At 65.5% G+C, this 57,671-nt stretch carries 48 protein-coding genes and 1 pseudogene (1 of these 49 running past the window's edge); 33 read left to right on the plus strand and 16 right to left on the minus strand.

All coding sequences use genetic code 11. From position 1 onward, the window contains the following. The 4 genes and pseudogenes from lnt to trmB all read left to right on the plus strand — a co-directional run. Nucleotides 1-595, plus strand: the 3' portion of a protein-coding gene (gene lnt / locus ABIG06_RS11655; protein ID WP_370136529.1) for an apolipoprotein N-acyltransferase. The gene continues 1,019 nt to the left of window position 1, outside the view; 595 of the gene's 1,614 nt are visible here — the last part of the coding sequence; the start codon falls outside the window, past its left edge; its stop codon occupies nt 593-595. 219 nt (nt 596-814) lie between these two features. Beyond that, the gene (locus tag ABIG06_RS11660; RefSeq protein WP_007603895.1) at nt 815-1,228 is read left to right on the plus strand and encodes a helix-turn-helix domain-containing protein; all 414 of its coding nucleotides are present in this window, start codon (nt 815-817) and stop codon (nt 1,226-1,228) included. Nucleotides 1,229-1,314: 86 nt separating this feature from the next. Continuing rightward, nucleotides 1,315-2,472, plus strand: a complete 1,158-nt coding sequence (locus tag ABIG06_RS11665; RefSeq protein WP_370136530.1) for a M20 family metallopeptidase — start codon at nt 1,315-1,317, stop codon at nt 2,470-2,472. Further along, nucleotides 2,469-3,180 (plus strand): annotated as a pseudogene (gene trmB / locus ABIG06_RS11670) (tRNA (guanosine(46)-N7)-methyltransferase TrmB). The gene ABIG06_RS11665 and the pseudogene trmB overlap by 4 nt, the downstream one beginning before the upstream one ends. Before the next feature lie 70 nt (nt 3,181-3,250). Here trmB and ABIG06_RS11675 read toward each other — a convergent pair. Then, nucleotides 3,251-4,333 carry a DUF2336 domain-containing protein gene (locus ABIG06_RS11675; protein ID WP_124162445.1) on the minus strand — a complete coding sequence of 361 codons (1,083 nt, stop codon included), beginning with the start codon at nt 4,331-4,333 and terminating at the stop codon, nt 3,251-3,253. 359 nt (nt 4,334-4,692) lie between these two features. Here ABIG06_RS11675 and rimP point away from each other — a divergent pair, with 359 nt between their 5' ends. The 8 genes from rimP (at nt 4,693) to pnp (ending at nt 15,099) form a co-directional block, all read left to right on the plus strand. After that, nucleotides 4,693-5,448, plus strand: a complete 756-nt coding sequence (gene rimP / locus ABIG06_RS11680; protein ID WP_370136534.1) for a ribosome maturation factor RimP — start codon at nt 4,693-4,695, stop codon at nt 5,446-5,448. A 2-nt stretch (nt 5,449-5,450) separates the two neighbouring features. After that, nucleotides 5,451-7,061 carry a transcription termination factor NusA gene (nusA, locus tag ABIG06_RS11685; protein ID WP_370136536.1) on the plus strand — a complete coding sequence of 537 codons (1,611 nt, stop codon included), beginning with the start codon at nt 5,451-5,453 and terminating at the stop codon, nt 7,059-7,061. Nucleotides 7,062-7,084: 23 nt separating this feature from the next. Then, the gene (locus ABIG06_RS11690; protein ID WP_124162442.1) at nt 7,085-7,768 is read left to right on the plus strand and encodes an RNA-binding protein; all 684 of its coding nucleotides are present in this window, start codon (nt 7,085-7,087) and stop codon (nt 7,766-7,768) included. Nucleotides 7,769-7,839: 71 nt separating this feature from the next. Next, entirely contained in the window at nt 7,840-10,548 is a 2,709-nt protein-coding gene (gene infB, locus ABIG06_RS11695) for a translation initiation factor IF-2 (RefSeq protein ID WP_370136539.1), read from the plus strand. Between the two features lie 154 nt (nt 10,549-10,702). Next, nucleotides 10,703-11,173 carry a 30S ribosome-binding factor RbfA gene (gene rbfA / locus ABIG06_RS11700; RefSeq protein ID WP_370136541.1) on the plus strand — a complete coding sequence of 157 codons (471 nt, stop codon included), beginning with the start codon at nt 10,703-10,705 and terminating at the stop codon, nt 11,171-11,173. Beyond that, nucleotides 11,170-12,288: a tRNA pseudouridine(55) synthase TruB gene (truB, locus tag ABIG06_RS11705; RefSeq protein WP_424578282.1), complete on the plus strand. Its 1,119-nt coding sequence runs from the start codon at nt 11,170-11,172 to the stop codon at nt 12,286-12,288. Before rbfA ends, truB begins: the two co-directional genes overlap by 4 nt. A 2-nt stretch (nt 12,289-12,290) precedes the next feature. Next, the gene (gene rpsO, locus ABIG06_RS11710) at nt 12,291-12,560 is read left to right on the plus strand and encodes a 30S ribosomal protein S15 (protein WP_124162439.1); all 270 of its coding nucleotides are present in this window, start codon (nt 12,291-12,293) and stop codon (nt 12,558-12,560) included. 376 nt (nt 12,561-12,936) lie between these two features. Beyond that, on the plus strand, nt 12,937-15,099 hold the full coding sequence (gene pnp / locus ABIG06_RS11715; protein ID WP_370136543.1) for a polyribonucleotide nucleotidyltransferase: 2,163 nt from the start codon (nt 12,937-12,939) through the stop codon (nt 15,097-15,099). A gap of 140 nt (nt 15,100-15,239) precedes the next feature. On the opposite strand, the gene katG is transcribed toward pnp, so the two are convergent. Further along, entirely contained in the window at nt 15,240-17,405 is a 2,166-nt protein-coding gene (gene katG / locus ABIG06_RS11720) for a catalase/peroxidase HPI (protein WP_370136545.1), read from the minus strand. A gap of 114 nt (nt 17,406-17,519) precedes the next feature. On the opposite strand from katG, the gene ABIG06_RS11725 reads away from it, so the two are divergent. From ABIG06_RS11725 to ABIG06_RS11740, 4 genes are all read left to right on the plus strand, one after another. Next, nucleotides 17,520-18,446 carry a hydrogen peroxide-inducible genes activator gene (locus ABIG06_RS11725; protein WP_124162436.1) on the plus strand — a complete coding sequence of 309 codons (927 nt, stop codon included), beginning with the start codon at nt 17,520-17,522 and terminating at the stop codon, nt 18,444-18,446. 6 nt (nt 18,447-18,452) lie between these two features. Then, the gene (locus ABIG06_RS11730; RefSeq protein WP_370136546.1) at nt 18,453-18,908 is read left to right on the plus strand and encodes a GNAT family N-acetyltransferase; all 456 of its coding nucleotides are present in this window, start codon (nt 18,453-18,455) and stop codon (nt 18,906-18,908) included. A gap of 243 nt (nt 18,909-19,151) precedes the next feature. After that, complete coding sequence (locus tag ABIG06_RS11735; RefSeq protein ID WP_370136548.1) at nt 19,152-19,823, plus strand: hypothetical protein; 672 nt, start codon at nt 19,152-19,154, stop codon at nt 19,821-19,823. Between the two features lie 136 nt (nt 19,824-19,959). Continuing rightward, the gene (locus tag ABIG06_RS11740) at nt 19,960-20,556 is read left to right on the plus strand and encodes a glutathione S-transferase family protein (protein ID WP_370136550.1); all 597 of its coding nucleotides are present in this window, start codon (nt 19,960-19,962) and stop codon (nt 20,554-20,556) included. Here the strand turns inward: ABIG06_RS11740 and fabI are convergent. From fabI to fabA, 3 genes are all read right to left on the minus strand, one after another. Continuing rightward, nucleotides 20,553-21,353 carry an enoyl-ACP reductase FabI gene (fabI, locus tag ABIG06_RS11745; protein WP_370136552.1) on the minus strand — a complete coding sequence of 267 codons (801 nt, stop codon included), beginning with the start codon at nt 21,351-21,353 and terminating at the stop codon, nt 20,553-20,555. The two genes, ABIG06_RS11740 and fabI, sit on opposite strands and share 4 nt — an antisense overlap. Before the next feature lie 122 nt (nt 21,354-21,475). Next, nucleotides 21,476-22,699 carry a beta-ketoacyl-ACP synthase I gene (gene fabB / locus ABIG06_RS11750; RefSeq protein WP_124162433.1) on the minus strand — a complete coding sequence of 408 codons (1,224 nt, stop codon included), beginning with the start codon at nt 22,697-22,699 and terminating at the stop codon, nt 21,476-21,478. Between the two features lie 39 nt (nt 22,700-22,738). After that, nucleotides 22,739-23,260, minus strand: a complete 522-nt coding sequence (fabA, locus tag ABIG06_RS11755; RefSeq protein ID WP_124162432.1) for a 3-hydroxyacyl-[acyl-carrier-protein] dehydratase FabA — start codon at nt 23,258-23,260, stop codon at nt 22,739-22,741. Nucleotides 23,261-23,614: 354 nt separating this feature from the next. Here fabA and irrA point away from each other — a divergent pair, with 354 nt between their 5' ends. Beyond that, nucleotides 23,615-24,106 carry an iron response transcriptional regulator IrrA gene (irrA, locus tag ABIG06_RS11760; protein ID WP_124162431.1) on the plus strand — a complete coding sequence of 164 codons (492 nt, stop codon included), beginning with the start codon at nt 23,615-23,617 and terminating at the stop codon, nt 24,104-24,106. Between the two features lie 237 nt (nt 24,107-24,343). Here the strand turns inward: irrA and ABIG06_RS11765 are convergent, their stop codons facing one another. Continuing rightward, nucleotides 24,344-24,874: an SH3 domain-containing protein gene (locus tag ABIG06_RS11765; RefSeq protein WP_124162430.1), complete on the minus strand. Its 531-nt coding sequence runs from the start codon at nt 24,872-24,874 to the stop codon at nt 24,344-24,346. 322 nt (nt 24,875-25,196) lie between these two features. Between ABIG06_RS11765 and ABIG06_RS11770 the strand changes: the two genes are divergently transcribed. Continuing rightward, nucleotides 25,197-26,198: a 2-hydroxyacid dehydrogenase gene (locus tag ABIG06_RS11770; RefSeq protein ID WP_124162429.1), complete on the plus strand. Its 1,002-nt coding sequence runs from the start codon at nt 25,197-25,199 to the stop codon at nt 26,196-26,198. A 3-nt stretch (nt 26,199-26,201) separates the two neighbouring features. On the opposite strand, the gene ABIG06_RS11775 is transcribed toward ABIG06_RS11770, so the two are convergent. Next, nucleotides 26,202-27,113 (minus strand): LysR family transcriptional regulator, encoded by a 912-nt coding sequence (locus tag ABIG06_RS11775; protein ID WP_370136555.1) that lies wholly within the window; start codon nt 27,111-27,113, stop codon nt 26,202-26,204. 115 nt (nt 27,114-27,228) lie between these two features. Between ABIG06_RS11775 and ABIG06_RS11780 the strand changes: the two genes are divergently transcribed. Then, a complete protein-coding gene (locus ABIG06_RS11780; protein WP_370136557.1) occupies nt 27,229-28,236 on the plus strand; it encodes an aldo/keto reductase in 1,008 nt (335 codons plus the stop codon). Nucleotides 28,237-28,245: 9 nt separating this feature from the next. On the opposite strand, the gene ABIG06_RS11785 is transcribed toward ABIG06_RS11780, so the two are convergent. Further along, nucleotides 28,246-29,049 (minus strand): HesA/MoeB/ThiF family protein, encoded by an 804-nt coding sequence (locus ABIG06_RS11785; RefSeq protein ID WP_370136559.1) that lies wholly within the window; start codon nt 29,047-29,049, stop codon nt 28,246-28,248. Between the two features lie 231 nt (nt 29,050-29,280). On the opposite strand from ABIG06_RS11785, the gene ABIG06_RS11790 reads away from it, so the two are divergent. Further along, a complete protein-coding gene (locus tag ABIG06_RS11790; protein WP_370136560.1) occupies nt 29,281-30,639 on the plus strand; it encodes a serine protease in 1,359 nt (452 codons plus the stop codon). A gap of 239 nt (nt 30,640-30,878) precedes the next feature. Further along, nucleotides 30,879-31,622 (plus strand): ParA family protein, encoded by a 744-nt coding sequence (locus tag ABIG06_RS11795; protein ID WP_124162425.1) that lies wholly within the window; start codon nt 30,879-30,881, stop codon nt 31,620-31,622. 191 nt (nt 31,623-31,813) lie between these two features. On the opposite strand, the gene mutM is transcribed toward ABIG06_RS11795, so the two are convergent. Further along, a complete protein-coding gene (gene mutM, locus ABIG06_RS11800) occupies nt 31,814-32,695 on the minus strand; it encodes a bifunctional DNA-formamidopyrimidine glycosylase/DNA-(apurinic or apyrimidinic site) lyase (protein ID WP_370136562.1) in 882 nt (293 codons plus the stop codon). Nucleotides 32,696-32,780: 85 nt separating this feature from the next. On the opposite strand from mutM, the gene ubiE reads away from it, so the two are divergent. From ubiE to ABIG06_RS11860, 12 genes are all read left to right on the plus strand, one after another. Next, entirely contained in the window at nt 32,781-33,539 is a 759-nt protein-coding gene (gene ubiE / locus ABIG06_RS11805; RefSeq protein ID WP_424578578.1) for a bifunctional demethylmenaquinone methyltransferase/2-methoxy-6-polyprenyl-1,4-benzoquinol methylase UbiE, read from the plus strand. Further along, the gene (gene ubiB, locus ABIG06_RS11810; protein WP_124162422.1) at nt 33,536-35,110 is read left to right on the plus strand and encodes a 2-polyprenylphenol 6-hydroxylase; all 1,575 of its coding nucleotides are present in this window, start codon (nt 33,536-33,538) and stop codon (nt 35,108-35,110) included. The genes ubiE and ubiB overlap by 4 nt, the downstream gene beginning before the upstream one ends. Before the next feature lie 57 nt (nt 35,111-35,167). Then, a complete protein-coding gene (gene coaBC, locus ABIG06_RS11815; protein ID WP_370136565.1) occupies nt 35,168-36,619 on the plus strand; it encodes a bifunctional phosphopantothenoylcysteine decarboxylase/phosphopantothenate--cysteine ligase CoaBC in 1,452 nt (483 codons plus the stop codon). After that, the gene (dut, locus tag ABIG06_RS11820) at nt 36,616-37,074 is read left to right on the plus strand and encodes a dUTP diphosphatase (protein ID WP_370136567.1); all 459 of its coding nucleotides are present in this window, start codon (nt 36,616-36,618) and stop codon (nt 37,072-37,074) included. Before coaBC ends, dut begins: the two co-directional genes overlap by 4 nt. Nucleotides 37,075-37,340: 266 nt before the next feature. Next, entirely contained in the window at nt 37,341-39,845 is a 2,505-nt protein-coding gene (locus tag ABIG06_RS11825; protein WP_370136569.1) for a sensor histidine kinase, read from the plus strand. Beyond that, complete coding sequence (gene tsaE, locus ABIG06_RS11830) at nt 39,842-41,422, plus strand: tRNA (adenosine(37)-N6)-threonylcarbamoyltransferase complex ATPase subunit type 1 TsaE (protein WP_370136570.1); 1,581 nt, start codon at nt 39,842-39,844, stop codon at nt 41,420-41,422. The genes ABIG06_RS11825 and tsaE overlap by 4 nt, the downstream gene beginning before the upstream one ends. Before the next feature lie 87 nt (nt 41,423-41,509). After that, nucleotides 41,510-41,827 carry a PilZ domain-containing protein gene (locus ABIG06_RS11835; RefSeq protein ID WP_124162417.1) on the plus strand — a complete coding sequence of 106 codons (318 nt, stop codon included), beginning with the start codon at nt 41,510-41,512 and terminating at the stop codon, nt 41,825-41,827. 118 nt (nt 41,828-41,945) lie between these two features. Further along, entirely contained in the window at nt 41,946-42,668 is a 723-nt protein-coding gene (locus ABIG06_RS11840) for a nucleotidyltransferase family protein (protein ID WP_124162416.1), read from the plus strand. A 172-nt stretch (nt 42,669-42,840) separates the two neighbouring features. Next, the gene (gene addB / locus ABIG06_RS11845; RefSeq protein WP_370136573.1) at nt 42,841-45,987 is read left to right on the plus strand and encodes a double-strand break repair protein AddB; all 3,147 of its coding nucleotides are present in this window, start codon (nt 42,841-42,843) and stop codon (nt 45,985-45,987) included. Then, nucleotides 45,981-49,490 carry a double-strand break repair helicase AddA gene (gene addA, locus ABIG06_RS11850; protein WP_370136575.1) on the plus strand — a complete coding sequence of 1,170 codons (3,510 nt, stop codon included), beginning with the start codon at nt 45,981-45,983 and terminating at the stop codon, nt 49,488-49,490. Before addB ends, addA begins: the two co-directional genes overlap by 7 nt. 70 nt (nt 49,491-49,560) lie before the next feature. Further along, on the plus strand, nt 49,561-49,881 hold the full coding sequence (gene trxA / locus ABIG06_RS11855) for a thioredoxin (protein ID WP_008540017.1): 321 nt from the start codon (nt 49,561-49,563) through the stop codon (nt 49,879-49,881). Nucleotides 49,882-49,986: 105 nt separating this feature from the next. Next, on the plus strand, nt 49,987-51,045 hold the full coding sequence (locus ABIG06_RS11860; protein ID WP_370136577.1) for an ATP-dependent DNA ligase: 1,059 nt from the start codon (nt 49,987-49,989) through the stop codon (nt 51,043-51,045). A gap of 49 nt (nt 51,046-51,094) precedes the next feature. Here the strand turns inward: ABIG06_RS11860 and ABIG06_RS11865 are convergent, their stop codons facing one another. The 7 genes from ABIG06_RS11865 to ABIG06_RS11895 all read right to left on the minus strand — a co-directional run bounded on the left by ABIG06_RS11865 (nt 51,095) and on the right by ABIG06_RS11895 (nt 57,620). After that, nucleotides 51,095-51,835: a metallophosphoesterase family protein gene (locus ABIG06_RS11865; RefSeq protein ID WP_370136578.1), complete on the minus strand. Its 741-nt coding sequence runs from the start codon at nt 51,833-51,835 to the stop codon at nt 51,095-51,097. A 154-nt stretch (nt 51,836-51,989) separates the two neighbouring features. Then, nucleotides 51,990-53,333 (minus strand): bifunctional folylpolyglutamate synthase/dihydrofolate synthase, encoded by a 1,344-nt coding sequence (locus ABIG06_RS11870; RefSeq protein ID WP_370136579.1) that lies wholly within the window; start codon nt 53,331-53,333, stop codon nt 51,990-51,992. Beyond that, nucleotides 53,330-54,271, minus strand: a complete 942-nt coding sequence (gene accD, locus ABIG06_RS11875) for an acetyl-CoA carboxylase, carboxyltransferase subunit beta (RefSeq protein WP_061879951.1) — start codon at nt 54,269-54,271, stop codon at nt 53,330-53,332. Before accD ends, ABIG06_RS11870 begins: the two co-directional genes overlap by 4 nt. A gap of 174 nt (nt 54,272-54,445) precedes the next feature. Next, the gene (gene trpA / locus ABIG06_RS11880) at nt 54,446-55,282 is read right to left on the minus strand and encodes a tryptophan synthase subunit alpha (RefSeq protein ID WP_424578283.1); all 837 of its coding nucleotides are present in this window, start codon (nt 55,280-55,282) and stop codon (nt 54,446-54,448) included. Next, on the minus strand, nt 55,279-56,493 hold the full coding sequence (gene trpB / locus ABIG06_RS11885) for a tryptophan synthase subunit beta (RefSeq protein WP_370136581.1): 1,215 nt from the start codon (nt 56,491-56,493) through the stop codon (nt 55,279-55,281). The genes trpA and trpB overlap by 4 nt, the downstream gene beginning before the upstream one ends. Then, a complete protein-coding gene (locus tag ABIG06_RS11890) occupies nt 56,490-57,161 on the minus strand; it encodes a phosphoribosylanthranilate isomerase (RefSeq protein WP_370136583.1) in 672 nt (223 codons plus the stop codon). Before ABIG06_RS11890 ends, trpB begins: the two co-directional genes overlap by 4 nt. Nucleotides 57,162-57,227: 66 nt before the next feature. Continuing rightward, a complete protein-coding gene (locus ABIG06_RS11895) occupies nt 57,228-57,620 on the minus strand; it encodes a lipopolysaccharide assembly protein LapA domain-containing protein (RefSeq protein WP_370136585.1) in 393 nt (130 codons plus the stop codon). Nucleotides 57,621-57,671: the final 51 nt, after the last annotated feature.

A 57,671-nucleotide genomic window follows, 5' to 3' on the forward strand; every position in this document is an offset into this window, starting at 1 on the left:
CGCCTATAACTCGATCTACGTGATCGATCACGACGGCAGCGTGCTCGCTGTGTACGACAAGGTGCATTTGGTGCCGTTCGGAGAATTTCTCCCCTACCAGGCGTTGATGGAGAAGCTCGGTTTCGAGCAGCTGACGCGTGTGCGCGGCGGCTTCATCGCCGGCAGCGTGCGGCACGCGCTGCCGGTCCCCGGCGTACAGCCGGCACTGCCGCTGATCTGCTACGAAGCCATCTTTCCCGGCGAAGTGGCTGGACGCAACGAGCGTCCGGGCTGGATCGTGAACCTCACCAATGACGGCTGGTTCGGCATCTCGACGGGGCCCTATCAGCATCTGGAGCAGTCGCGGATGCGCGCGATCGAGCTCGGATTGCCGCTGGTCCGCTCCGCCAATACCGGCATCTCCGCCGTGATCGATCCGGTCGGACGCACGGTCGCGAGCCTCGGCCTCGGCCTCGAAGGCATTCTGGATGCAAACCTGCCGGCCGCGATCGCGCCGACCGTCTATGCACGGGTGGGTGATGTACCAGCAATCATGCTCGTCGCGCTCGCCGTGATTGTGGCCGTCCGCCGCCGCGTCGCCAAACGACATCCCTGATTGCCTCTCATGGGCGTGGCCGGAAACCTTTGACAACCGTAGTCCCACGGTTGACAGACTGCACGCGGGCTCCCCATTCTGCACCGGCTGCGAAAGACAGCGGTGCGTTGCTAAATTTCTCCGCAATGTTTCCCAATAAGAGGGTTTGGTTTTGACGGATGCTGCACCCGAGGCATGCTTGATGATTGCGCCGAAGGTGATGTTTGGAGGGCTGAGGAAATGTCGAAAGCGCCCAACCCTGTTGACAAATATGTCGGCAGTCGCGTGCGCATGCGCCGCATCATGTTGGGCATGAGCCAGGAGAAGCTCGGTGAAGCTTTGGGCCTGACTTTCCAGCAGGTCCAGAAATACGAGAAGGGCACCAACCGGGTCGGCGCGAGCCGTATCCAGCAGATCGCCGAGATTCTCCAGGTGCCGGTGTCCTTCCTGTTCGAAGGCGGCCCGAGCGGCGTGCCGGGTCCGGATGGCTTCAGCGAAGGCGCCTCGCCCTCTTACGTCTCGGACTTTCTCGCGACCTCCGAAGGGCTCGCCTTGACCAAGGCGTTCACGCGAATCACCGATTCGAAGATGCGACGCTCCATCGTGGATCTCGTCGAGCAGATTGCGGCTCGCGAAGGCCCCGACAAGCGCTGAAGCGCCGTTTCCATGGCGATTTGAGACCGCGTCAAATCTGGCCTATGTCGTCATTCGGGACCGCGCTTTGACGCGCGCCCGCTTCGATGATGCGATTCAAAGGCACAGATGCGTCCATGACCGGATCCAATTGGTTCGATTCCCAAACCATCCTCGATGGCATCCGCCGCTGGGTGGAAATCGAGACGCCGACGGAAGCGCCTGAACAGGTCAACAAGCTGGTCTCTCTGGTTGCAGAGCAATACCGCGACCTGCCCGTCACGCTCGAGCGCATCGCCGGCGTCGATGGCTGCGGCGATCATCTCGTGACGCGCACGAATTGGGGCCAGGACCGGCCGGGCATCCTTGTGCTGAGCCACCTCGATACCGTTCATCCTCTCGGATTCATCGAGCGGCTGCCGTTCAAGGTCGAAGGCGACGTCGCGTATGGTCCTGGCATCTACGACATGAAGGGCGGCGCCTACATCGCCCATCACGCGTTTGGCGCGTTGTGCGCAATGGGCGATCGCTCGCCGCTCGGCATCACGCACCTGTTCACCTCCGACGAGGAGATCGGCAGCCCGACCTCGCGCGCGCTGATTGAGAAGGAAGGGCGCAAGGCCAAATATGTGCTGGTGACGGAGCCGGCGCGCGACGGCGGCAAGATCGTCACCGGACGCAAGGGCGTCGGACGCTTCCGGGTGTTCGTCAAAGGCGTGCCGGCGCATGCCGGCTCTCGGCCGGAAGACGGCCGCAGCGCCGTCCGCGAGCTCGCCAACATCATCCTGGCGCTCGAAGGGATGAATGATCTCGAACGCGGCGTCACCGTCAATGTCGGCGTGGTGCGTGGCGGCACGCGTCCCAACGTCACGCCGGAGGAGTCCTATGCCGAAGTCGATCTGCGCGTGGTGAGCCTCAAGGACGCAGACGAGTTCGTCGGCAAGATTCTCGGGCTGACATCGAAGACGGACGGTGTCACCGTCACGGTCACCGGCGAGCTCAATCGTCCGCCTTACGAGAAGAGCAATGCAGGCGCCTCGCTGTACGAGCATGCGAAGACGCTCGCCACGGAGATCGGCTTCGAGCTGATCGACACGCACACAGGCGGCGGCTCGGACGGCAATTTCACCGCCGCACACACCGCCACGCTCGACGGGCTCGGCGTCGACGGCAAGGGCGCGCACACCCATTATGAGCAGCTTTATGTCTCGTCGCTCGCGCCGCGCGCGCGGCTGCTCCATCGCCTGTATCAGACGCTACGATGAGCGAACGCAAATCAGATCCCGATCGCGATGACAGCGAGCGCGCCTTCTTCGGGCGCCGCAAGGGCCACAAACTCAGGCAACACCAGGCCGGGTTGATCGAGCAGCTGCTGCCGCATCTTGCGCTCGATATCGACGGTGAGGCGCCGGCGGATGCGCGCGACATCTTCGATCCCGCGGCCCAAGATGTCAGGCTCGAGATCGGCTTCGGCGGCGGTGAGCATCTTGCGGCCGAGGCGACGACCTTCCCGACCACCGGCTTCATCGGGTGCGAGCCCTATGTCAACGGCATGGCGAAGATCCTCGCGCAGATCGGAGGCCGCCAACATCGGCAATATCCGCCTGTTCGCGGGCGATGCCGCCGAGCTCCTGGCCTGGCTGCCAAAGGGCTCGCTGGCGCGGATCGACCTGATCCATCCCGATCCCTGGCCGAAGCGGCGACACTGGAAGCGGCGATTCGTCCAGGACCGGACGATCGCCGCGATGGCACGCGTGCTCCGAAGCGGCGGCGAGTTCCGCTTCGTCTGCGACATCGACGATTACTGCGCCTGGACGCTGTCGCATCTTGCGCGCTCGCAGGACTTCGTCTGGCTCGCCGAACGCGCCGATGATTTCCGGCAGCCGTGGCCGGGCTACACCATGACGCGCTACGGCCGGAAGGCCGCGCGGGAGGGGCGTAAGGCGGCTTATCTGCGGTTCAGGCGGGTGTGATTTTTTGGCGCGATCCACCCGCAATCGTGATGCCCGGGCTTGTCCCGGCCGTGACGACAAAGCCTGTTCTTTAAATCGTCTGCCGGTTGCGCCAGAAATTCACGACGCGTTCGGCGGTCGTCGGCATCAAGCGCGTGAAGTTCACGCGCGCGGCCTCGATGTCGGCGTCGGCAGGCGTGCGTTGCGGACCATACCAGAGCAGGATGAGCGCGCGCACCGTGGGCCAGCCGAGATTGAGCACGCGGCCCAGGATCAGAAGCGGATCGTAGCGATCGCCCGCGATCAGACGGTCGAGGATCGAGAGGCGAACGCCGGACATCGCCGAGAGCGAGGCGATCGATTCCTCGTATTTGTGCGCCTTGGCGAAACCGAGCAACGCGCTTTCGCCGAGATGGCCCTCTCGATGCAAGGCGAGCACCGTGCGCTGCGCGCCCGAGAAATCGCGGCGCGGGCCCGGCGGGCGCGCGGCTTCCTCGATAGCCGCCATCGCACGCTTGATCTCGGCCTTTCGCGCGGGATTGACCACGCTGGAGAGGCGGCGGCGGATGACGTCGAGCGTCCCGTCGAGAAGCTGTTTCAGGTGCTCGCCGGAGAGGTCGTTGCGCTGGCCGATCTTGAGCGTCAGCACACCGTCCTGCGCCGCGCGCTTGATCATCTCGGAATAGCTGCCCGGCGAGAACACCGCACCGGAATTGCCTGCGGCGCGGCGCACCACGTCGCGATCGCCGCGCTCGACCAGCACGTCGGTGACGACGGGAGACAAGACCGGGCGCTCCGTCATCGCCAGCAGATGGTCCTGGCCTTTCAGGCGCGCGATCTCCACGAGAGCCGCGTCGTCGAGCACGGGCGAGCGGCGCAGTACGGGACCGGCCACCATGATCTCGTTTTCGCGCGCGAGCTGATTGACCAGGTGCGGCGGCGCGTTGTTCAGGTGCGAAAAGCGCTCGGCCAGATCGACGCGCGAGGCCAGCTCGGCATGCGGGACCAGATCGATCAGGAGATTGTCGAAGAGATCGATCAACTCGGGGCGGAGCTTCTCCGCATCCTGGAGGAACAACTGGGCGATGGCCCGCGCGATCTCGCCGCGTCGCCGCGGATCGCCGCGTTTGACGATATCGTCCAATCCAGGAATGAGCGACGTGGCAACGGTCATGAAAACGCAACTCGAACGGGGCACGCCGCGGGTGCGCCCTTGGTTCAAGCCGCCCCACGATCGGGGAATTTAGGCCTGCTTGATGAATGAAGCGTTGCGCAGGGTCCGCAGATCGGCGCAAAAAGGCCCCGTTCCCACTGCGATGGGCCTTGTCCGGGCGGGCGGAAAGCGCTATATCATCGCCAATTCATCTTCTCATACGATCCGCGTAGTGAGAGTGGGCCCGCAAGGACCCGCTCTTTTTTATTACCTGAACGCGGCTTGGCGAAAGATGCGGCCCGACGCGCTGTCGGGAGAGTTCCGAAACGGGCTTTGAAGTCGTAACCAAGCCTTAACCATCGAGCGCCCCGACCCTGGACATGACCGAGCCGAACCCTGGTTCCACGGATGCCGAATTGTTGGCCGAGCCGCGGCTCGTGGTCGAGCCGGGCGTCGCGGCACGGGTGTCCGCGGTGGCTGCTCCCGTGCTCCAGGGTATGGGCTACCGTCTGGTGCGGATCCGCATTTCCGGGGAGGCCGGCTGCACCGTGCAGATCATGGCCGAACGGCCGGACGGCTCGATGCAGATCGAGGATTGCGAGGCGATCTCGCGGGCATTGTCACCCGTGCTCGACGTCGCCGATCCCATCGATCGCGCTTACCGGCTGGAGATCTCCTCGCCGGGGATCGACCGCCCGCTGGTGCGCCGCTCCGATTTCGAGCGCTATTCCGGACATCTGGTGAAGATCGAGATGGCGGTCGCGCATGAGGGGCGGAAGCGCTTCCGCGGCACGCTCGGTGCTGTCGAAGGCGACCGCGTGCATCTGCATCGCGACGATGCCAAGGCCGGCGACGATGCCGACGTTCTCCTGACCATGGAGGATATCGGCGAGGCCCGGCTGGTGCTGACCGACGAGTTGATCGCGGAATCCATGCGCCGCGGCAAGGCCGAGGAGCGCAAGATGCGCAGGGATCTCGGACTGGAGCCGCCGGCTGCACCGCACGCGGAGATCAGTGCGAAGATCACCAAGAACACCAGGCCGAAGAAGAAGCCGGCCCCGACCAATACGAAGAAACATCGCCTGGCCGCCGAACGCGCGCGGCGGGGCGAGATCGAGCCTGACCAAGGAGACTAGCCATGGCAGTCAGCGCCAACCGACTTGAATTGCTTCAGATCGCCGATGCCGTTGCACGCGAGAAATCGATCGACCGCGGCATCGTCATCGCGGCGATGGAGGACGCCATCGCCAAGGCGGCGCGGGCCCGTTACGGCAGCGAAACTGACGTTCATGCCGAGATCGACCCGAAGAAAGGCGAGCTGCGGCTGTCGCGCCACATGCTGGTGGTCGACAAGGTCGAAAACCATTCCAACCAGATCTCGCTGGCGGACGCGCAGCGCGCCAATCCCGGCGCCCAGGTCGGCGACACCATCGCGGACACCCTGCCGCCGCTGGAATATGGCCGCATCGCCGCACAATCGGCCAAGCAGGTGATCGTGCAGAAGGTGCGCGAGGCCGAGCGCGACCGGCAGTACCAGGAATTCAAGGACCGCATCGGCGACATCGTCAACGGCGTCGTCAAGCGCGTCGAATATGGCAGCGTAATCGTCGATCTCGGCCGTGGCGAAGCCATCATCCGCCGCGACGAGATGCTGCCGCGCGAAGTGTTCCGCAACGGCGACCGCGTCCGCGCCTACATCTTCGACGTCCGCCGCGAGACGAGAGGCCCCCAGATCTTCCTCTCCCGCACACATCCGCAGTTCATGGCAAAACTGTTCGCGCAGGAAGTTCCCGAGATCTATGACGGGATCGTCGAGATCAAGGCGGTGGCCCGCGATCCCGGCTCGCGCGCGAAAATCGGCGTGATTTCCCGCGATTCCTCGGTCGATCCGGTCGGCGCCTGCGTCGGCATGCGCGGCTCGCGCGTGCAGGCCGTGGTGAACGAGCTGCAGGGCGAGAAGATCGACATCATTCCCTGGTCGCCCGATATCGCGACCTTCGTGGTCAACGCGCTGGCGCCGGCGGAAGTCTCCAAGGTCGTCATCGACGAGGACCGCGAGCGCATCGAGGTCGTGGTGCCCGACACCAACAACCAGCTCTCGCTGGCGATCGGCCGCCGCGGCCAGAACGTGCGTCTGGCCTCGCAGCTCACCGGCTGGGACATCGACATCCTGACCGAGCAGGAGGAATCGGAGCGCCGCCAGGCCGACTTCGAGAACTCCACCCGCGTCTTTATGGAATCGCTCAACGTCGACGAGGTGGTCGGCCAGCTGCTGGCGTCCGAAGGCTTCACCTCGGTCGAGGAACTCGCAATGGTGGATGTCAAGGAGCTCGCCGGCATCGAGGGCTTTGACGAGGAGACTGCGCAGGAGCTGCAGAACCGCGCCCGCGAATATCTGGAGCAGCAGGAAGCCGAGATCGAGGCCAAGCGCAAGGAGCTGGGCGTCGAGGACGCGCTCAAGGACGTGCCCGGCGTGACCTCGAAGATGCTGGTGAAGTTCGGCGAGAACGACATCAAGACGGTCGACGACCTCGCCGGCTGCGCCACCGACGATCTGGTCGGCTGGACCGAGCGCAAGGAAGGTGGCGAGCCGACCAAGCACGCCGGTGCGCTCGATGGCATCGACATTTCCCGTGACGACGCCGAAGCGATGATCATGCAGGCCCGTGTCAAGGCCGGCTGGATCACCGAGGCCGATCTCGCCAAGCCTGCTGAAGAGGCTGCGGCGACTGAAGACCAGCCGGCGTAAGGGCCGAGGAGGATGTCGCCCGGATGCTCGCCAGCATTGACAGCGAACTCGACCATGGGCCGCGGACCAAGAGGTCCGCGACCATGCGCATGTGCGCCGTCAGTCGCGAGGTCCGCCCCATCGACGAGCTGATCCGCTTCGTCGTATCGCCGCAAGGCGAGGTGGTTCCCGATCTCAAGCGCAAGCTGCCCGGACGCGGCATGTGGATCACCGCCTCACGCAAGGTGGTTGCGGAAGCCGTTCGTCGTCACCAATTTAGCAAGGCCTTCAAGCGCGACCTGCGCATCCCTCAGACGCTTCCCGCCGACATCGAGGCGCTCCTGGTTCGGAGCGTGACGGAAGCCCTTGGGATCGCCGCCAAGGCGGGCCAGGTCGTGGCCGGCTTCGGCAAGGTCGAGAGCGCCCTTCGGGAAGGCACGGTCGAGGTCCTGATCCATGCCAGCGACGGGGCCGCGGACGGAATCCGCAAATTGGACATGCTGGCGCGTCAAAATGTCGGAAATCGCGGCGCTCAGCCGCAGATTCCCGTCGTAACCGCTCTGAAATCGATAGAATTGGATTTGGCACTCACCCGGTCAAATGTGATACATGCTGCGCTGCTCGCGGGCCCGGCGAGCAGGTCATTCCTGTCACGTAGCCAGATGCTGGTCCGATACCGGATGGCGGACGATGACAAGACTGCCGAAAAGCACGGCCAGGATTTCTGAGAGACAACGACGACCCAAATTGGACGGTGCGGCAACGCACAACACCGATAAATCAGGATTAGGACTGCTGAATGGTTGATACCAAGACCCCTGGCGACAAGAAGCTGAGCGTTCCGAGCAAGACGCTATCGCTCAAGCCGCGCGTCGAAACGGGGACCGTGCGCCAGAGCTTCAGCCATGGCCGCAGCAAGCAGGTCGTGGTCGAGAAGCGCGGCAAGCGCCGCATTGGCGATGGTCCCGAGCCGCACGTGCCTGAGGTGGCTGCGAAGCCGGCGCCGGCCGCACCCGCCGCGCCGTCGCGCCCGGCTCCGCCCGCCCCGCCTCGCAACGCCGGTTCCGGCGTGGTGTTGCGCACCCTGACCGAGGACGAGCGTTCGGCCCGGGCCAGCGCGCTGGCCGATGCCAAGCTGCGCGAAGTCGAAGAACGCCGCCAGGCCGAGGAAGAGGCCCAGCGCCGCGCGGTCCGCGAGGCCGCCGAACGCGCCGAGCGCGAAGCCGCCGAAGCCCGCCGCAAGGCCGAGGACGAGCGCCATCGCCACGAGGACGAAGCCAAGCGGAAGGCAGAGACCGAGGCCAAGAAGCGGTTTGGCGAAGGCGAGCAGCCGGCATCGGCCGCGCGTCCCGCAACCGCGGCACCGGCGTCGCCCGCGCCGCGGCCCGGCGCCCCCGCGGCCCGGCCAGGAACCCCCACGACCCGCCCGGGAACCACGACGGCGCGTCCCGCGACGACGACCGCGCAGCGTCCGGGTGCACCGGCAGGTCGCGGCCCCGCAGTTGCAGCCGAGCCCGATGAGGACGAGGCTCCGCGTCAGATCCGGCGCGGTCCCGGCGGCGCCGCGCGTCCCGTGCCTCCGCCCAAGACCACCCACAAGCCCGGCCCGCAGAAAGAGCGCGGCCGCCTCACCGTGGTCACCGCGCTCAACGCCGACGAGGTGCGCGAGCGCTCGATCGCCTCGTTCCGCCGCCGCACCCAGCGCCTGAAGGGCCATGCCTCGAACGAGCCGAAGGAAAAGCTCATCCGCGAGGTGGTCATTCCGGAAGCGATCACCATCCAGGAGCTCGCCAACCGCATGGCCGAGCGCGCGGTCGACGTCATCCGCATGCTGATGAAGCAGGGCGCGATGCACAAGATCACCGACGTGATCGACGCCGACACCGCGCAGCTGATCGCCGAAGAACTGGGCCACACCGTCAAACGCGTTGCCGCGTCGGACGTCGAAGAAGGCCTGTTCGACATCGTCGACGATTCCACCGACACCGAGACGCGCTCGCCCGTCGTGACCGTGATGGGTCACGTCGACCACGGCAAGACTTCGCTGCTCGACGCACTCCGCCACGCCAACGTCGTCTCCGGCGAGGCCGGCGGCATCACCCAGCACATCGGCGCCTATCAGGTGGTGTCGCCCGAAAGCGGCAAGAAGATCACCTTCATCGACACGCCCGGCCACGCCGCGTTCACCGCGATGCGCGCCCGCGGCGCCAAGGTCACCGACATCGTCGTGCTGGTGGTCGCGGCCGATGACGGCGTGATGCCGCAGACGGTCGAAGCCATCAACCACGCCAAGGCGGCGCGGGTGCCGATCATCGTTGCCATCAACAAGATCGACAAGCCCGACGCCAAGCCCGAGCGCGTGCGCACCGAGCTGCTCCAGCACGAGGTGCAGGTGGAATCCTTCGGCGGCGAGGTCGTCGACGTCGAGGTGTCCGCCAAGAACAAGACCAATCTCGACAAGCTGCTCGAGATGATCGCCCTCCAGGCCGAAATCCTCGACCTGAAGACCAATTCGCAGCGTCCGGCCGAAGGCACCGTGATCGAGGCCAAGCTCGATCGCGGCCGTGGTCCGGTCGCGACCGTGCTGGTGCAGCGCGGCACGCTCCGCGTCGGCGACATCATCGTCGCCGGTGCCGAAATGGGCCGTGTCCGCGCCTTGATCTCGGATCAGGGCGAGACCGTGCAGGAGGCAGGTCCCTCGGTGCCGGTCGAAGTGCTCGGCTTCAACGGTCCGCCCGAAGCCGGCGATCGTCTCGCAGTGGTCGAGAACGAAGCCCGCGCCCGTCAGGTCACCAGCTACCGCGCGCACCAGAAGCGCGAGAACGCGGCAGCCTCGATCTCCGGCATGCGCGGCTCGCTCGAGCAGATGATGTCGCAATTGAAGACGGCGGGCCGCAAGGAATTCCCGCTGATCGTCAAGGCCGACGTGCAGGGCTCGCTGGAAGCGATCCTCGGCTCGCTGGAGAAGCTCGGCACCGACGAAGTCGCAGCCCGCATCCTGCATGCCGGCGTCGGCGGTATCTCGGAATCCGACGTGACGCTGGCCGAAGGCTTCAACGCCGCGATCATCGGCTTCTCGGTTCGTGCGAACAAGGAAGCCGCTGCGGCCGCCAAGCGCAACGGCATCGAGATCCGCTACTACAACATCATCTACGACCTCGTGGACGACGTGAAGAAGGCGATGAGCGGCCTGCTCGCGCCGACCTTGCGCGAAACCATGCTGGGCAATGCCGAGATCCTGGAGATCTTCAACATCTCCAAGGTCGGCAAGGTCGCCGGCTGCCGCGTCACCGACGGCACCGTGGAACGCGGCGCCAATGTGCGCCTGATCCGCGACAACGTCGTCGTGCACGAGGGCAAGCTGTCGACGCTGAAGCGCTTCAAGGACGAAGTGAAGGAAGTCCAGTCCGGTCAGGAATGCGGCATGGCCTTCGAGAACTACCACGACATGCGTGCCGGTGACGTGATCGAGTGTTACCGCGTGGAGACGATCCAGCGCTCCCTGTAAGTCCAAATCTTACCGAAGCGCCCGGATCTTTTTGAACTGAAATTGCGGGAGTGCGATGGCCGGATTTTTTCCGGCCATCCACCCCTCTTCGTTTCAACAGGAAAACGACAATGCCCGTGCCCCAAGTACGGGCATGACGAGGTGATTTTCGAGAATGCCACGCCATCATCAGAAGAAGGGTTCCGTGCCCGGCGGGGGCTCGCAGCGTCAGTTGCGCGTCGGCGAGCAGGTTCGCCACGCGATGGCCGACATTCTGGCGCAAGGCAATGTGCATGATGCGGATCTCGAAGGTCACATCATCACCGTGCCGGAGGTGCGGATGTCGCCCGACCTGAAGCTCGCGACGGTCTACGTGATGCCGCTCGGTGGCCGCGACACCGAAATCGTCCTCGATGCGCTCGCACGCAACAAGAAATTCCTGCGCGGCGAGATCGCGCGGCGCGTTAACCTGAAATTTGCACCTGACATTCGCTTCCGCGTCGACGAGCGCTTCGACGAAGCGGAACGGATCGAGAAGCTTTTGCGAACACCTGCGGTGCAGAAGGACTTGGACAAAGACCTGGATAAAGATCTGGACAAGGACCTGGAACAGAATCCGGCTTCGGATCGGGAAGAAGAGCAATGATGATGGACCCGGCTCACGACACGATCGGCGGCAGCGATGCCGATCAGCGCGATGTGCAGAAGAATAATTTCGCGGAGTTGGGAAGCGATGCCCGGCCGCATCAGGAGCCGCGCCGCGTCAACAACGATCCACGCGCCAAGCAGCAGAAGGGCAACCAGCCGCGCCGAGACCGCCGCGACGTCCATGGCTGGGTCGTGCTCGACAAGCCGATCGGCATGACCTCGACGCAGGCGGTTGCCGTGCTCAAGCGCCTGTTCAACGCCAAGCGCGCCGGCCACGCCGGTACGCTCGATCCGCTCGCCTCGGGCGGGCTGCCGATCGCACTCGGCGAAGCCACCAAGACCGTCCCCTTCGTGATGGATGGCCGCAAGCGCTACCAGTTCACGGTCTGCTGGGGCGAGGAGCGCGATACCGACGACATCGAGGGCCGCGTCACCGCAACCTCCGACCAGCGCCCGACCCGGGACGCCATCCTCGCCCTCCTGCCCCGCTTCACCGGGGTGATCGAGCAGATTCCACCGCGCTATTCCGCAATCAAGGTCCAGGGCGAGCGCGCCTACGACCTTGCCCGCGACGGCGAGGTCGTGGAACTGGCCCCCCGGCCGGTCGAGATTCATCATTTAACCCTTGTAGATCAACCGGATAAGGACCGGGCCGTATTCGAGGCCGAATGCGGTAAGGGCACCTATGTCCGAGCCCTGGCCCGCGATATGGGCCGGATTCTCGGCACTTACGGCCATATCTGCGCCCTGCGGCGGACCCTGGTCGGCCCATTTGGCGAGAACGATATGATTCCGCTGGATCAGTTGGAGGCTTTGTGCGATAGAGCCGCGTCCGGCGAGGGCAGCCTCGCCGACGCGCTTTTGCCCGTTGAGACCGCGCTGGACGACATCCCGGCACTGGCCGTCACTCGGGCTGATGCGGCAAGGCTCCATCGGGGCCAGGCCGTTTTGTTGCGCGGACGGGATGCGCCCACTTGTAGCGGCACAGTCTATGTCACGGTGGCAGGCCGGCTTCTCGCGCTTGCCGAAGTCGGCAATGGCGAAATCATCCCCAAGCGTGTGTTCAACCTGACCGGCCTGACTGCCAGCTCCGGTCGCAACGAGAGAAATTGACGATGTCGATTGCCGCAGAACGCAAAGCGGAAGTCATCAAGACGAATGCCACCAAAGCCGGCGACACCGGCTCGCCCGAGGTTCAGGTCGCGATCCTGTCGGAACGCATCACCAACCTCACCAACCATTTCAAGACCCACGTGAAGGACAACCATTCGCGTCGCGGCCTCTTGAAGCTGGTCTCGACCCGCCGCTCGCTCCTCGACTATCTCAAGAAGAAGGACGAGGCGCGGTACAAGGCGCTGCTCGAGAAGCACAATATTCGTCGTTAAGTGTTCCTGCGCGCGCCACTGGCGCGCGTTTTCGCACGTGGTTTCGAACGAAAGCGCTTCCTTAAAGGTTTTTGATCGAGGCTACGTGCGCGTCGGATGCGCGTCTTTGAGGATTCGCATCCGGGCATGAAGAGTGAAGGCCGCGGTTCGGTGTTCGCATTCGTGCCGACTGACAGTCCAGCAGCAATCCGGCGGCTGGGCGCAACGGGCAAGGCGCCCGTATGACCCGAAAGGATGGACGCCATCCGAAATCCAAAAACCATGGCAGGATCGCAGGACGCTGATCATCCGCTCCGATCAGCGTCCCGCAATCTTGCGCATGGTTTTTGTTTTTCGAAGCGTCCCTTGTTTCGAGAACCCATGAAAGAAGACCACTATGTTCAATAAGCATTCAGTCGAGATCGACTGGGGCGGACGCCCACTCAAGCTCGAAACCGGCAAGATCGCGCGTCAGGCCGACGGCGCCGTCGTCGCCACTTATGGCGAGACCGTGGTGCTCGCCACCGTCGTCGCGGCGAAGGCGCCGCGCGAAGGCGTCGACTTCCTGCCGCTGACTGTCGACTATCAGGAGAAGACCTACGCTGCAGGCCGCATTCCTGGCGGCTATTTCAAGCGCGAGGGCCGTCCGACCGAGAAGGAGACGCTGGTCTCCCGCCTGATCGACCGTCCGATCCGTCCGCTGTTCGTCGACGGCTGGCGCAACGAGACCCAGGTGATCGTCACCGTGCTGTCCCACGACATGGAGAACGACCCCGATATCGTGGCGATGGTCGCGGCCTCGGCTGCCCTGACGCTGTCCGGCGTGCCCTTCAAGGGTCCGATCGGCGCGGCTCGCGTCGGCTTTGCCAATGACGAATTCGTCCTCAACCCGACGCTCGACGAGATGGTCGACACCCAGCTCGACCTCGTCGTCGCCGGCACCGCCGACGCGGTGCTGATGGTCGAATCGGAAGCCAAGGAGCTCAACGAAGACGTGATGCTCGGCGCCGTGATGTTTGGTCACCGCCACTTCCAGCCGGTCATCAACGCGATCATCGAGCTCGCCGAGAAGGCTGCGAAGGAACCGCGCGAAGTCACCGCGATCGACAATTCGGCGATCGAGCAGGAAATGCTCGGCCTGATCGAGCAGGAGCTGCGCGCCGCCTATGCGATCCCGGTCAAGCAGGACCGCTACGCCGCCGTCGGAAAGGCCAAGGAAAAGGTGATAGCCCACTACTTCCCGGAGGGCCAGGAGCCGAAATACGACAAGCTCCGTATCGCCGGCGTGTTCAAGGAGCTGGAAGCCAAGATCGTTCGCTGGAACATTCTCGACACCGGCAGGCGCATCGACGGGCGCGATTCCAAGACCGTGCGCAACATCGTCGCCGAAGTCGGCGTGCTGCCCCGCGCCCATGGCTCGGCGCTGTTCACCCGCGGCGAGACGCAGGCGATGGTCGTGACCACGCTCGGCACCGGCGAGGACGAGCAGTACATCGACGCGCTGTCCGGGACGTACAAGGAAACGTTCCTGCTGCACTACAACTTCCCGCCCTACTCGGTCGGCGAGACCGGCCGCCTCGGCGGCACCAAGCGCCGCGAAATCGGCCACGGCAAGCTGGCCTGGCGCGCGATCCATCCGGTGCTGCCGCCGCACCACGAGTTCCCCTACACGGTGCGCGTGGTGTCGGAGATCACCGAATCCAACGGCTCTTCGTCGATGGCATCGGTCTGCGGCGCCTCGCTGGCGCTGATGGATGCGGGCGTACCGTTGAAGCGGCCGACCGCGGGCATCGCGATGGGCCTGATCCTCGAGGACAAGCGCTTTGCGGTTCTCTCCGACATCCTCGGTGACGAGGACCATCTCGGCGACATGGACTTCAAAGTCGCCGGTACCGGGCAGGGCATCACCTCGCTCCAGATGGACATCAAGATCGAGGGCATCACCGAAGAGATCATGCGCGTCGCCCTTGGCCAGGCCAAGGAAGGCCGCATCCACATCCTCGGTGAGATGGCCAAGGCGCTCACCAACGCCCGCGCCGAGCTCGGCGAATATGCGCCGCGCATCGAGACCTTCAAGATCCCGACCGACAAGATCCGCGAAGTGATCGGCACCGGCGGCAAGGTGATCCGCGAGATCGTCGAGAAGACCGGCGCCAAGGTCAACATCGAGGACGACGGCACCGTGAAGGTCGCCTCCAGCGACGGCGAGGCCATGAAGGCCGCGATCAAGTGGATCAAGTCGATCGCCTCCGAGCCCGAAGTCGGCCAGATCTACGACGGCACCGTCGTCAAGGTGATGGAGTTCGGCGCCTTCGTGAACTTCTTCGGCTCCAAGGACGGCCTCGTCCACATCAGCCAGCTCGCGGCCAACCGCGTGCAGAAGACCTCCGACGTCGTCAAGGAAGGCGACAAGGTCAAGGTCAAGCTGCTCGGCTTCGACGATCGCGGCAAGACCCGCCTGTCGATGAAGGTGGTCGACCAGACCACCGGCGAGGACCTCGAGGCCAAGGAGAAGGCCGCCGAGGGCGAGAAGGCCCCGCGCGAAGCGGCGGGCGAGTAAGCACTCGCACCACTGCCAGAAACACGAAGGGCGGCCGAGAGGCCGCCCTTTTTGTTTGTGCCCGCTCCCGGCGATCTGTGCCCCCTCTCCCGCAAGCGGGAGAGGTTGCAGCGAGCCGTGGCGGGATCAGCTAGACTAGCTCACGCCGCGATGTCGTACCGGTCGAGGTTCATCACCTTGGTCCATGCCTTGGCGAAGTCCTTGACGAACTTCTCCTTGGAGTCCGAGGTGGCATAGACCTCGGCGAAGGCGCGGAGCTGCGAGTGTGCGCCGAAGATGAGATCGACACGCGTAGCGGTCCACTTCACCGCGTTGGTCTTGCGGTCGTGCCCCTCATAGGAGCCGTCGGCCGAGGGCGTCCACTGTGTGCTCATGTCGAGCAGGTTGACGAAGTAGTCGTTGCTCAGCGTACCCAGCTTCGACGTGAAGACGCCGTGCTTCGAACCGTTCGCATTCGCACCGAGCACCCGCAGGCCGCCGACCAGCACCGTCATCTCCGGACCGGTCAGCCTCAGCAGCTGCGCGCGATCGACCAGCGCCTCTTCAGGGTGCATGAACTGATGCCGCTTGCCGATGTAGTTGCGGAAGCCATCGGCCCGGGGCTCGAGCGGCGCGAAGGAGGCCGCATCCGTCTGCTCCTGCGAGGCATCCATGCGGCCCGGCGTGAAGCCGACCTTCACGTCGACGCCGGCGTCCTTGGCGGCCTTCTCGACCGCGGCGGTGCCGCCGAGAACGATCAGGTCCGCCAGCGAGACCTTCTTCGCGCCGGATGACGCATTGAAGTCCTTCTGGATCGCTTCGAGCTTGCCGAGCACCTTGGCGAGCTGAGCCGGCTGGTTCACCTCCCAGTCCTTCTGCGGCGCGAGACGAATGCGCGCGCCGTTGGCGCCACCGCGCTTGTCGGAGCCGCGGAACGTCGAGGCTGACGCCCAGGCGGTCGAGACCAGCTCGGGAACCGAGAGGCCGGAGCCCAGGATCTTGGTCTTCAGCGCTGCGATGTCCTGATCGCTGACCAGCTCGTGATTGACGGCTGGAATGGGGTCCTGCCAGATCAGCGTTTCCTTCGGTACCAGCGGGCCGAGATAGCGCTGGATCGGGCCCATATCGCGATGGGTCAGCTTGAACCAGGCGCGGGCGAAGGCGTCAGCGAACTGATCCGGGTTCTCCAGGAAGCGGCGCGAGATCTTCTCATACACGGGATCGAAGCGCAGCGAGAGGTCGGTCGTCAGCATCGTCGGCCGATGCTTCTTCGACTTGTCGAAAGCATCGGGGATGATCGCCTCGGCGTTCTTGGCCGTCCACTGCTGCGCACCAGCCGGGCTCTTCGTCAGCTCCCATTCGAAATTGAACAGGTTCTCGAAGAAGTTGTTGCTCCACTTGGTCGGCGTCGTCGTCCACGTCACCTCGAGGCCGCTGGTGATGGAATCAGCACCCAGGCCCGACGCGTGCTTGCTCTTCCAGCCGAGGCCCTGATCTTCCAGCGCGCCCGCTTCCGGCTCCGGACCAACCAGCGACGGATCGCCGGCGCCGTGAGTCTTGCCGAAGCTGTGGCCGCCGGCGATCAGCGCCACGGTCTCTTCGTCGTTCATCGCCATGCGGGCGAACGTCTCGCGGATGTCCTTGGCCGCAGCGACGGGATCCGGCTTGCCGTTCGGCCCCTCCGGATTGACGTAGATCAGGCCCATCTGCACCGCGCCGAGCGGCTCGGCGAGCTGACGCTCACCGCTGTAGCGCTCATCGCCGAGCCAGGTGCCTTCCGGACCCCAATAGAGCTCTTCCGGCTCCCAGACGTCGACGCGACCGCCGGCGAATCCAAAGGTCTTGAAGCCCATCGATTCCAGTGCGACGTTGCCGGCGAGCACCATCAGATCGGCCCAGGAAATCTTGCGGCCGTATTTCTGCTTGATCGGCCAGAGCAGACGGCGCGCCTTGTCGAGATTGGCGTTGTCGGGCCAGCTGTTGAGCGGCGCGAAGCGCTGCTGACCGGCTCCGGCGCCACCGCGGCCGTCGGTGATGCGGTAGGTGCCCGCGCTGTGCCAGGCCATGCGGATCATGAGGCCGCCATAGTGACCGAAGTCGGCGGGCCACCATTCCTGCGAATCCGTCATCAGAGCGGTCAGGTCCTTGATGACCGCATTCAGGTCGAGCGACTTGAACTCCTTGGCGTAGTCGAAGTCCTTGTCCATCGGATCGGACTTTTCCGAGTTCTTGTGCAGGACCTCGATGTCGAGCTGCGTTGGCCACCAGTCGCGGTTGGTACGCGCGGGTTTTCCGCCCGAAAACGGGCACTTCGAAGTGTCGTCCATGAATACCTCCTCTGGCGGCGTCGAACTCGCGCCCTTGACCAGGTAGAAATACTCTAAGCGCCGCATCCCATCAGGGGAAGTTGACTTTAGTGATCGCTGCGATAGGATTTTCTTATGATAAATCTGACGCTGCGCCAGCTCCGGTATTTCGATGCGCTGGCGCGCCACGGCCATTTCGGCCGCGCGGCCGAATCCTGTTCCATCTCGCAACCGGCCCTGTCGATGCAGATCAAGGAGCTGGAGGAGACGCTCGGCGGGCTGCTGCTGGAGCGCAGCGCGCGGCAGGTTGCGCTGACCCGGTTCGGCGAGGAGCTCGCCCAGCGCGTCCGTGACATCCTGCGCTCGGTCGACGAACTCGGTGATTTCGCCCGGGCCTCGCAGGACCGCTTCGCCGGCCGCCTGCGCATCGGCATGATCCCGACCATCGCGCCTTATCTGCTGCCCAAGATCACCAAGAACCTCACGCGCATGCATCCGGAGCTCGATATCCGCGTGCGCGAGACCATGACCCCGCGGCTGATCCAGGAACTGGTGGAAGGACGGCTCGACACCGCCATCGTCGCGCTGCCGGTGTCGGAGCCCTCGCTCACCGAGGTCGCGCTGTTCGAGGAGAAATTCTTGCTGGTGCGGCCTGGCGCAGATGAAGGCACGCCAGTGCCGTCGCGCGAGATGATGCGCGAGATGCGGCTCCTGCTGCTCGAGGAGGGACACTGCTTCCGCGACCAGGCGCTCTCCTTCTGCAACATGCAGTCGGCGCCCCCGCGCGAAATGCTGGATGCGAACTCGCTGTCGACGCTGGTGCAGATGGTCAGCGCCGGCATCGGGGTCACCTTGATCCCGGAGATGGCGGTGCCGGTGGAGACGCGATCGGCCTCTGTCTCGCTGGCGCGCTTCCGCGATCCCGAGCCGTCGCGCACCATCGGCATGGTCTGGCGCAAGACCAGCCCGCTGGCGCGGCAGCTGCTGCAGATCTCCGAAGTGGTCTGCCTGTCGGCCGGCAAGGTGCGCGCGCGTCAGACCCTGCGCAACCAGCGGACCTAGCTCCGGATGCCGCATCCCGTCATCCGCCCTGCCCGCGCGGACGAGTATGATGAGGTCGGCCGCGTCTGGATGGAGAGCTGGGCCTCGACCGGGCTTGCCGAGACGAGCGACTTCCTCCTGGCCAATTTGCGCGCGCGCATCAGGCGCGAGATCGAGAACGGCTGGAGCCTGTTCGTCGCCGACGACAACGGCACGATCGCTGCGATGCTGGCACTGCATCTGCCAAAGCTCTATCTCGACATGCTCTTCGTCGCGCCCGACCATCAGGGTCGATCGCTTGGACGGCAACTGCTCGCGTTCACGCGGACGCAGATGCCCGACGAAATCTACTTGCGCTGCGTGCGCGAGAACGAGAAGGCCTGGCGCTGGTACGAGCGCGAGGGGTTTGTGTTCGAGAAGGAAGAGATCGAACCGTCGAATGGGTTCATGATGAAATATTACCGGTGGAAGAGGCCAGCTTGAAGCCGCGCGCCGCACTTGCAGGCGGTGCTTGCACGCTCTAGTTTTGCGACTCTCGCATTATCAACCGCTCATTCCCCGATCATGTTCTGCCGTTTCATCGCCACCATCGTCCTCGCCTCATCGTGCCTGACTGCCACCGGATGGGCCCAGCCCCCAACATCTGGGGCTCCTGCCGCCCCTGGCAAACCAGCTGTCAAGAAACCCGCCGCCAAACCAAATGCAGCCACGAAGCAAGGAGCAGCGGTGGAGACCGGCCCCTGCCGCCTGGGCGTCATTTCAGCGATTGGCGGTCGGTTCTCCGTCGAAAAGTTCGGCCTCACGGTGTTCGAGACCGAATTCAACGAGATTCCGATCGACGATTGGAGCCTTGACGACATCCCGCTGGCGCGTGTGCGTGCCGCAAGCGGTGCTGATCCGTCGATCAGGAAGATCAGCTACCCCAAGGGAGCGTTCGAGCCATTCTACAATCCGAAATCCAGGCTCTTCCCGGATCCGAGCGAGCGTTTACCGGCCATCGTTCGCAACATCACCGCCAATGCGAATTGCGACCAATATCTCGTGGTGACGAGGTACAAGACCGAATTGCAAGGCTCCAGCCTGGTTCTGGACGGCATCGGCGCCTACAGCCGGGGCCTCGGCTCTTTCGCCAGACACTCGCACTTGTTCGCCAATGTTGCCGTCAACCTGATCGACGGCAGGAGCTATGAGCCGATCAACCGGCATTTCGCGAATTTCGGCTCCAATCTCGCCGAGAGCATGAGACTGACGGAAGATCCGATCACCAAGCTCGACAATTCGCAGTTTCCCGATCCTCCCGCCGCCGCGGCGAGCAATGCGACATTGCGAGAAAGGACCAGGGCACTCGTTGCGGCCAGGCTCGACCGGACTCTCCCCGGCTATCTCAAGCCGGATTAAGCGAGCGGCCGTGGTCCAGTCGACCAGGATGTCGCAAGGCATCGCCTCCGCGCATTGCGACTTGTACGTTGCGGATTCGCAGCGGACAGGCAATGAATGAGCCTCGTCGCGCTTCTCGTTGAGGAGGTTCCTCGCCATGATCAAGCTCTACTGGTCTCCTCGCTCACGCTCGTTCACGACGCTTTGGCTGATGGAAGAGAGCGGCCTGCCCTATGAGCGCGTGCTGACCGACATTTCGACCGGTGCGCAGAAGGCGCCGGACTTTCTGAAGATCAACCCGATGGGCAAGGTGCCGGCGCTGACCGATGGCGACGCGGCGCTCGGCGAAGCCGCTGCCATCTGCGCCTACATCGCCGACCGCTATCCCGAGACGAGGCTGGCGCCTGGCGTGGCCGATCCGCGCCGCGCGCGCTACCTGCAATGGCTGTTCTTCTCGCCGGGCTGCATCGAGCCCGCCATCATCCAGATCTTCACCAAGATCGAGATCCCGACCTCGACCGCCGCGTGGGGCAGCGCAACCCAGGTCTTCGACGTGCTGGAAGCCGCGCTCGCCGACGGGCCGTGGATTCTCGGCGAGGAATTTTCCGCGGCGGACATCACGGTCGGCGCCGGCCTGAACTTCGCGGTACGCCTGTTCAAGATGGTGCCGTCGCGCCCGGCCTTCGACACCTATCTGGCACGCTGCATGGCGCGGCCCGCGTTCCAGCGCGCGGAGAAGATCGCGGCCGGTTAGTCCGGCGTCTTCAGATCGTCCGGCCTCGGCATCAGGATGACGTTGTAGCCGGAATCCACGTAGTGGATCTCGCCGGTCACGCCGCCGGAGAGATCCGACAGCAGATAGAGCGCCGAGCCGCCGAGGTCGTCGAGCGTGACGCCGCGACGAAGCGGCGCATGCTTCTGCATGAAGGCGAACATCGCCCGCGCCTCGCCGATGCCGGAGCCGGCGAGCGTGCGGATGGGGCCGGCGGAGATCGCATTGACGCGGATGCCGCGCGGTCCGAAATCGGCGGCGAGATAGCGCACGGAGGCTTCCAGCGCCGCCTTGGCCACGCCCATCACATTGTAGTTCGGCATCGCGCGCTCCGAGGCGCCGAAGGTCAGCGTGATCATGCTGCCGCCCTCCGTCATCAGCTCGGCGGCGCGCTTTGCGACCTCCGTGAACGAGAAGCAGGAGATCACCATGGTGCGCGAAAAATTCTCGCGGCTGGTGTCGGCGTAGCGGCCCTTCAGCTCGTTCTTGTCGGCAAAGCCGATCGCGTGGATCACGAAGTCGAGCCGGCCCCATTTCTCGCGGAGCGTAGCGAAGGTGGCATCGACACTGGCGATGTCCTCGACGTCGCAAGGCAGAACCAGATCGACGCCAAGCTGCTCCGCCAGCGGCTTGACGCGCTTGCCGAGAGCATCGCCCTGGAAGGTGAATGCAAGCTCGGCGCCATGGGCATGCAGCGTCCGCGCCATGCCCCAGGCGATCGAGTGATCATTGGCGATGCCCATGATCAGACCGCGCCTGCCTTTCATCAGACCTTCCATCTCACCATCACCTTCCGCTTCGCCGTGGCCGGGCTCGTCGCTTCCATGCTCGAGGCCAAGACGTGGATGGCCGGGACGAGCCCGGCCATGACGAAAAAATCAACAGTGCGCCAACAATGATGTCACGCATCCAGCCGGCTGAACACCAGCGTGGCGTTGGTGCCGCCGAAGCCGAAGGAGTTCGACAGCACGGTGCCGATCTTGACGTTGTCGATGCGCTTGCGCACGATCGGCATGTCGGCGAACACGGGATCGAGCTCCTGGATGTGCGCGCTCTCGCAGATGAAGCCGTTGTTCATCATCAGCAACGAATAGATCGCCTCCTGCACGCCGGTGGCGCCCAGCGAGTGGCCGGTCAGCGCCTTGGTCGCCGAGATCGGCGGGCACTTCTCGCCGACGCCGAACACTTTTCGGATCGCCTCGATCTCCGGCGGATCGCCGGCGGGTGTCGAGGTCGCATGCGGATTGATGTAGTCGACCTTGGTCTTCACCGTCGACATCGCCATGCGCATGCAACGCTCCGCGCCTTCGCCGGACGGCGCGACCATATCGTGGCCGTCAGAGGTCGCGCCATAGCCGACGATCTCGCCATAGATGCGCGCGCCGCGCGCCCTGGCATGCTCGAGCTCTTCCAGCACCAATACGCCGGCGCCGCCGGCGATGACGAAGCCATCGCGGTTGAGGTCGTATGGACGCGAGGCCGTGGCCGGCGTGTCGTTGTACTTCGAGGACATCGCGCCCATGGCGTCGAACAGCACCGACAGCGACCAGTCGAGCTCCTCGCAGCCACCGGCGAAGATGATGTCCTGCTTGCCGATCTGGATCGTCTCGTAGGCATTTCCGACGCAATGGTTCGACGTCGCGCAGGCCGAGGAGATCGAATAGTTCACGCCCTTGATCTTGAACCAGGTTGCAAGCGTCGCGGACGCCGTCGAAGACATCGCCTTGGGCACCGCGAACGGGCCGACGCGCTTGGGTCCCTTGGAGCGGGTGATATCGGCAGCTTCGACGATAGTGCGCGCCGAGGGACCGCCGGAGCCCATGATGATGCCGGTGCGGATATTGGAGACCTCGTCAGGCGACAGGCCGGAATCCTGGATCGCCTGCTCCATCGCGATGTGATTCCACGCCGCGCCTTGGCCGAGGAAACGCATCGCGCGGCGGTCGACCACCGTCGAAGGATCGAGCGTGGGCTCACCTTGCACCTGCGAACGGAAGCCGAGCTCGGCATATTTCTCAGCCCGCGAAATGCCCGACTTCGCCTCGTGAAGGCTCGCAAGCACTTCCTGGGTGTTGTTTCCGATGGACGAGACGATGCCCATTCCGGTGACCACAACCCGCCTCATGACAGCCTCGCCTCAATCGTTGTCTTCTTGGTGATGCGCTCAGCCCAGGCTCGTGCCCTGCTTGAACAGGCCAACCTTCAGATCCTTGGCGCGATAAATAATCTGGTCATCGACCGAAAGCCACCCGTCGGCGATACCGAGCACCAGCTTTGCCCGCATCACGCGTTTGATATCGACGTTGTACACAACCTTACGGGCGTCGGTCAGCACCTGGCCGCCGAACTTCAGCTCGCTCAGGCCAAGCGCCCGGCCGCGGCCTTCGCCGCCGATCCAGCCGAGGTAAAAGCCGACCATTTGCCACAGCGCATCCAGGCCGAGGCAGCCGGGCATCACGGGGTCGTTCTTGAAATGGCAGCCGAAGAACCAGAGGTCAGGCTTCACGTCGAGCTCGGCGCGCACCAGGCCCTTGCCGAACTCGCCGCCATTGTCGGTGATTTCCGTGATGCGGTCGAACATCAGCATCGGCGGCAGCGGCAGCTGGGCATTGCCCGGACCGAACATCTCGCCGCGGGCACAGGCCAGCAGATCTTCGTAGTCGTAACCGTTGCGCCTGTTCAGCATTCAAGAGCCTCTGTTCAATCCCGATTGAGCGGCGTTCTTTGGCGAAAATGGGTCCCGTCTCGATCGGACAGCAACGCCAATTGCCGCCGTCGGCCGCGACTCGCGCAAGCCCCGGATGGACTGCGAACCGAGCCTCCATGCCCGGCTGCACCAAAATCGGCTAAGGCGGAACCGCGCGCTCTCTAACACAGGGCATTTCGGGTGGCAAAGCGCATCCATGAAGGTAAAATGACGCGCTCCACTGCGGGGTTCCAAGCCTGATTAGAACGTCTCTAGTTGCGAGAAACTTGCATCTGCATCTTTCTCTTCTTATGTTAGAGAGAGATATTGTTCACGCGTGCCCGAAATCTGGAAATGACCGAGAATACAGCGTCCTATCACGACGATGACGGCCATGCTGCGGACCTCCTGTCCGGCCGCCAGCCGGCCCTGACCGGGTGCCCGTGGCACGACGTCAACGAAATGCTCCAGTCCGCGGGGCTTCGTCCGACGCGCCAGCGCATGGCGCTCGGCTGGCTGCTGTTCGGCAAGGGTGCACGTCACCTCACGGCTGAAATGCTCTACGAGGAAGCCACGCTGGCCAAGGTCCCGGTCTCGCTGGCGACCGTCTACAACACGCTGAACCAGCTCACTGATGCCGGCCTGCTCCGCCAGGTCAGTGTCGACGGCACCAAGACCTATTTCGACACCAACGTCACCACCCACCATCACTATTACCTCGAGAACAGCCACGAGCTGGTCGACATCGAGGACCCGCATCTGGTGCTGTCCAAGATGCCGGAGGTGCCCGAGGGTTATGAGATCTCCCGCATCGACATGGTCGTGCGCCTGCGCAAGAAGCGCTGAGATCGTCTTAAGATCGAACTGAGATCGTCATGGCCGGGCATAGCCGTCCGAAGGACGGCGTCGCTTGCGCTCGCCTATGTCCCGGCCATTGTTATTTGCACTGTCATTCCGGGATGGTGCGCCAGCACCAGACCTCAGGTGCGCAATTGCGCACCGGGGAATCTCGAGATCCTCAGGTGCGCAATTGCGCACCATAGTTCGATACTGCGCATCGCCCCGGGATGACGCCTATGGGCGTCAATTCACCTGCTCGTCCGAGTAGACGCCCCAGAGGCGCTCCTGCTGGATCCAGCCGTCGAAGCCGTTGCCGATGACGCGGCACCAGCTTGCGGCGCACTTCTTCACCTGCGTGACGACGCCGGCCTGGAGCTTTGCCGCGACCGCGCTGTCCGGATCGGGCCGATCATAGATCGGAGCGAGGTCGTCCTTGTGCTTCATGGTGACGACGGCGGTGCGGCGACCCGACAGAAGCGAGTGATAGACCCAGCCCTCGGCGCCCTCGGAATCGCGCACCCGGCGCCAGTTCTCGAATTCGGCTGTAATTTCGACCGGCAAGCCGGCGCGGGTGTAGACCCAGGCGACGTCATTGTCCTTGGTCGGGCCGGCGCGGACATTCACGTGATCCGACTTGAGGCTGACATAGCGCGGCACCGGCAAACCGCTGGCGGTCTGGGGGCTATTGTCCTTCGCCGAATGCGAGGGGCCGACCGACACGCTCAACCAGGTGCAAACGAGCGCCATCACCGAACAAAAACGCCCCAACGCCATCAACCCGTCTCCTGTCGAAGACCCGGCCAAACCGGATCCTCACCCCAAACTCCAAACCCTGCCGCGTCTGCCCCTTCTTCCCGCCCCACGCGGGTTCCAACCCTGGCCCGTGCTTCTTGTCTTGGCCCGGCCTTCTGCTAGAGAGGACGGGCACTTGAACAACCAGTTTGCCCCGATTTTCCGGCCGGAAATGTCGGGAGAGCTTGGAGGAAGCGCCGGGGACGGACACGGCAAGGGCAGTGTCGAACAACCGGGTTAATGAGGCCTCAACGACCTGCCTTTGGCGACAGAGGCGGCCCGCGACGCCTCATGAGAGCAGGACATGTCGGTGAAGAAAAAGCCCCTCGTCGTGGTGACGCGCAAGCTGCCGGATTCGATCGAAACGCGAATGCGCGAGCTGTTCGACGCGCGGATCAATCTCGAGGACACGCCGATGTCGGCCGAGCAGATCGCGGAAGCTGCGCGCACCGCCGACGTGCTGGTTCCGACCGTGACCGATCACATCAGCGCCGATATCGTCAACCAGCCCGACTGCAAGCTCCGCCTGATCGCCAATTTCGGCAATGGCGTCGACAATATCGACGTCGTGGCCGCCCATGCCCGCGGCATCACCGTCACCAATACGCCGAAGGTTCTGACCGAAGACACCGCTGACATGACCATGGCGCTGATCCTCGCAGTGCCCAGGCGGATGATCGAAGGCGCCTCGATCCTGACCGAAGGAAAGCCCTGGGCGGGCTGGTCGCCGACGTGGATGCTCGGCCACCGCATCGGCGGCAAGCGTCTGGGCATCATCGGCATGGGCCGCATCGGCCAGGCAGTGGCGCGCCGCGCGCGCGCTTTCGGCCTTCAGATCCACTATCACAACCGCCGTCCCGTCGCTCCTGTTATCGCCGAAGAGCTTGGCGCGACCTATTGGGAAAGCCTCGACCAGATGCTGGCGCGGATGGACATCATCTCGGTGAACTGTCCGCACACGCCGGCGACCTATCATCTGCTCTCGGCGCGGCGGCTGAAGCTGATCCGCAAGGACGCCTACATCGTCAACACCGCGCGCGGCGAGGTGACCGACGAGGACACGCTGATCAAGCTGATCGAAGGCGGCGAGATTGCCGGCGCCGGCCTCGACGTCTACGAGCACGAGCCCGCGGTCAACCCGAAGCTGGTGCGGCTCGCCAGAGCCGGCAAGGTGACGCTGTTGCCGCATATGGGCTCGGCCACGATCGAAGGCCGCGTCGAGATGGGCGAGAAGGTGATCATCAACATCCGCACCTTCCTCGATGCCCACAAGCCGCCGGATCGCGTGCTGCCGAGCATGCTCTGAGGCTTACGTCCCGCGCCCTTTGCGCTTGCGCCAGTCCGCGACGAAATCGATGAACGCACGAAGCGCAGGCGGCACCTGGCGTCGGCTCGGATAGTACAGGAACGGTCCGGGAAACGGCTCGCACCAATCTTCCATCAGCCTGACGAGCGTTCCCGATTTGACGGCATCGCCGACATAGCCGTCGAGCGTCGCCCATATGCCGACGCCGTCGAGCGCGGCGCGCATGGCAAGGCCCATATTGGTCGAGATCAGCTTGGCCGGCGGATCGACCTTCACGATCTGGCCGTTCTTCTCGAACTCCCAATCGTTCATGACGCCACTGGAGTAGCGGGCGCGGATGCAGTCGTGATCGAGAAGATCCTTCGGATGCTTCGGCCTGCCGCGCCGCGCGAGGTACGCAGGCGAGGCGACGACGGCATAGTGCTGCGGACCACTCAGCGGAATCGCCACCATGTCCTGCGCGAGGTGTTCGCCATAGCGCACGCCGGCATCAAAGCCGGCACTGACGATGTCGACGAATCCGCTCTCGGAAACGATGTCGAGATCGACCTGCGGATGCGCCGCGAGAAATGGCCCGACCATCGGCGCCAGCACCAGATCGACCGCCGGCGGCGGTGCGTTGATGCGCAGGCGCCCCGAGGCGACCTCGCGCAGACCGCGGACCTGATCCAGGGCATCGCCGACATCGCGCAACGCGGGAGCAACGCGCGACAGCAGCAATTCGCCCGCCTCAGTCAGGGCGACGCTGCGCGTGGTGCGGTTCACAAGGCGGACGCCGAGGCGCTCCTCCAGGTCCCGGAGCCGCTGGCTAAGGCTCGACACAGACACGCGAATTTCGACCGCCGCGCGCCGGAAATTACGGGTGCGGGCGACCGCCACGAAGACATCGAGATCGCGCAGGTCAGGCTCGGCCATTGTTCGCTAATGTGAACAAGCCATTCCGGATTGTCCAGCTTATCGGCCCAATCGGTCGGGCGCATATCCGTCCTCGTGACGCGGCGTTCAGCCGCCGCCTTCGAGGAGAGCCAACATGGAACAGCGCACTCTCGGTTCAACCGGCCCCACCGTCTCAAGCCTCGGTCTCGGCTGCATGGCCATGTCCGACGCCTATGGTCCTTCCGACCGCAGCGAGAGCATCGCCACCATCCATGCGGCGCTCGATGCGGGCATCACGCTGCTCGACACCGGCGATTTCTACGCCATGGGCCACAATGAAATGCTGGTCCGGGAGGCACTCAAGGACGTTTCACGCGAAAAGGTGCGGATCAGCGTCAAGTTCGGGGCGCTGCGCGGCCCCGCCGGCGACTTCATCGGCATGGACTGCCGGCCAGCCGCAACCAAGAACTTCCTCGCCTATTCGCTCCAGCGGCTCGGCACCGACCATGTCGACATCTATCGCCCGGCGCGCCTCGATCCGAACGTTCCCATCGAAGACACCATCGGCGGCCTCGCCGATCTCGTGAAGGCCGGCTACGTCAGGCATATCGGCCTGTCCGAGGTCGGCTCCGACACCATCCGCCGCGCGCATGCGGTGCATCCGATCGCCGACCTCCAGATCGAATATTCGCTGATCGAACGTGGCATCGAACGCGACATCCTCAAGACCTGCCGCGAGCTCGGCATCGGTATCACTGCCTACGGCGTCCTGGCGCGCGGCCTGATCAGCGGTCACTGGTCGAAGGATTCAGGCAAGGCCGGCAAGGACTACCGGCTGATGACGCCGCGCTTCCAGGGCGCGAACCTCGAGGCCAATCTCGCGCTGGTCGAGTCGCTGCGCACGATCGCGAATGACGTCGGCGCAACGCCGGCGCAAGTCGCAATCGCCTGGGTGGCGGCGCAGGGCCGGGAGATCGTGCCGCTGATCGGCGCCCGCACCCGCAACCGTCTCGACGAAGCGCTCGGCGCAACCAAGGTGACGCTGACGCAAGCTCATCTCGTGGCATTGGCAAAGGCCTTCCCGCCGGATGTCGCTTCCGGTACGCGTTACGCGGCCGAACAGATGGCTCATCTCGACAGCGAGAAACCGGCCACGAGGTAACGGCGGCAATCAGGTGCGATGGACGCCGAGATCCTCGAACACAGGCCCATCGCCGTTGAGCGGATTGGCCGGATCGCGGGAATAGCGCAGCGTCTCGAAGCGCATCGCGCGTGCGTCGATCATCAGGAGACGGCCGACGAGGCCGTCGCCGAAGCCGACGATCTCGCGGATCGCCTCCAGCGCCATCATCGAGCCGAGCACGCCCGCGAGCGCCCCCATGACGCCGGCCTCCGCACAGGCGGGCACCGTGCCGGGCGGCGGCGCCTCGGGAAACAGGCAGCGATAGGTCGGATTGAATTCGCCCTGCTCGTTCGTCTCGTGCGCGCGGATGGTGGTGAGCGAGCCGTCGAAGGTACCGAGCGCCGCCGTGATCAGCGGCCGCTTGGCGAAGAAACAGGCGTCGGAGACCAGATAGCGCGTCGAGAAATTATCGGAGCCGTCGAGCACGAGGTCGTAGTCGCCGATCAGGCCGAGCGCATTGTCGGCGTTGAGCCAAGTGGCATGACCGACGAAGCGGACATGCGGATTGAGCGCCGAGATCCGCTCTGCCGCGCTCTCGACCTTGTGGCGGCCGATATCGGGCGTCGTATGAATCACCTGACGCTGCAGATTGGACAACGACACCACGTCGTCGTCGACCACACCGAGCGTGCCGATGCCGGCGGCAGCCAGATACATCAGCGCGGGCGCGCCGAGCCCGCCGGCGCCGATCACCAGCACGGAGGCCCGTTTCAACGCGGCCTGTCCGGGACCGCCGACATCGCGCAGCACGATATGACGGGCATAGCGTTCGAGTTCGTCCGGGCTCAGCATCGTCCTACATTCCTCTCACTCCTCATGGTGAGGAGCGCGGAACGCGCGTCTCGAACCATGAAGGCCCCGATCTCGCCCGTGGCCATCCTTCGAAACGCGGCCTAGAGGCCGCTCCTCGGGATGAGGACTTGAGTTCGCGGCTCCTGTCAAACCTGAACCACCGCAACATTGTTCGCGACCAACGAGATGTGCTTCAATGGCGTGGCGTTCAATGGGCTGGCTGGATTTGTCATGAGATCGATGCTTGCGGCAACACTGATGTTCGCGGCCGCCACAGGCGCGCACGCGCAGATGACGGCGCCACAGGTCCGCGGCACCAACCCGAAGACGGTTCAGACCGTTCCGGTCCGGCCTCCCGCGATGCAGACGCCGTCAGCGACGGCCGATGCCATGGCAAAAGCGGAGCGGCTGTCGCTCCAGTCCGACCTCGCCTGGGTCGGCCAATATAACGGCGCCATCACCGGCGACGCCAGCGAACGCATGGTCAACGCCATCAAGGAGTACCAGAAGGCCAAGGGCGGCAAGCCGACCGGTGTGCTCAATCCGCAGGAACGCGCCACACTCGCCGAGGCGGCCCGAAAGAAGCAGGAGAGCGTCGGCTGGAAGATCGTGACGGAGCCGACCAGCGGCGCCCGGCTCGGTATTCCCACCAAGCTGGTGCCGCAGCAGGCAAGCGACGCCAACGGCTCGAAATGGACCTCGCCGACCGGAACCGTGCAGGTGCTGCTCAGCCGGCGCAAGGAGGTGAACCCGACCTCGGCAAGGCTCGCCGACCTGGAGAAGGAGCCGTCCGGGCGCAAGGTCGATTACACCGTGGTGAAGCCCGACTTCTTCGTGCTGTCGGGATTGCAGGGCCTGAAGAAATTTTACGTGCGTGGCACCTTCAAGGGTGACGAAGTCCGCACCATGACGATCCTCTACGACCAGGCGACGGAGAACACGGTCGAGCCGGTGGTGATCGCGATGTCGAGCGCGTTCAATGCATTTCCGTCCGGACCGCTGGCCGGGCCGCCGCCGCGCAAGACCGTCGAATATGGCACCGGCATCGTCGTCAGCGACGACGGTGCGATCGTCACCGATCGCCTCGTCACCGATGGCTGCCTCGCAATCACCATCGCCGGTCATGGCAGCGCCGACCGTCTCGCCGAGGACAAGGGGAATGATCTCGCGCTCCTGCACATCTACGGCGCCCGCGGCCTGAAGCCGCTCAGCCTCGCCGGCGGCGCAGCGAAGGCGAACGTCGACATCGTCGGCATCGCCGATCCGCAGAGCCAAGGCGGTGCGGCCGGCGTGTCGAACGTCAAGGCTGCGCTAGCGGCGGTCAAGCAGAGCGCTTCCGCACTGTCCCCGCCGCCGGCAATCGGATTCTCCGGCAGCCCTGCCATCGACGCCGACGGCAAATTCGCCGGCATGGCCTTGCTGAAGCCGGCAATGGTCGCGGGACCTGCGGCGTCGGTGCCGGCGTCACAGGCTATGATGGTCTCCGCAGAGGCGGTGCGCGGATTCCTGAAAGCGAACGGTGTCACCGCGAATGGCACGTCGACCGATGCAAAGGCCGCGGTCGTGCGCGTCATCTGCGTCCGAAAGTAGGCCGCTGCCGACTCCAATCTCGTGTCCCGGACGCTCTCACACGTACGACTACGGAGCCGGTAATGGTACGGATTCGCTGGCATTTGCGATTCCGCCATCATCGCTATCGTTGATTCGGACCTCCGCGATCCCCTTTGGATCGGGCCGGCACGTCCTGAGCGAGAAGCGCTCAGCATCCAGAAGCGATGCACGTTCGCGTGGCGTATCCCTGACCCAGAACTCCAAAGGATTGATCTTCAATGCACACGATCGTACTGGCCACCCAAAAGGGCGGCAGCGGCAAGAGCACGCTCGCCATCGGCCTCGCGCTGGCGGCCAAGCAGGCCGGCTTCACCGTTCGCCTGATCGAGACCGACCCGCAGGGCACCCTCTCCAACTGGCAGCGCCGCCGCAGCACCGACGATCTCGTCGTCGAGCCGATCTATCACGCCGCCGACATCGAGCCGCGTCTGAAGATGCTCGCCGACAGCGGCCTCCAGCTCGCGATCGTCGACACCGCGGCCGGCCTCAGCGCCGCGACCACCGCCGCGATCCGCCATTCCGACCTCTGCCTGATCCCGGCCCGCCCGAGCGTCGCCGACATCGAGGCGACCGCCTCGACGCTCAGCGTCGCACGCGCCTGGAAGCGGCCGTACAGCTTCGTGCTGAACCAGACGCCGATCCGTGGCCAGCGCATCGACAACGCCGCCAGCACCCTCGCCGAGGAAGCCGCGCTCGACCTCACCGACGTGCTCGCACGTCCGCTGATCGCAATGCGCAACGACCATCAGGACGCGCTGGCGAATGGTCTTGCCGTGAGCGAATTCGCGCCGAACGGCAAGTCGGCGGACGAGATCCGCGGCCTCTGGCGCTGGATCGAGACCCGGCTGGAGCTCGAAGCCCCGACCAATGTGCTGATCGACCAGGTCATCTCGGCTGCGCACGGCATGCTGCACGTCGCCAGCGAGCTTGCAGCGGACGAGACCACGACACTGGCGTCCTGAGCGGAGCAATCGCTCGGACGACAGTCGGGCTCTTCGCCATTCGGTGAAAGAGCCAAGCGACGAAGCAGTCCGGCCACCAGCCCCGCCGGATTGCTCGCCTCGCGCCTTGTAGCGAAGGCTCTATCCTCCCGTCACTGGTGGAGTCGTCACATTCGCCGAGTCTCAAGGCCTCTCGGCGGCAAGCCTGATAATTACTTCTGACATTTCGGACACCAGAAGGTCGACCGGCCGTTCTGCGTGAACCGCTTGATCGTGCCGCCGCAGCGCGGCGTGGTGCACGTCTCGCCTTCGCGATCGTAGACCTTGAACGAATGCTGGAAATAGCCGAGCTCGCCCGAGGTCTGGCGATGGTCGCGCAGGCTGGAGCCGCCGGCCTTTATGGCGTCGTTCAGCACGGTGTGGATCGCGCCGACCAGTCGCGTTGCATGGTCCGTCGGCTCGCCTTTCTTGGTCGACAGTGTCGCGGCGATCCGGCGCGGCGACAGATGCGAGCGATGCAGCGCCTCGCAGACATAGATGTTGCCGAGCCCTGCCACGACGCGCTGGTCGAGCAGCGCGGCCTTCAGGCTGGTGGTCTTGCCGGCGCAGGAACGCGCCAGCATCGCGGCGTCGAATTCGTTGCCGAGCGGCTCGGGTCCGAGCCCGCGGAGCAGCGGCTCGTCTTCGAGCGCATTGCGCGCGATCACTTTCATGTAGCCGAAGCGGCGCGGATCGTTGAACACGATGTCGGCGCCGGAGGACATCCGAAACAGCACGTGGTCGTGCGTGGAATCCTTGGCCCGCGGATAATGAAACTCGCCGGGCTGAGTGTCGTTGCCCGGCTTGATGACACGGAACGAGCCCGACATGCCGAGATGCATCAGCAGAACGTCGCCGGAGGCGAGATCGGCCATGAGATATTTTGCACGGCGGCCGAGGCCCGTGACGACCTGCCCCTTGAGCCGGGCCACGAAGTCCGGCTGAAACGGGAAGCGCAAGTCCGGCCGGCGGGCCTCCGCGACAAGGATTTTCGCGCCCTCCATCACCGGCTGAAGCCCGCGGCGGACGGTCTCGACTTCTGGCAATTCAGGCATGGTCAGGCATTCACCTTATGAGGGCGGTGTGATAGCGCCATTGCGGCGGCCGCGCTATGGTCCGCCTCGTGGAGCAGAGTAATGGATCGGCCCGGGCGAAACCACGCATTTTGGCTTCAGGGACGTTCCCCTGGGGGACAAGCAGACGCTGGTGAACGATGTGTTTCACAGCGTGGCGTCGCGCTATGACTTGATGAACGACCTGATGTCCGGCGGCCTGCACCGGGTCTGGAAGGACATCATGATCACGGCGCTCGACCCGCCCAGGGGCGACCGGCCGTTCGCGTTGCTCGACGTTGCCGGTGGCACCGGCGACATCGCGTTCCGCGCCGCCAAGGCCGCGGGCGCGGGTTTCCATGCCACCGTCTGCGACATCAACACCAATATGCTGGCCGTGGGCCGCGAACGCGCCGCCAAGCAGCATCTCGACACCCGGGTCGATTTCGTCGAAGGCAATGCCGAAGTGCTCGCCTTCGCCGATCGCAGCTTCGACGCATATACGATCGCTTTCGGCATTCGCAACGTGCCGCGGATCGACCTGGCACTGCGCGAGGCCTACCGCGTGCTCAAGCCCGGCAGCCGCTTCCTTTGCCTGGAGTTCTCCACCGTCGAGATGCCCGGCCTCGACAAGCTCTATGATCTGTTCTCGTTCAAGGTGATCCCGCCGCTCGGCCGCATGGTCACGGGCGACGCCGAATCCTACCAATATCTCGTCGAATCGATCCGCAAGTTTCCGAAGCCTGCCGCCTTCGCCGACATGATCCGCGACGCCGGCTTTTCCCGCGTCAGCTGGCAGACACTCTCCGGCGGCATCGTGGCACTGCATTCGGGCTGGCGTTTGTGATCTCTGCCCTCACCCACATTGCGCGCCTGATCCGCGCCGCGTTCGTGTTCGCGCGCGAGGGCGTGTTCGGCTCGGTCGATCCGAGCCTGGTGCCGCCCCCAGGACAGCTCGCGCTGAAGCTCGCGCGCCTCGTCGAACGCCGCGGCACCAAGCACGGCCCGCGGATCGCGCGCGCGCTGACGCGGATGGGCCCGGCCTATCTCAAGCTCGGACAATTCCTGGCCACGCGCCCCGATGTGGTCGGCGTCATCATGGCGCGCGATCTCGAAAGCCTCCAGGACCGCCTGCCGCCGTTCTCGCAAGCCGAGGCGGAAGCTGCGATCACGACCTCGCTGGAACGGCCGCTGAAGGACATCTTCGCGAGCTTCGGCCCGCCGGTCGCGGCCGCCTCGATCGCGCAGGTGCATCGCGGCGAGGTGCTCCGCGACGGCAGCCGCAGGCCGGTCGCGATCAAGGTGCTGAGGCCGAACGTCGCCGCACGCTTCCGCCGGGACCTCTCCGATTTCTTCTTCGTCGCGCACAAGGCCGAGGCCTATTCGGCCGAGGCGCGGCGCCTGCGCCTGATCGAGGTCATCAACACCATGTCGCGCTCGGTCGCGATGGAGATGGACCTGCGGCTGGAGGCGGCTGCGCTGTCCGAGATGGCGGAGAACACGCGCGACGATCCTGATTTCCGGGTGCCGACCGTCGATTGGGACCGCACCACGCACAACGTACTGACGATGGAGTGGATCGACGGCATCGCGCTGAACGACCACAAGCGCCTTGCTGAAGCGCAGGTCGACCTGCCCGACCTCGGCCGCAAGGTGATCCAGAGCTTCCTGCGGCACGCGCTGCGCGACGGCTTCTTCCACGCCGACATGCATCCGGGCAATCTGTTCCTGGATGACGCCGGCCGCTTGGTCGCGGTCGATTTCGGCATCATGGGCCGGCTCGGGATGAGGGAGCGGCGCTTCCTGGCCGAGATCCTGCTCGGCTTCATCACGCGTGACTATCGCCGTGTGGCGGAGGTGCATTTCGAGGCGGGCTATGTGCCCGCGCACCATTCTGTCGAGAATTTTGCGCAGGCCATTCGCGCCATCGGCGAGCCCATTCACAACCGCACTGCCGAGGAGATCTCGATGGCGCGGCTGCTGACGCTGCTCCTCGAGGTTACCGGCCTGTTCGACATGACCACACGGCCCGAGCTGATCCTGCTGCAGAAGACCATGGTGGTGGTCGAGGGCGTGGCCCGCGGCTTCGATCCCAAGCTCGACATCTGGAAGATCGCCGACCCCGTGGTGCGTGAATGGATCGAGCGCAATCTCGGCCCCATCGGCCGGGTGCAGGGCGCGCTGGCCGGGACCGGCGACATCGCGCGCGTGCTGATGCGACTGCCGGAGATCGCGGAGCGGTCGGTGAAGGTCCTCGAGCAGCTCGAAACCATGACCCGCGAGGGCATAAGGCTGTCGCCGGAGAGCATCGCGGCCATGGGGCGCAGCGAAGGCCGCAAGAACCGCTGGCGTACCGTGGCGCTGTGGATCATCGCCGCGACCTTCATCGGCATCCTGATCGCCGTCCGGAATCTATGATTGCACTGCAATCACACGAGTGATAGCATCGCTATCATTCCGTGCTGGAGGGACGTCATGGCAAGCCTGACCATCCGCAAGCTCGACGATGCCGTCAAAACCTATCTGCGGCTGCGCTCGGCCAAGAACCGCAGGTCGGTCGAGGAGGAGGTCCGGGTCATCCTGCGGGAGCTGATCGAGGGCCGCGAGGAGCCGCTGACGCCGTTTGCGGTGCCGCCTCCGCCCTCTGCCGCCCCGGCGTCGCAGCGCACCGGCGCCCTCCCCGAGGCCAGCGTCACCCTGATCATCGGCGGCGGCATCGCGGCCTACAAGTCTCTCGACCTGATCCGCAGGCTCAAGGAGCGCCGCATCGAGGTCCGCTGCGTGCTGACCAAGGCGGCACAGCAATTCGTCACGCCGCTCGCCGTCAGCGCGCTCTCGCATGAGCGCGTCTACACGGACCTGTTCGACCCCCAGAGCGAATTCGACGCCGGCCATATTCGACTCGCGCGCGATTGCGATCTGATCGTGGTGGCGCCGGCGACCGCCGACCTGATGGCGAAGATGGCGAACGGTCATGCCGACGATCTCGCCAGCGCCATCCTGCTCGCCACCAACCGCAAGGTGCTGCTGGCGCCGGCGATGAACCCGCTGATGTGGAGCAACGCGGCGACACGCCGCAACCTTGCCTTGCTCCAGCGTGACGGCGCCGTGCTGATCGGCCCGAACTCGGGCGAAATGGCCGAAGCGGGTGAAGCCGGCGTCGGTCGCATGTCGGAAGCCATCGAGATCGCCAATGCTGCAGAACGGCTGCTGCGGCCGCCAGTGCCGCGGCCGCTCGCCGGCAAGCGCGTGCTGATCACCGCAGGTCCCACGCACGAGCCGATCGACCCCGTGCGCTACATCGCCAACCGCTCCTCCGGCAAGCAGGGCTTTGCCATCGCCGCCGCCGCGCAGACCGCCGGCGCCGAGGTGATCCTGGTGAGCGGCCCGGTCGACCTCGACGATCCACCTGGAGTGACGGTGAAGCACGTGGAATCGGCGCGGCAGATGCTGGAGCAGGTGCAGGCCGCGCTTCCCGCCGATATCGCGATCTTCGCTGCCGCGGTCGCCGACTGGCGTGTCGCCAATGAAGGCGAACAGAAGCTGAAGAAAACCTCGGCCGGCATGCCGCCGCTTCAGCTGGTCGAGAATCCCGACATCCTCGCCACGATCTCGAAGCTGACCGACAAGCGCCCGCCGCTGGTGATCGGCTTTGCCGCCGAAACCGAACATCTCATCGACAACGCCAAAGCAAAGCTCGCGCGCAAGGGCTGCGACTGGATCGTCGCCAACGACGTGTCGCCGGCCACCGGCGTGATGGGCGGCGACCGCAACACCGTCCACCTCCTCAGCCGCACGAACGGTGCCAAGGACGGCGAGATTGCAGTTGATTCCTGGCCGGTGATGACCAAGGAACAGGTCGCCACCGAACTGGTCGCACACATCGTCCGAAGCGCGGCCGACAAATCCCTGGAGACGGCACCTTGAGCACGATGGTCACGGTCGAACTGCAATGCCTCGCCCATGCCGAAGGTCTGCCGTTGCCGGCCTATCAGACGGTGGAGGCTGCCGGCCTCGACCTGATGGCAGCCGTTCCGGACGCCGAGCCGATGACGCTCGCGCCCGGCCAATATGCGCTGGTGCCGACGGGTCTGGCGATCGCGCTGCCCGCCGGGCACGAGGCGCAGGTGCGGCCGCGCTCGGGGCTTGCGGCCAAGCACGGCGTCACCGTGCTGAACTCGCCGGGCACGATCGACGCGGACTATCGCGGCGAGATCAAGGTGATCCTGATCAACCACGGCGCGGCGCCGTTCGTGGTCAAGCGCGGCGAGCGCATCGCCCAGATGGTGATCGCGCCCGTGGTGCAGGCTGCGCTGGTTCCGGTGGCGACCTTGTCGGCGACCGGTCGCGGAGCCGGCGGCTTCGGCTCGACCGGCAGCTAGTTCTTGACCGCTCCCATGCTTGCGCGGAAGGAGCACATGTCCATCGCGGCTGGAAAATTCGCCTGACGCGCTAACGCACGGCAATTCCAGCCGAATCATCGCGAAGAACGACGTGACCGCGGAACCGCGCGCCCGGCATTTTTGTCTGGCCGCGTTTGCGTTCACGATCTGGACTCTTACCGCCGGAGTCACGGTGGGGGTATTGTCTTTTGATTCGCGCGCGACGGGGGTCGCCGCGCGCAAATTCGTGCGGTCTTGGGGCAAGTATGTCAGGCGTGATCGTGTCGATGCGTCGGACGCTGCTGTCGTGCACGTCGCTGGCGCGCAGCGGCTTGATTGGGAGCGCTCTTGCGGCGCTGCTGCCGGCTGCGCCGGCCAGGGCCGCCGATCTCATCGACACTCTCTCCAGCATGCTGGACTTCAACCGGCAGGAACTCGCGGTGCTCGCCACCGCGCTGGCTTTGCTCGGTTTCTCGGTCGTGGCCGCGATCCTCTTGATGCGCACGCGGGTGCGCTTGGTCAAGAACGAGGCGCGGCTACGCGCACGAATCGGGGAACTTCAGCTCCAGGCCGACCGCTTCGGCGCGCTGCTGTTCGCCGAGCCGCAGATCCTGATCTCCTGGCCGGCCGGCGATAACCGCGTTCAGATTTCCGGCGACATCTCCCTGGTGCTGCCGCGCGACTCCTCCCCGCAGCGCGTGCTGGCGTTCGGAACTTGGCTGCCCCCGGAGCCCGCGCTCCAGATGGAACACGCCGTGGACGCGCTGCGCGATCGCGGCGACGGGTTCCAGCTGACGTTGACCACTGCGCACGGCCATACGCTGGAAGCGATCGGCCGCGCCATCGGCGGCCAGGCCATAGTCCGGATTCGCGAGCTCTCAGGACTGCGCCGCGATCTGGCCGAGACCAATCTGCGCTACAAGGCGCTCTCCGACGAGACCGAGATGCTGCGCGGCCTTGCCGCCGCCGCACCCTGGCCGATCTGGGCCAAGGGCGAGAACGGGGCGCTGACCTACGCCAATCCGGCCTATGTGCGCGCCACCGAGGCCAACAGCGTCACCGACGCCCAGGAGCGCAAGCTCGAGCTGCTCGACAGTGCCAATCGCACCGCGATGGAGCGGGGACTGAAGGACGCGACCAATTTCAGCTCGCGGCTGCCGATCGTGATCGGCGGCGAGCGGCGCATCTACGACGTGCGCGCCATCAATGTCGGCAGCGGCAGCGTCGGGGTCGCAATCGATGCCAGCGAGGCGGATGCGCTGAGGTCGGCGCTGGTGCAAATGGCAGAGGCGCACCGCCGCACGCTCGACCAGCTCTCCTCCGGCGTTGCCGTGTTCGACGGCCAGCGCCGCCTCGCCTTCTACAACGATTCCTATCGGCGGCTGTGGGACCTCGACCGCACCTTCCTCGACGCCAACCCTGACGATTCCAGCGTGCTCGACCAGCTCCGCGCCGCGCGCAAGCTGCCGGAGCAGCCGGATTTCCGCGCCTGGAAAGCCAAGCTGCACGAAGCCTATCGCGCGGTCGAGACCGCCAAGGACACCTGGTTCCTGCCTGACGGCCGCGCACTCTCGGTCGTCACCACCCCGAATCCCGAGGGCGGCGTCACCTATCTGTTCGACGACGTCACCGAAAGCCTCGACCTCGCCCGCCGCTTCGACGGCCTGATCCGCGTTCAGCGCGAGACGCTGGACAGCCTCGCCGAGGGCGTCGCGGTGTTCGGCAGCAACGGCAAGGCGCAGCTGTTCAACCCGGCCTTCGTCCGAATGTGGAAGCTCTCCAGCGACGCCATGCGCGACGAGCCGCACATCCAGACGGTGGAAGGCTGGTGCCATCAGCTCTATGACGATCCCCTGGTCTGGCGCCAGATCCGCGAGGCCATCACCTCGATCGAGAACCGCGCCGACGTGCCGCTGAAGCTGGAGCGCAAGGACGGCAGCGTGCTCGACGGCATGATCCGGCCGCTGCCCGACGGCGCCACCATGCTGACGTTCCAGGACATCACCGATACCGAGAATGTCGAGCGCGCGCTGCGCGAGCGCAACGAGGCCTTGGAGGCCGCCGACCAGATGAAGGTGGATTTCGTCCACCACGTCTCCTACGAGCTGCGCTCGCCGCTCACCACCATCATCGGCTTTGCGCATTTCCTCAGCGATCCCTCGACCGGGCCGCTGACGCCGAAGCAGGCCGAATATCTCGACTACGTCACCAAATCGACCAACGCGCTGCTCGCGCTCACCAACAACATCCTGGATCTCGCCACGATCGACGCCGGCGCGATGAAGCTGGAACTCGGGCAGGTCGACGTCAGCAAGGCCATCGAGCTCGCCGCCGAGGGCATCCAGGACCGGCTCGCCACCGACCGCATCCGCCTCAAGGTCGAGATCGCGCCGGATGTCGGCAGCTTCACCGGCGACGAGAAGCGCGTGGTGCAGGTGCTCTATAACCTCCTCGCCAATGCCGTCGGGTTTTCTCCACAGGATTCCACCGTCGGCATCAGCGCACGGCGCACCGAACACAGCGTGGTCTTCACCGTGACAGATTCGGGCCCTGGAATACCTGCCGACATGAAGGACAAGGTGTTCAACTGGTTCGAAAGCCGCTCCCAGGGCTCGCGTCACCGCGGCGCCGGGCTCGGCCTGTCGCTGGTGCGCTCCTTCGTCGAGCTGCATGGCGGCAAGGTGCGGGTGGATTCGATCGTCGGCCGGGGCACGGTCGTGATCTGTGATTTCCCGACCGACCAGGCGGCGCATCGCGACGCCGCCGAATGACGGATACAACCACATTCTCGGTCGCGCTCCACAACGAGACGGCCACCGCGCAATTGATGGCCGACCTCGCGCTGCTGGTCGGCCCCGGTGACGTCATCACCCTCACCGGCGATCTCGGTGCCGGCAAGACCGCGGCGGCGCGCAGCCTGATCCGCTACCTCGCCGGCGACGAGACGCTGGAAGTGCCGAGCCCGACCTTCACCCTGGTGCAGGGCTACGAGCTGCCGCCGTTCCCGGTGATGCATGCCGATCTCTACCGCGTCGAGGACGAGAGCGAACTCGACGAGATCGGGCTGTCGCCGCTGCCGGATGCCACGCTCGTCCTGATCGAATGGCCCGAACGCGCTCCCTCGGCAATGCCCGCGGATCGCATCGACATCGCACTGACGCATCGGCCGGCGCTGGGCTCGAGTGCGCGCGCCGCCGACATCACCGGTCACGGCAGGGCCGCCGCCATCGTCGCGCGGCTGCAGGCGCTGCGCGAATTCCTCGACGCCTCCGGTTACATCGATGCGACGCGCAGGCGCATGGCCGGCGATGCCTCGACCCGTTCCTATGCCCGGCTGCTGCGCGACGACGGCGTCGTCATCCTGATGAACTTTCCGCAGCGGCCTGATGGCGCGGCTCTCTACAACGGCAAGTCCTACAGCGCCGCGGTGCATCTTGCGGAGAACGTCAAACCCTTCGTCGCGATCGCCGAAGGCCTGCGCGCGCAGGGAATCTCCGCGCCCGCGATCCATCACTCCGATCTCGATCATGGCTTCCTGATCACCGAGGACTTTGGCAGCGAGGGCGTGATCGAGGGCGATCCGCCGCGGCCGATTGCCGAGCGCTACGAAGCCGCGACCGACGCGCTGGCGATGCTGCATGTCAAGGCGCTGCCGGAGACGCTGCCGCTGGACGGGAAGACCTACGAGATCCCCGTCTTCGACGTTGAGGCGATGCTGATCGAAATCGGACTGATGCCGGAATGGTACCTGCCCGATCGCAACGCGCCGTTGAACGACGAGAGGCGTGCGGAATTCTTCGCGATGTGGCGCGAACTGCTCAGGCCGCCGCTGGCGGCGCCGAAGACATGGATCATTCGCGACTATCACTCACCGAACCTGATCTGGCTTGAGAATCGCACGGGCATAACGCGCGTCGGCGTGATCGACTTCCAGGACACCGTGCTGGGACCGCAATCCTACGACGTGGTGTCGCTGCTCCAGGACGCCCGCATCGACGTGCCCGAAAACATCGAGCTGACGCTGCTCTCGCGCTACATCAAGGCGCGACGCGCGCAGGACACGAATTTCGATGCGGCCGGTTTCGCCGAGCTCTACGCCATCATGTCGGCGCAGCGGAACACGCGCCTGCTCGGCACTTTCGCCAGGCTCAACCGCCGCGACGGTAAGCCGCATTATCTGCGCCACCAGCCGCGGATCTGGACCTACCTCCAGCGCTCGCTGGCGCATCCCGCGCTCGGCGCCTTGCGCGACTGGTATCTCGCCAACGTCCCGCCGCCCCAAGGGGCGTTCCAAGGGGCATCCCAAGAACCGTCCCAAGAACCATCCCAAGCGGCATCTCAAGCCTGATTGAGACCCGATTTACCGGCCGTTAGCCAAAACGTCGGTATTCTGGCAGCGAGGCAGCCGGACAATTACGGGGCTGGAGCGGGACAGATGGCGGTACAGACGGACCAGCGCGGCAACGGCCGGGTTGTTTTCGAACGCGGGATTCCGGCCCAGGTGATGGGAATCGACGGCACCTGGCGGCGCGACTGCACCATGGAGGACGTCTCCGAGAGCGGCGCCAAGCTGACCATCGAGGGCTCGGTGGAAGGGCTCCATCTGAAGGAATTCTTTCTCCTGCTGTCGTCCACCGGGCTCGCGTATCGGCGCTGCGAGTTGGCCTGGGTCAATGGCGACCAGATCGGCGTCAATTTCCTCAAGCTGGGCGACAGAAAGAAAAAGGCGCGTTCCGCGACCATTGGGGCGTGACGGCAACACCCGTCGTACAACCGTCACGGCGGGTGGTTAAGGCGGTCGAGATGCAATGCGGCTGATCGAGCCTCGTGGTACGATTGCTGCGAACGCGAAAGGTCTGAGAAAGCGAAGGATGCCCGTCAAACCGACCAAAGCCATGGTGCTCGCCGCAGGGTTTGGCCTGCGCATGCGTCCGTTGACGGACACGATGCCGAAACCGATGGTGCCGGTGGCCGGCCAGCCGTTGCTCGACCACGTGCTCGACAAGCTCAGCCAGGCCGGCGTGACCGAGGCGGTGGTCAACGTGCATTACCTGCCCGACCAGATCATCAATCACGTCGCTTCGCGCCAGCGTCCGCGCGTGACCATCTCCGACGAGCGCGATCAGGTGCTCGGCACCGGCGGCGGCGTCGTCAAGGCGCTGCCGCTGCTAGGCGACGCGCCGTTCTTCCACGTCAATTCCGACACGCTGTGGATCGACGGGGTGCGCTCGAACCTGACGCGGCTCGCTGAAAACTTCGACCCTGATCGAATGGACATCCTGCTCTTGATGGCGCCAACCGCGACCAGCATCGGCTATGGCGGCCGCGGCGATTACGGAATGCTGCCCGACGGCGCCCTGCGCAAGCGCAAGGAAAAAGAGGTCGTTCCGTTCGTCTATGCCGGTGCAGCGATCATGTCGCCGTCGATCTTTGCCGATGCGCCCAAGGGCGAATTCTCGCTGACGAAGATGTTCGACCGCGCCAACGAGCAGGAGCGGCTGTTCGGTCTCCGCCTCGACGGCGTCTGGATGCATGTCGGCACGCCGGATGCCGTGCACGCCGCGGAAGAGGCGTTTCTGGAGAGCGTGGCGTAAACCCCGTCATTCCGGGGCGCGCGCGAGCGCGAACCCGGAATCTCGAGATTCCAGGTTCGATGCTTCGCATCGCTCCCGGAATGACAGTGGGAGAGCGGGGATGACTCACCCGCACCCATGACCATTCGACGCCACCTCCCTATATTGCCCTGATTCTCGAATCAGGCAGCCCATGCGCGTCTTCAGCGTTCCCATCTCAGTTCCGTTCCTGCGCACGGTCGTCACGGCCCTGCTCGACGGCCGCCTGGTCGAGGGGTTCGAGGCCCGCAAGGAGCCGGCGCGGCTGGCCGACGCCACGCTGTACCTGCCGACCAGGCGCGCGATGCGCGTCGTGCGTGAGATCTTCCTCGACGAGATGAAGGCGGACGCAGTGGTGCTGCCGCGCATCGTCGCGCTCGGCGACATCGACGAGGACGAGCTCGCGTTCGCCGGCGAGAGCGAGCAGTTTTCCGGTGCAGCGCCGCTCGACATTCCGCCGCGGCTGGGCGAGCTCGAACGACGGCTCACACTGGCGCAGCTCGTCGCCGCCTGGGCCAAGGGCCCGGTGCTGTCGCCACTGGTGGTCGGCGGTCCGGCCTCGACGCTGGCGCTGGCATCCGATCTCGCGCGCCTGATCGACGACATGGTCACGCGTGGCGTGGACTGGAGCGCGCTTGATGGACTGGTGCCTGACAACCTCGATCGCTACTGGCAGCACTCGCTCGAATTCCTGCGCATCGCGCGCATGGCCTGGCCAAGTCATCTCGCCGAGATCAACCGGATCGAGCCGGCCGCGCGGCGCGACCTCCTGATCGCGGCGGAAGCCAAACGGCTGACCGCGCATCCGACCGGGCCGGTGATCGCGGCGGGTTCGACCGGCTCGATGCCGGCCACCGCGAAGTTTTTGCACGCAGTCGCGTCGCTGCCGCATGGCGCGGTGGTGCTGCCGGGCCTCGACACCGATCTCGACGACGACGCCTGGCGCACCATCGGCGGCGTGCGCGATTCGCTCGGCAAGTTCGCGGAGCATCCGGCCTCGAACCATCCGCAATATGCCATGCACGCGCTGCTGGATCGCTTCGGCATCAAGCGCAGCGACGTCGACATTCTTCAGCCCCCAGCGGACGGCGGCCGCGATCTGCTCGCGTCCGAATCGATGCGGCCCTCCGCCAGGACGGAAGTCTGGCACGACCGGCTGAAACAGCCCGACATCGCCGCGAGGATCGCCGGCGCCATGAAGAACCTCGCAGTCGTCGAAGCCCCCAACCCTGAAATGGAAGCGCTCGCGATTGCCATTGCGATGCGCGAGGCGCGGCATCTCGACAAGTCGGCGGCGCTGGTGACGCCCGACCGCGCGCTGGCGCGGCGGGTGATGGCGGCGCTGACCCGATGGGACCTCGCCTTCGACGATTCCGGCGGCGATGTCCTGATGGAAACCTCGGCCGGCACCTTTGCTCGTCTCTCGGCAGAGGCGGCGACCAAGGGCCTGGAGCCGCCAACATTGCTGGCGATGCTGAAACATCCGTTATGCCGGCTCGGCCGCGCGCCCGGCGCGTGGAGAATGGCGGTCGAGGGCCTGGAGCTTGCGGTGCTGCGCGGCACGCGCCCACCGGCGAGCACCGCCGGCCTCCTGCGCGAATTCAACCGCTTTCGCGAGGAGCTGGCAAAGCTTTGGCGCAGCGAGGCCTCCGCGCTCCACAAGGCCGAGCCGCGCGCGCGTCTCAAGGCCGAGGATCTCGATCGCATCCAAACTCTGATCGATGCCCTGCAAAAGGCATTGGCGCCGATCGAGAGCCTGCCGCCGTCGAAGCCGTATGACTTCGCCGAGCTCGCGCATCGGCACCGCGATATCCTGATCGAGCTGTCGCGCGACGAGCAGGGCATCCCGCTCGCCTTCGAGGATCGCGATGGTCTCGCGCTTGCCACCGCCTTTGACGATCTCCTGCGCAGCGGCACGGCCAGCGGGCTGATGGTGCCGCTGCCCGACTATCCAGACGTCTTCCAGACGGCGTTCGGCGATCGCGCGGTGCGGCGGCGCGACAGACCCGGCGCCCGCTTGCAGATCTACGGCCCGCTGGAATCGCGGCTGATGCAGGCCGATCGCATCATCGTCGGCGGCCTGATCGAAGGAGTCTGGCCGCCGGCGCCGCGCATCGATCCCTGGCTCAGCCGGCCGATGCGGCACGAGCTGGGCCTCGACCTGCCGGAGCGACGCATCGGCCTCTCCGCCCACGACTTCGCGCAGCTGCTCGGCGGCGACGAGGTGATCCTCACCCATTCCGCCAAGGCCGGCGGCGCGCCGGCGGTGGCCTCGCGCTTCCTGCACCGGTTGGAAGCGGTCGCGGGTGATGATCTCTGGAAGGCGGCGGTCCGCGCCGGCGAGAAGTTTGTGCAGTTCGCGGCCGCACTGGATCAGCCCGACAAGGTCAGACCGATCAAGCAGCCGGAGCCGCGGCCGCCCCGCGCGACGCGGCCGCTCAAGATGTCCGTCACCGAAATCGAAGACTGGCTGCGCGATCCCTATACGATCTACGCCAAACGTATCCTGCGGCTCGATGCGCTCGATCCCGTCGACATGCCGCTCTCGGCCGCCGACCGCGGCTCGGCGATTCACGACGCGATCGGAGAGTTCACGGAGACCTATGCCGCGCATCTGCCCGCCGATCCCGTGCGCGTGCTGCGCGCGATCGGCGAGAAGCATTTTGCGCCGCTGATGGAACGGCCCGAGGCGAAGGCGCTGTGGTGGCCACGCTTCCAGCGTATCGCGCGCTGGTTCGGCGATTGGGAGACGGCGCGGCGCGACGCGATCGAGGCCATCACCGCCGAGACCCGGGGCGAGATCTCGATCCCGCTCGACAATGCGCGCACCTTCCATCTTTCCGCGCGCGCCGACCGCATTGAGCGCCGCCAGGGCGGCTTCTATGCCATTCTCGACTACAAGACCGGGCAGCCGCCGACCCGCAAGCAGGTCCGCATGGGCCTGTCGCCACAGCTCACGCTGGAAGCCGCGATTCTGCGCGAGGGCGGCTTCCCTGATATCGACGCCGATTCCTCGGTGAGCCAGCTCGTCTATGTCCGCCTCAGCGGCAACAATCCAGCGGGCGAGGAGCGCATCCTCGAGCTCAAGTTCAAGCAAGGTGACGAACCGCAACCTCCGGATACCGCCGCGGCCGAGGCAAGAGCAAAGCTGGAAGCGCTGATCCGTGCCTTCGAGGATGAGAACCAAGCCTATACCTCGCTGAACCTGCCGATGTGGGCGAACCGCTACGGCACCTATGATGATCTCGCCCGGATCAAGGAATGGTCCGCGGCCGGCGGATTGGGGATCGAGGAATGGTGAAGTTGCCGCGCCCCATCCCGGATGAAGTGCGCGCGCGGCAGGCGCGTGCATCCGATCCGACTGCATCGGCCTTCGTCTCGGCCAATGCCGGCTCGGGCAAGACCCATGTGCTGGTGCAGCGCGTGATCCGCCTGTTGCTGTCGGGCGTGCCGCCGGAAAAGATCCTCTGCATCACCTTCACCAAGGCCGCCGCCGCCAACATGGCCGAGCGTGTGTTCACCACGCTTGGTCATTGGGTGACGCTGGACGATGATGCGCTCGACGCGGCGATCCGCGCGGTCGGCATCCCGCATCCCGGTGCAAAACTGCGCCGCGACGCTCGAAAACTGTTCGCCTGCGCGCTGGAGACTCCGGGCGGGCTGAAGGTGCAGACCATCCACGCGCTGTGCACGCGCCTGCTCCAGCAGTTTCCGTTCGAGGCCAACGTGCCGGCGCGCTTTGCCGTGATCGACGAGCGCGACCAGACCGACATGATGGAGCGCGCCAATCTGAAGGTGCTGCTGGAGGCCGCGCGCGAGCCGGAGAGCGTCACCGGCCGCGCGCTGCTGACAGCAATGGCGAGCGCCGCCGATGTCACTTTCAAGGAGGTCGTGCGCGAGGCGTGTCTGAGCCGCGATCACTTCATGGCCTGGACCGACGAGGCCGGCAACGCGGAAGCCGCAGCGGCACAGTTGGCCACCATGCTCGGCGTCGACGCGAGCGATCGCATCGAGGATGTCGAGACGGAAATTCTGGATGGCCCGTTCCTGCCGCGATCGCGCTGGGACGACATCGCCTTCGCGCTGGAAGACGGCAGCAAGTCGGACAATGACCAGGCGGGGCGCCTCCGCGGGGCAAAGGCGTTCTCCGGCAGCGATCAGGTCGATGCTTATTTGTCTGTCTTCCTCACCGACGAGAAGCTGCCGCGCAAGGCGGTGCTGACCAAGAAGTTTTGCGACAACAACCCATCCGTCGCCCGCCTGTTCGAGGCGGAGGTGCAGCGCCTTAGCGGATTGATCGAGAAGCGCCGCGCGGTGACCATGCGGGACCGCACCGCCGCCCTGCTGCACATCGCGACCGCGGCTGCCGCGAATTACCGCCGCGAGAAGCAGGAGCGCGGGCTGCTCGACTACGACGATTTGATCGACAAGACGCTGGCGATGCTGGACCGCGTCTCCTCGGGCTGGGTGCATTACAAGCTCGACCGCGGCGTCGACCACGTGCTGATCGACGAGGCGCAGGATACGAGTCCGCGACAATGGGACATCGTCGCGCACATCATCTCCGAGTTCACGGCCGGCGAAGGCGCGCGCGAAGGGCTCAGCCGCACCATCTTTGCGGTCGGCGACGAGAAGCAGTCGATCTTCTCGTTCCAGGGCGCGGCGCCCCACGAGTTCGACGCGCGCCGGCGCGAACTGCATCGCAAGTTTACCGCAGCGGGGCTGAAGTTCGATCCGGTCGCCTTCACCTACTCGTTCCGCTCGGGTGCGACGATCCTGCACTCGGTCGACCACGTCTTCCGCGATCCCGCGATCTACAAGAGCATCCACTCGGTCGAGATCGGCCATCCCCTGCACAACGCGCTCAGCGATGCCGGCCCGAGCGTGATCGAGCTGTGGGATCTCGCGGAGCCCGACGATCGGCAGGACATCGAGGGCTGGCGTGCGCCGTTCGACGGCGTCGCGGTCACCAGCCCCGAGGTCAAGCTTTCCCGACGCATCCAGGCCGAGATCAAGCGGCTGGTCGAGAGCGGCACGCTGACGGGGCACGAGGGCGAGCGCCGCCCCCTGCGCTATGGCGACATGCTGATCCTGGTGCGCCGGCGCGGCAACGCATTCGACGCCGTGATCCAGGCGCTGAAGCACGCCGGCATTCCGGTCGCCGGTGCCGACCGGCTCAAGCTCACCGAGCACATCGCCATCATCGACCTGATGAACCTGGCCGACGCGCTGCTGCTGCCTCAGGACGATCTCGCGCTCGCGGTGGCGCTGAAGAGCCCGCTGTTCGGGCTCGACGACGACGACCTGTTCACGTTAGCCCATGATCGCAAGGGATCGCTGCGCCGCGCGCTCGGCGAGCATGCGGCCACCAGCGACAAATTCACGACCGTGCTGCGTCGCCTGGAGGCCTGCGAGATCCGTGCCCGCGAGGAGACGCCGTTCGCGTTCTACGCCTGGCTGCTGGGCGGCGATGGCGGGCGGGCGCGCATCCTGCGCCGGCTCGGCCACGAGGCCAACGATGCGCTCGACGAATTCCTGGAGCTTGCGCTGAACTATGAGCGTAAGGCGCCGGCCTCGCTGCAGGGCTTCATGGCCTGGCTGCGCTCGGCCGACACCGAGGTGAAGCGCGACATGGAGATCTCGCGCGATGAGGTCCGGGTGATGACCGTGCACGGCGCCAAGGGCCTGGAGGCCTCGGTCGTGTTCATGGTCGACACCACGTCCTCGCCCGCGGACTCGCAGCGGCTGCGGCTGATCCACGTGCCGCGCGGCAATGGCGGCGAGGTCGTGGTCTGGGCCGGGCGCAAGGCTGATGATCCCAGGCCTGTCGCCGAGGCGCGCAAGGCCATGCTCGAGGAGACCGAGGACGAATATCGCCGCCTGCTCTATGTCGCGATGACGCGCGCGGCGGACCGGCTGATCGTCGGCGGCTGCATGCCCGGCAATATGAAGACGGTGCGCAAGCTGAGCTGGTACGATCTGGTCGACACCGGGCTCAAAGGCTCGGGCCTCGACAAGCAGGTGATCGAGACGCCGCTCGGCAAGGTGACGCGATTCGCCCGGCCGGAGGATGTCGCGGCGCTGGGCACGCCGGCGGCGCCCCCGGAACAATCGGTCGTGCTGCCGGACTGGCTGCGGACGCCGGCTCCGTCCGAGATCATCGACGAGGATCCCGTGCGCCCCTCGGGCCAGTCTGCCGAGGAAGGCCGCAGCGTGCGGACCGGCGAGTCGATCCAGTCGCGCGCCCGGGCGCTGCAACGCGGCACGCTGGTGCACCGTCTGCTGCAATCCCTGCCCGACATCGCCATGGAGCGCCGGCGCGAGGCCGCGCTCGGCTTCATGGCGCGCAACGCTGCGGACTGGACCGAAGCCGACCGCACTGCGCTCGCCGACAAGGTGCTCGCTTTGATCAGCGAGCCGCGTTTCGCCGCAGTCTTTGCCGCCGGGAGCCGGGCGGAGGTTGCCATCGCCGGCCGGCTGGAGCGACCGGGCCGCACCCCGGCGCTGGTGTCGGGGCAGATCGACCGGCTGGTCGTTCGCCCCGATGAGGTCCTGATCGTCGATTTCAAGACCAACCAGGCCGCCCCCAAGAGCGCCGCTGAGGCGCCGGCAGCCTATGTCCGGCAGCTTGCGCTGTACCGCGCGGTGCTGTCGCGGCTCTATCCCCGAAAGCCCGTCAGGGCCGTCCTGCTCTGGACGGAGGCCCTTGAATATATGGAGATTTCGGCCCCCGCGCTGGACGCGGCGCTGGCATCCCTTCATCTCGGTGTGAGCGTCCTTGACCCGGCAAGGAGCCGTTCATAGGTTGACCGCATGATCCCGGGCGCGATTCCAGGTCGCGCCGATTCTCTTTCAACCGAGTGAGGTACTCCCAATGGCCGTTAGCAAGGTTTCCGACGCCGATTTCGAAGCCGAAGTGCTCAAGGCGAACGGCCCCGTGGTCGTCGATTTCTGGGCCGAATGGTGCGGCCCCTGCCGCATGATCGCGCCCGCCCTCGACGAAATCGCCGGTGCGATGGGCGACAAGGTCAAGATCGTGAAGCTCAATGTCGACGAGAGCCCGAAGACCGCCTCCAAGTATGGCGTGATGTCGATCCCGACCCTGATGATCTTCAAGGGTGGCGAGATGGCCTCCCGCCAGGTTGGCGCAGCGCCCAAGGCGAAGCTGCAGCAGTGGATCACCTCCGCGGTCTGATCCACTGGCGCAGGATTATTGGCGCAGATTATTTTCGACAGCGGCCGGCGAAAGCCGGCCGTTTCGCGTTGATGGGACGTGTTCAGCGTATGACGAGTCCCGCCCTTGCCATCCCCTCCCGCAAAGCGCGCCCGAAGATCGAGCCCTCTCGTCGCCATGGAGGCGCGTTCGGTCGACGAGATCCCGCGCGGCAAGGAATGGCAATATGAACCCAAGTGGGACGGCTTCCGCTGCCTGCTGTCGCGCAACGGCAGCAACATCGACCTACGCTCCAAATCCGGCGAAGACCTCGCGCGCTACTTCCCGGAAGTCGTCGCCGCGGCCTTGGAGCTGAAGGCCGATCGCTTCACGCTCGACGGCGAGATTGTCGTGCCGCACGGCAAGAGCTTTTCCTTCGACGCGCTGCTGCAACGAATCCATCCGGCGGCAAGCCGCGTGAAGAAGCTCTCGATGGAGACACCGGCGCTCTATCTTGTTTTCGATTTGCTCGCGACGTCCCGGGAGAAAGATCTGGCCGAGAAGACGCTGCGCGAGCGACGGCCGGCGCTGGTTGCGTTCGCGAAAGCCAACCTCGAGGGCAGCATCTTCCGTCTTTCGCCGGCCACGGCCAGCTACGCCACCGCCAAGAAATGGTTGGCGCAATCCGGCGGCGGTTCCGACGGCGTCATCGCCAAGCGCATCGACCTGCCCTACCAAGCTGGCACGCGCGACGGCATGCAGAAGATCAAGAAATTCCGCAGCGCAGATTGCGTGGTCGGCGGCTTCCGCTACGCCACCAACAAGATCGCCGGACGTCATGTGGTCGGCTCGCTGCTGCTCGGGCTCTACGACGATGACGGCCTGCTGCACCATGTCGGCTTCACCTCGGCCATCAAGGCGGAGGAGAAGCCTGCCCTGACCGATCGGCTGGAGGCGCTGATCGGCGAGCCCGGCTTCACCGGCAATGCGCCGGGCGGGCCGAGCCGCTGGTCGACAGAGCGTTCGGCGAAATGGTGTCCGCTGAAGCCGAAACTCGTCATCGAGGTCTGCTACGACCATTTCAGTGGCGAGCGCTTCCGCCACGGCACCTCGATCCTGCGCTGGCGCCCGGACAAGGCGCCGCGGCAATGCCGCTTCGAACAGTTGAAGCAGAAGGTGGCGGACCCGATGAAGCTGTTGAAGTGACGCGGTCTCGTGCCCCGGACGCAGCACCGCGTCCGGGACACGCGAGGTTCTACTCGATCCACCCCGTCGCCAGCGCGTTGGCGAGCTCGGGCTGACCATTGCGCCGCGCCAGCGCAGCCATCGCCTCGTGATCGTAGGCGACGTGGCGGAACGTCACCTGCCAAGTGCCACCGGCGAACTCGAGAATCGCATAACGCGCGTGCGGCGTGCCGGCCTCCACCACATGCGGGAACGGATGCTTGTCGCGATAACTAGGGCTGCCGACGCTGCCGGGATTGACGATCAGCCGGCCGTCGCGCAAGCGCACGGCACGGGCGAGATGGGTGTGGGCGCACAGGATCAGCGACTGCGTGATCCCTTGCGCAAATTGCTCGATGCGATCGAGCGGAGACAGCGCCACCGTCCCGTCGGGATGCACGGTATCGAGCCAATAGACTTCATCGTTGCCGGGCGTCGCGTGGCAAAGAAACACCCGCTCACGGAAAACGCGCGTCATCGGCTGCGCCCGCAGCCAGTCGAGCTGCGCGGCATCGAGCTGGGCGTGGGCAGGCCGATCCCACGAACCCATCTTCTCCGGCGGACGGTCGAGCAGATAACGGTCGTGATTGCCGAGCACATGCACGGCATCGAGCTGCATCAGGATCTCGATCGTGCGGCGCGCATCGAGCGGGCCGCTCAGCATGTCGCCGAGATTGAGAATGTCGGCGATGCCGTGCGCGCGGATGTCGGCGAGCACGGCCTCCAGTGCGAGGTAATTTCCGTGGACGTCGGCGATCGCGGCGAAACGCATTGTTGTTATCTCTCCTCTCGCGCCTCGGACGCAGCACAGCACGCAGTGGTGCGCTGCAAGCCGGGTCCCATGCGGCTCTGGGTCCCGGATCAGCGCTCCGCCCTGGACAACGCTACGCGTTGGCAAGAGCTGCGCTTGTCCGGGACACGGAAGCTCATGCAGGAGGCGTGCCGTTGATCGCCAGCACGTGGCCGGCGAGATACAGCGAGCCGGTGATCAGGATGCGCGGCGGCACCTCGTAGGCGAGCTTCGCCAAGGCGCGCAGCGCGGCTTCGACGCCGGAAACGGTCTCGACGCGCATGCCGAGGCTCCGCGCGGCATCCGCGAGGCGATCGACCGGCATTGCATTCTCGGTGTCGGGAATCGGCACCGCGATGATATGGCGGGTGAGGCCGGCGAAATTGGCGAGAAATCCCTGCGCGTCCTTGTTGGCCATCATGCCGGCGATCACCACCAGCGGCCGCGACACCCGCTCCTCGAGATCGCCGAGCGCCGCCGCCGCGACACGCCCGCCCTCCGCATTGTGGCCGCCATCGAGCCAGATCTCGGAGCCCTGCGGACCCCAGGACAGCAGCTCGCCCGAGGCGATGCGCTGCATCCGCGCCGGCCATTCCGCGCCGACGATGCCGGCTTCGAACGCGGCGTGGTTGACCTTGATGGCTGGCAGCGCACGCAGTGTCGCGATCGCGAGCCCGGCATTGGCGAATTGGTGGCGGCCGAACAGACGCGGCGCCGGCAGATCCATCAAGCCGCGATCATCGGAATAGACCAGACGCCCGCGCTCGACATTGACGTGCCAGCTCTCGCCTGCGGCAAACAGCGGCGCGCGCGTGCGTCTCGCCTGCGCTTCGATCACCGCCATTGCCTCCGGCATCTGCTCGGCGCAGATCACCGGCACGCCGCGCTTGATGATCGCCGCCTTTTCGCCGGCGATCGAAGCGAGGGTGTCGCCGAGGAAATCCATGTGATCCATGCTGATGGGCGTGATCACGCAGGCCGCCGGCGCATCGATCACATTGGTCGAATCGAGCCGGCCGCCGAGGCCGACTTCGAGCAGCACCACATCGGCCGGGTTCTGCGCGAACAGGTGAAACGCGGCAGCCGTCTTCAGCTCGAACACGGTCGCCGGCTCGCCGGCATTGACGCGCTCGACCTCTTCCAGCGCGGCGCGCAACTCGTCGTCACCAACGAGCGCACCGCCGCCCACGCGGCCGAGCCGGAAGCATTCATTGATGCGGACGAGATAGGGCGAGGTGTAGGCGTGGACGCGCAGGCCCGCAGCTTCCAGCGTCGCTCGCAGATACGCGAGCGTCGAGCCCTTGCCGTTGGTGCCGGCGATGTGGATCACCGGCGGCAGCTTGCGTTCGGGGTGACCGAGCCGTTCGAGCAGGCGGTGCATCCGCTCCAGCCCGAGATCGATGCGCTTCTGATGCAGGGCCGACAACCGCCCGATCAATTCGTCGAGCGGTCTCTTTGCACTGTCAGAGGAGGCGTTCACGCGTGGGGCGCAGCCGGCGCCGTCTCGGCGGCCGATACGATCTGCGCCGGGCTCGCGACCGGCTGCACTGATTTCGATGCGCCTTCCAGCGCCGGCGCCTTGGTCAGCAGGCGGCAGAGCCGCGCCAGCGTCGGGCGCAACTCGTGACGATGCACGACCATGTCGACCATGCCGTGCTCCTTGAGGTACTCGGCGCGCTGAAACCCTTCAGGGAGCTTCTCGCGTATGGTCTGCTCGATCACGCGTGCACCGGCAAAGCCGATCAGCGCACCCGGCTCGGCGATCTGCACGTCGCCCAGCATCGCATAGGACGCGGTGACGCCACCAGTGGTCGGATTGGTCAGCACGACGATGTAGGGCAGCTTTGCCTCGCGCAGCATCTGTACCGCAACCGTGGTGCGCGGCATCTGCATCAGCGACAGGATACCCTCCTGCATGCGCGCGCCGCCGCTAGCCGCGAACACGATGAACGGCGATGTCTTCTCGACCGCGAGCTCCATTCCGCGCACGATGGCTTCGCCCGCAGCCATGCCGAGCGAGCCGCCCATGAAGTCGAAATCCTGCACGGCGACGACCACGGCGGAACCTTCGAGCTTGCCATAGCCGACCTTGATCGCGTCGTTCAGATTGGTCCGCGCCCGCGCATCCTTGATGCGGTCGACATATTTCTTCTCGTCGCGGAACTTGAGCGGATCGGGCGTGACCTCAGGCAGCGCGACGTCGAACCAGGTCTCGTTGTCGAAGATCGACTTCAGACGCGCCACCGCGCCCATGCGCATATGGTAGTTCGAGCCCGGAATGACGAACTGGTTGGCCTCGACGTCCTTGTAGAACACGAGCTGCCCGGAGTCCGGACACTTGATCCACAGATTCTCCGGCGTCTCCCGCCGCAGCATGTTGCGGATCTTCGGCCGGACCACGTTGGTAAGCCAGTTCATGGTTTGCTCCGATGTGCGAACCCGCCTCGCGGATCGCCTGAAGAGATATATGGCGGCCTGGCCGCTGCCCGGCAAGCCGCCGTGTCGACCGCGTTAGAGCTTGATCCGGAAAAGTGTGAAGCGGTTTTCCGACAAGATCATGCTCAAACTAACAAGCTAAAGCGGAATTATGACCTATTCGGCCGCCTGTTGCGCACCCTTGACGCCCTGGGCCAGGGCCGCCGTCAGCTCAGCCACGGCGTTGACGGTTTTGGCCGTCGCCCGTCCCTCGGCATCGAGGCTGTTCTTGAGCGCATCCACCAGTGCGGTGCCGACCACCGAACCATCGGCCTTCTCGGCAATGGCGCGCGCCGCCTCCGGCGTGCGGATGCCGAAACCGACGCAGATCGGCAGCCTGGTATGCCGCTTAATGCGCGCAACAGCTTCGCCGACGGCATTGGCGTCCGCCGCCGCGGCGCCGGTGATGCCGGCGATCGAGACGTAATAGACAAAGCCCGATGTGTTCGCGAGCACCGCCGGCAGGCGCTTGTCGTCGGTGGTCGGCGTCGCCAAGCGAATGAAGTTGAGCCCCGCCTTCAGCGCGGGAATGCAGAGCTCGTCATCTTCCTCCGGCGGCAGATCGACGATGATCAGGCCGTCAACGCCCGCGCTCTTGGCGTCTGCCAGGAACTTGTCGACGCCGTAGATGTAGATCGGATTGTAGTAACCCATCAGCACCAGCGGCGTGAAATTGTCGTCCTTGCGGAAATCGCGCACCAGATCAAGCGTCTTCTTCAAGGTCATGCCCGCCTTGAGCGCGCGCAGGCCTGCAGCCTGGATCGACGGACCATCGGCCATCGGATCGGTGAAGGGAATGCCGAGTTCAATGACGTCGGCGCCTGCCTTGGGCAGCGCCTTGACGATATTGAGCGACGTCGCGGCATCAGGGTCGCCAGCCATCACATAGGTGACGAAGGCCGCGCGGCCCTGCTTCTTCAGCTCGGCAAAACGGGTGTCGATACGCGTGGTCACTTCTTGCCCCTCAGGATGTCGCCGACCTGCGGGACGTCCTTGTCGCCGCGGCCGGAGAGATTGACGACCATCAGGTGATCCCTGGGCCGTTTTGGCGCGAGCTCCATCACCTTGGCGATGGCGTGCGCGGGCTCGAGCGCGGGGATGATGCCTTCGAGCTTCGACAGCAGCTGGAACGCGGCGAGCGCCTCGTCATCGGTCGCGGAGAGATAGTTCACGCGGCCGACCTCGTGCAGCCAGGAATGCTCGGGGCCGATGCCGGGATAGTCGAGGCCGGCCGAGATCGAATGCGCGTCCTGGATCTGGCCGTCCGCATCCATCAAGAGGTAGGTGCGGTTGCCGTGCAGCACGCCGGGACGGCCGCCCGCGATCGAGGCCGCGTGCAATTGCGTAAGGCCATGGCCTGCGGCTTCGACTCCGAATATCTCGACCGTGGGATCGTCGAGGAACGGATGGAACAGGCCCATCGCGTTCGAGCCGCCGCCGATGCAGGCGACCAGCGAATCCGGCAGGCGGCCTTCGATCTCCTGCATCTGCGCCCTGGTCTCGTTGCCGATGACCGACTGGAAGTCGCGCACCAAGGTCGGATAGGGATGCGGACCGGCGACCGTGCCGATGCAATAGAACGTGTTGTGCACGTTGGTGACCCAGTCGCGGAGCGCCTCGTTCATGGCATCCTTCAGCGTGCGCGTACCCGACTGCACTGGCATCACCTTGGCGCCCAGCATCTCCATGCGGATGACATTGGGTTGCTGCCGCTCGACGTCGACGGCGCCCATATAGACCACGCATTCCAGGCCAAAGCGCGCGCACAGCGTCGCAGTGGCGACGCCATGCTGACCGGCGCCGGTCTCGGCGATGATGCGCTTCTTGCCCATGCGCCGCGCCAGCATGATCTGGCCGAGCACGTTGTTCACCTTGTGCGAACCGGTGTGGTTCAGCTCTTCGCGCTTCAGGTAGATCTTGGCGCCGCCGAGATGCTCGGTCAGGCGCTCGGCGAAATAGAGCGGCGAAGGCCGGCCGACATAGTTCTTGAGATAGCCGTTCATCTCGGCCTGGAACGCCGGATCGGCCTTGGCGGCGGTGTAGGCCTTTTCCAGATCGAGGATCAGCGGCATCAGGGTTTCGGCGACGAAGCGTCCGCCGAAGATGCCGAAATGGCCGCGCTCGTCGGGGCCGCTGCGGTAGGAATTGGGTTTGGCGACGTTCATCGGACACTCAACTCTTGACTTGTATCTTGGCTGGCGCGCGCGGCGCGAATGAAGGCCTTGATCATCTCGGGATCCTTGACGCCGGGGGCGCTCTCGACACCGGAGGACACGTCGACGCCGCCGGCGCGGGTGACACGGAGGGCTTCGGCCAGATTGTCGGCGTGCAGCCCCCCCGAGACCATATACGGCAGTTTCAGATCGAGGTTTTCCAGGAGGTGCCAGTCGAAGGGTTCCCCGAGACCGCCGGGCCGCGTTGCGTCCTTCGGCGCGCGCGCGTCGAACAGGATGCGGTCGGCGACGGCGGCGTAGCCGGGCAGCACCGCGAGATCGGCAGCTGTCGCGACCGGGACCGCCTTCATCACCGGGCGGCCGAAGCGTTGCTTGATGTCGCGCAGCCGCGCCACGCTCTCGCTGCCGTGGAGCTGGAGAATATCGGGCGACAGCGCATCCATGATGTTGTCGAGCGTGGCGTCGTCGGCGTCGACCGTGAGCGCGACCTTGAGCGCGCGCTGCTTCACCTGACGGCCGAGCTCGCGCCCCGCCTCCAGAGAGAGATGCCGCGGCGACGGCGGAAAGAACACGAACCCCACCATGTCGGCGCCGGCGTCGAGCGCCGCTTGAAGCGTCTCGCGCGTGGACAGGCCGCAGATTTTGACGAGCAGGGACATGGTCTCAAAGCAGATGAAGGCCGCGGGTCCGCGGCCGGAAAACGGGGCTTTCGGTTGGGGCCGCTTCTACAACGTCGCGCGCTGCTTGTCTCGCCCGATGGGCCCGTACAGCCCCACCCCGGAAGGCGCGGGAAGGCGCTGGGGCTCTGCCCTGGTCGCAGCCGCCTGGGCCCGCAGATCGGCCAGTTCGGCCCTGATGGCCCGGGCCTCCGCATCATTCCGGCGCGCCGCGCGCCGCCAGTGCCGCTGGCCGACCCAGACGGCCGAGCCGCCGACCACGACGCCCAGCGCGGCCACCAGGATCAGGAGCAGGAACAGCGGCAACGTCAGCGACAGTGACGGGTCGTCGGAAATGAAGGGATCGAAGGAGACCGTGACGAAATGCCGGTTGGCGACGGCAAACGCCACCAGGATCAGGCCCAGCGGAATCACGATCAGCGCGGTCAGGAACTTTCGCATCTCGCGTCGCTCGCCTTGAATCAAGCCCGCGGCCGCATCCTGTGCGACCGC

This window comes from Bradyrhizobium sp. USDA 326 (assembly GCF_049739485.1).
In the GTDB taxonomy this organism is placed as follows: domain Bacteria; phylum Pseudomonadota; class Alphaproteobacteria; order Rhizobiales; family Xanthobacteraceae; genus Bradyrhizobium.

What these genes read in the sequence shown, in the direction of transcription:
- ABIG06_RS11660 (WP_007603895.1), top strand. Translation starts at nt 815, where the DNA reads ATGTCGAAAGCGCCCAACCCTGTTGACAAATATGTCGGCAGTCGCGTG.
- ABIG06_RS11665 (WP_370136530.1), top strand. Translation starts at nt 1,315, where the DNA reads ATGATGCGATTCAAAGGCACAGATGCGTCCATGACCGGATCCAATTGG.
- ABIG06_RS11675 (WP_124162445.1), bottom strand. Translation starts at nt 4,333, where the DNA reads ATGACCGTTGCCACGTCGCTCATTCCTGGATTGGACGATATCGTCAAA.
- rimP (WP_370136534.1), top strand. Translation starts at nt 4,693, where the DNA reads ATGACCGAGCCGAACCCTGGTTCCACGGATGCCGAATTGTTGGCCGAG.
- nusA (WP_370136536.1), top strand. Translation starts at nt 5,451, where the DNA reads ATGGCAGTCAGCGCCAACCGACTTGAATTGCTTCAGATCGCCGATGCC.
- ABIG06_RS11690 (WP_124162442.1), top strand. Translation starts at nt 7,085, where the DNA reads ATGCTCGCCAGCATTGACAGCGAACTCGACCATGGGCCGCGGACCAAG.
- infB (WP_370136539.1), top strand. Translation starts at nt 7,840, where the DNA reads ATGGTTGATACCAAGACCCCTGGCGACAAGAAGCTGAGCGTTCCGAGC.
- rbfA (WP_370136541.1), top strand. Translation starts at nt 10,703, where the DNA reads ATGCCACGCCATCATCAGAAGAAGGGTTCCGTGCCCGGCGGGGGCTCG.
- truB (WP_424578282.1), top strand. Translation starts at nt 11,170, where the DNA reads ATGATGATGGACCCGGCTCACGACACGATCGGCGGCAGCGATGCCGAT.
- rpsO (WP_124162439.1), top strand. Translation starts at nt 12,291, where the DNA reads ATGTCGATTGCCGCAGAACGCAAAGCGGAAGTCATCAAGACGAATGCC.
- pnp (WP_370136543.1), top strand. Translation starts at nt 12,937, where the DNA reads ATGTTCAATAAGCATTCAGTCGAGATCGACTGGGGCGGACGCCCACTC.
- katG (WP_370136545.1), bottom strand. Translation starts at nt 17,405, where the DNA reads ATGGACGACACTTCGAAGTGCCCGTTTTCGGGCGGAAAACCCGCGCGT.
- ABIG06_RS11725 (WP_124162436.1), top strand. Translation starts at nt 17,520, where the DNA reads ATGATAAATCTGACGCTGCGCCAGCTCCGGTATTTCGATGCGCTGGCG.
- ABIG06_RS11730 (WP_370136546.1), top strand. Translation starts at nt 18,453, where the DNA reads ATGCCGCATCCCGTCATCCGCCCTGCCCGCGCGGACGAGTATGATGAG.
- ABIG06_RS11740 (WP_370136550.1), top strand. Translation starts at nt 19,960, where the DNA reads ATGATCAAGCTCTACTGGTCTCCTCGCTCACGCTCGTTCACGACGCTT.
- fabI (WP_370136552.1), bottom strand. Translation starts at nt 21,353, where the DNA reads ATGGAAGGTCTGATGAAAGGCAGGCGCGGTCTGATCATGGGCATCGCC.
- fabB (WP_124162433.1), bottom strand. Translation starts at nt 22,699, where the DNA reads ATGAGGCGGGTTGTGGTCACCGGAATGGGCATCGTCTCGTCCATCGGA.
- fabA (WP_124162432.1), bottom strand. Translation starts at nt 23,260, where the DNA reads ATGCTGAACAGGCGCAACGGTTACGACTACGAAGATCTGCTGGCCTGT.
- irrA (WP_124162431.1), top strand. Translation starts at nt 23,615, where the DNA reads ATGACCGAGAATACAGCGTCCTATCACGACGATGACGGCCATGCTGCG.
- ABIG06_RS11765 (WP_124162430.1), bottom strand. Translation starts at nt 24,874, where the DNA reads ATGGCGTTGGGGCGTTTTTGTTCGGTGATGGCGCTCGTTTGCACCTGG.
- ABIG06_RS11770 (WP_124162429.1), top strand. Translation starts at nt 25,197, where the DNA reads ATGTCGGTGAAGAAAAAGCCCCTCGTCGTGGTGACGCGCAAGCTGCCG.
- ABIG06_RS11775 (WP_370136555.1), bottom strand. Translation starts at nt 27,113, where the DNA reads ATGGCCGAGCCTGACCTGCGCGATCTCGATGTCTTCGTGGCGGTCGCC.
- ABIG06_RS11780 (WP_370136557.1), top strand. Translation starts at nt 27,229, where the DNA reads ATGGAACAGCGCACTCTCGGTTCAACCGGCCCCACCGTCTCAAGCCTC.
- ABIG06_RS11785 (WP_370136559.1), bottom strand. Translation starts at nt 29,049, where the DNA reads ATGCTGAGCCCGGACGAACTCGAACGCTATGCCCGTCATATCGTGCTG.
- ABIG06_RS11790 (WP_370136560.1), top strand. Translation starts at nt 29,281, where the DNA reads ATGAGATCGATGCTTGCGGCAACACTGATGTTCGCGGCCGCCACAGGC.
- ABIG06_RS11795 (WP_124162425.1), top strand. Translation starts at nt 30,879, where the DNA reads ATGCACACGATCGTACTGGCCACCCAAAAGGGCGGCAGCGGCAAGAGC.
- mutM (WP_370136562.1), bottom strand. Translation starts at nt 32,695, where the DNA reads ATGCCTGAATTGCCAGAAGTCGAGACCGTCCGCCGCGGGCTTCAGCCG.
- coaBC (WP_370136565.1), top strand. Translation starts at nt 35,168, where the DNA reads ATGGCAAGCCTGACCATCCGCAAGCTCGACGATGCCGTCAAAACCTAT.
- ABIG06_RS11825 (WP_370136569.1), top strand. Translation starts at nt 37,341, where the DNA reads ATGTCAGGCGTGATCGTGTCGATGCGTCGGACGCTGCTGTCGTGCACG.
- tsaE (WP_370136570.1), top strand. Translation starts at nt 39,842, where the DNA reads ATGACGGATACAACCACATTCTCGGTCGCGCTCCACAACGAGACGGCC.
- ABIG06_RS11835 (WP_124162417.1), top strand. Translation starts at nt 41,510, where the DNA reads ATGGCGGTACAGACGGACCAGCGCGGCAACGGCCGGGTTGTTTTCGAA.
- ABIG06_RS11840 (WP_124162416.1), top strand. Translation starts at nt 41,946, where the DNA reads ATGCCCGTCAAACCGACCAAAGCCATGGTGCTCGCCGCAGGGTTTGGC.
- addB (WP_370136573.1), top strand. Translation starts at nt 42,841, where the DNA reads ATGCGCGTCTTCAGCGTTCCCATCTCAGTTCCGTTCCTGCGCACGGTC.
- addA (WP_370136575.1), top strand. Translation starts at nt 45,981, where the DNA reads ATGGTGAAGTTGCCGCGCCCCATCCCGGATGAAGTGCGCGCGCGGCAG.
- trxA (WP_008540017.1), top strand. Translation starts at nt 49,561, where the DNA reads ATGGCCGTTAGCAAGGTTTCCGACGCCGATTTCGAAGCCGAAGTGCTC.
- ABIG06_RS11865 (WP_370136578.1), bottom strand. Translation starts at nt 51,835, where the DNA reads ATGCGTTTCGCCGCGATCGCCGACGTCCACGGAAATTACCTCGCACTG.
- accD (WP_061879951.1), bottom strand. Translation starts at nt 54,271, where the DNA reads ATGAACTGGCTTACCAACGTGGTCCGGCCGAAGATCCGCAACATGCTG.
- trpB (WP_370136581.1), bottom strand. Translation starts at nt 56,493, where the DNA reads ATGAACGTCGCCAAACCCAATTCCTACCGCAGCGGCCCCGACGAGCGC.
- ABIG06_RS11890 (WP_370136583.1), bottom strand. Translation starts at nt 57,161, where the DNA reads ATGTCCCTGCTCGTCAAAATCTGCGGCCTGTCCACGCGCGAGACGCTT.
- ABIG06_RS11895 (WP_370136585.1), bottom strand. Translation starts at nt 57,620, where the DNA reads ATGCGAAAGTTCCTGACCGCGCTGATCGTGATTCCGCTGGGCCTGATC.